Genomic DNA, 55,909 nt, shown 5'->3' on the forward strand with positions numbered 1-55,909 from the left:
GGCAGTCCGTCCGATGGACGCGTCAGCGGCGGCAATGCGTGGAACGCCCGAAAAATGTAGCCCGAGCCGTCGATCAGATAGACGTGGCTGCCTTTGCCGACCGGAACGTTCTCCGATAGCGCCGCAGAAGTCTGTTCAATCGCCTGGTCTTGTTTGGATTTTGTCGTCATGGGCCGCACTATAGGGACATCGCGCGGCCCGACCAACGCTCATGCGCGAGAATTCCGCCAGCCCGCAATCTGAGGTGTCGAAAAGTGCGGGCGCAAATCGCACACTGCCGGATCATTCCGCTCGCTGCGCGTCGCCTCCGTTGACAGCATGGGACGCGCATGGCTGATCTGCCCCGCGTCGGCAACGAGCTGCCTGCCAAGTGGGCGGCGCAATGCGACGCCATCAGAAGGGAGTTACGCTTATGCGCATGACCAGGAAACTTACGGTTGCATTTCTGGCCACGGTTGCAGCCGGATTGGGAACAGTCGAAGCCAGCGCTCTGCCGCGCTGCCGGGCGCCCGTCGAAGGCTTCGCGACCGCGACCGGCATCTTGGGCGCTGGATCGGAAAAAGCCCGCATCGAAGCACGGCACAATTGGAGAGCGACCGTCGCGCGCCTCTATGGCCCGCGTTATTCCGATTTCCGCAACGCTCAGGGCCGCCAGTGGGACTGCAAGAAGGGCGCGATCCTTCTCGCGAAATGCGTCGTCGTCGCACGCCCCTGCCGCTACTAGGCGATCGCGAAACCCGCGCAAACGGTGAGGCGACGAGCCTCACCCCTTTTCCTATCCGCGCCCATTCGCGCGGCGTGAGCATTTGCGGCCCGGCGGCGAATGCGGTATCAGTCTCCCTCTCTTAGGCACCCGTAGCTCAGCTGGATAGAGTGCTGCCCTCCGAAGGCAGAGGTCGTAGGTTCGAATCCTACCGGGTGCGCCATTCACCAAACAAGGTTCGAACACTCAGTTCTGCGCGCTCGAACAGGCGCCCCGGTTTTTCCTTGCGTGCATGCCGTCCTTGATCAGGATGGTGTCGACGACGCCGCCGGTCGGGTGTTTGTGTCCTCAATGACGCCAATACCGCGAGTGCAGTTACGGCAATTCCATCGTGCCCTTGTATCGGCCGGCAGCGAGGGTATCCGTCAGGTTTTCGTAAGTGTACGTTCCACTGCCTTTGGCACCCTGAAATTTGCCGGTGCCTCCCGTCCATTTGTATGGATAGTCCTTGAGCTGTGAATTCTCCTCCCAGACTTCGTACTGTTTGTCGCCGCCTTTGATGTTCCACGTGCAGGTTCCCGAACCCTGCCAAGTTTCGTCGGGCAAGTACTCGTATTTTCCGGCGCAGTCTGCGGTATCTCTAGCTTCGGCAGGATCGTCGGGGATGCGTACGCACCGGCCGGCGTAGTCGACGAGCTTGTGGCCCTTTTCGATCTCCTTCTCATCCCACTTGTCGTTCACGCATGCGAGCGCGCCAACTTCCTTGAGGGTCTCTACGGCGCTCGCTGGGGCGGCTGACAAACTAGGAACGGCGGCCAGCGCTGCCGACATGAACAGCTTCACGTTCATGGCATCCTCCTGGTTCAGTTAAATGTCGTTCAAATCAGCCGAGCGTCGTGAACGACCTCGCCCGAGGTGACGCTTCACTGATGACAGGGGGATGCGGTCGGACGTAGTGTGTAACAGTATGTAACAGCCTCAACCTATTCACTGCCCTGGCTATTTGTGCGCCGGAGTTGATCCGTGGCTGATGGTTCCGTCCACCGATGGAGCGAAAGCGAGATCTTAGCGATCCGGGCTCAGCTCGCTCGAATGGCGTCGAGCGCACCCTTTCAACAGGCCCATCGCCGTCAGCGGTTCCTGCAGTATATCGTCGGCGAGGCACTCGAGGGTCGCGCAGAGGCGCTCAAGGGATATACTATTGGGATCGAGGTCTTCGACAAACCAACCTCATTCGATCCTCTGACCGATCCGATCGTCAGGGTTGAGGCAGCGCGGTTACGAGAGAAGCTGCGGGAATATTATGAGACATGCGGCCAGTCAGATCTCGTCCGCATCGAAATGCCAAAGGGCGCTTATACGCCGCAAATCGAAATCCGTTCCTCACGCGCACAGGCACTCATTTCGGACTCGACGGAGCGGCCATCGCGCCGCGCCTTTTTGCGCGGCCCGATCGGGATTGCCGGCGTCATCGCATCTGCCTTGATACTTTTGCTCGTCGGATGGAGCGTCTCGCGACTGCTGACGCCACCCCTGACACCAACATCTCAGAAGCCCTCACTCGCCGTCTTGCCATTCGAGAATATCGGCGGTGATCCGTCGTGGCGCTGGCTTGCCGACGGAATGACACAGGATATTACGATCGATCTATCCCAATCCAAGGACTTGCTGGTCATCGCACGTAACTCGACCGAGATCTACAGAGGCAAAATCACCGACGTTAGGGATGTAGGTCGGGAGCTAGGTGTGCGCTACGTGCTTCAGGGCAGCATTCAACCATCTGACAACCGCATTCGGATTACAGCCCAGTTGATTGATACCCGCTCAGGCGAGAACGTCTGGGCCACCCGCTACTATCGTCCCGTGGGCGACATCTTTGAAGTTCAGGCCAACGTCACGGATTCCATCGCGGCGACGCTCACAGGTTATCAAGGTGCGCTGGCACAGGTGGAGCGCAAGCTCATTCGCCGGAAGCCCCCAAATGTGCTGATGGCGTATGAGCATTACCTGCTTGGAGTGGAAGCCAAGCACGGCGGCGCCTCTGGCGGCGTTAGCAAGGAAGGCCTGGAGGAAGCCGAGCGCCAATTTTTGATGGCACTTGAGATAGACCCGCAGCTCACCAGAGCTTACGTCGGCCTGGCGTATGTCTGCGAATACAGACTTGATCTAGGTATTGGCGCGCCCGCTGAGAACGGGGCAAAACTCATCGAATATGCACATAAGGCGATTGCGCTCGATCCGAACGACGCCGAGGCTCAGATGGTTTTGGGTCATGCATTCTCGTATCAGGGGCTTAACGATCAGGCGCTCCAGCAATTCTCGAAGGCAGAAGCTCTTGCCCCGAGCAATGCCGATGTACTGATTTTGATCGCTTGGTTTCTGCCGCAGCTTGATCAATCGCAACGTGCCGTCGCGCTTGTCGAACGGGCATTGCGCCTCAATCCAAATTATCCAGCCTGGTATAATCAGGGATTGCGGTATGTGTATTTCTTCGGCGGCGCCTACGACAAAGCCATTAAATTCGTCAAGCTGGTGCCAAACCCGAACCCCTTGGACTTTGCCTTCCTCGCCTCGGCCTCGGCGATGCTCGATGACATGCCTGCCGCGAAAGCGGCCGCCGCCGAGCTCGATCGACGCGACGCCACATGGAATGTCGAATCCTATCTGAGCGACAGCGGGCTGTTTCCGGAAAAATTGGCTGCCATGTTTGTCGAGGCTGCCAGGAAAGCGAATGTTCCCGCCTGCGCGCCTGCAGAACGGATAACGGGGAACACGACGTTCATCCACCTGAAGGTATGCGACGAGGAGCGAGCACGGAATCCAGGAAATGCGATGGCCCCCATCGCACCTGCTGGCTTTGCGCCACAGTGAGAGCTGATCTATGCCAGGTTTTGACCTAGGCGGTCGCCGAAGCTCGTCGTAGCGCTTGGCGCCAGCGCAACGCTCGCGCTTGCGGGCCGTCCGGTGAAGGTTTCTCAATCGCGAGGCCTGACGAAGTTTGACTCCACACCTGCCGTGCTCACGATCCACCCGTCGTATATTTTGAGATTGGGGAATAAGGCTCAAGCAGAAATCGAATTTGCAAAGTTCGTCGCCGACCTCAACCTGGCGCGAACATGCCTCCCCGAAGCCGCATGACTTATGTTCGCGACACCTCCTTCGCCTTCGAGCGGGCGGCGCGAATATTGTCGACGAGATTGGGATATTTCCGGCCGGCCTTCGCTGCACGCTGCTTCGCAGCAGCCTTCTGCGAGGATGTTAGGCGTCGCGACTGCCCGGACTTCGCTTTCGGATTTTTCGTCTTCCAAACCGGAGCGCGCTCGCTCATTTGAGTGACACCTTCGCGACATTCTCCTTGTAATCCTTCTTCGGATCGGACCCGAGAAGGATTTTGATGCCTGCCAGGAGGCTCGATGCGTTGAGCCATATTTCTGCGTTGTTCGCATCAAGTCGCAACACCGCAAGTTTCGGATCGTCCTTGCCGCCTTCGTACCAAGCCGCGATGAAGCTATTCCACAACGCGTCGATCACGCGGCGATCGTTGTCGACCCATAATTGGCCGTGAACGGTGGCAAAGAGGTCATGCCCCTTCGACGCGAACGTCGCGACGGCCGAATTCGAGCGACCCAATTCGCGGACCAACGTCGTTTCCGTCGATGAGAAAAACCAGATCGGCCCGCGATAGCCGTCTGCATGATCTCCCTCAATCTGGGCGGTCAGTGGCCGCATGTGACTGTCGTCCTCGCCGACAAGACCGACCATCATCGTCATGTCTGACTTGAGGGCTTTCCAAAACTGCGCTTCGAGTTCTTGAGGCGTCGGCATCTATCGGGTCCTCCATCGACGATGAAGAACGTGAGCGTCCCGCTTAAGTTCCTTGCAGTATCAGAGTGTGCAACAACGGCATCCGCCTCGTCGCGAGCCTGTGCACGAGCGGATCAAATCATTTCACCGGACGCGATAACGCGGAATCCGCCAAGTGGTTTGGAGCAATTGCGAAGCGGTCACGGTCAAAACCAACGCTGCTGATCTCGTTCAGGAATTTCTGCCGGAAGGCGCGGCTGATCTCCTCATAGCCCTGCGATGGCTGAACGAATGCCCCCTGCCCACCGATGACATGATCTTGAAACCAGCGGTCGAGCGTCGTTTCGATGCCGGGTCCGCGCGCCAACGGCCGCAAGCCGAAGCCCGGCGCGCGATAGGCGCCCGCGCCGACCACATCGTTTTCTCCGTGCACGATGATCGGCAAACCATTGATCGTAACGCCACGCCGCAGCAGACGATCGCGCGCGTCCTCGATCGCCGACGGATCGGCGCAGTTGTCGATGCCGTCGCCGGAAATATCCAAAATCGTGCGCGTCGCTTTGAATGGCAAATCGTCGAGCATGTCTTGTTCGACGGTGCGCATCATGCGCGCCATGCACGTGTATTCGCCTTTGCGTTGCGTCTGCTGGCGAATGCTGCCTGCGAACGCCGAGGCGGTCTCGCTGCTGGAGATGATCTGCCAAGGGATCGTCGTTTCGACACCGTCAGCCCAAACGACGAACTGGACGGCGATGCGCCCGTAAGGCCCGGAGGCAATCGTGTCTGCGATGGCTTTACTTTCGAGTGCTTCCGCCATTCCTTCGCTTTGCAGACGATACCGGCTTTCATCCACCGACTGCGAGACGTCGACGGCAAGGATCAGCGCCGCATCGACAGGAATAAGCTCGGCGCTTGGAACGCCCTGCCCGCCGGCGCCCAGACAAGCGAGCATCACGGCAGCGGCTCGGAGAACCTTCGGCGCGAACGAGCATGCCCGTTCCACAATATCTCTCGCAGGCATCGCGGCTCGCAGTCCATATGAGCAACAAAATGGATTGAAACGCATCATCGCTTGTCCGACCGGCATGAAAAAAAGGCAAGTCCGAAGACTTGCCTTTCTGAGTGCATACGTGGCTTTGGAGATTTTAGTTCGATGCTGTCTTTTTCGGCAGCTTGAAGGTCCAGACCATTCCGCCCTGGTTCAAGTGCTGAATGGTTTTGGCAACTTCGCCGCCCCAGAGCGGAACCGCGCCGCCCCAACCCGAGATGACCGAGATCATCTGCTCGCCGTCCTGTTCCCAGGTGATCGGCGGCGCAACGATGCCCGAGCCCGTGTTGAAGTGCCAAAGCTCCTTGCCGGTCTTGTCATCGACAATCTTCAGATCGCCTTCCGGCGTTCCGTAGACGACGAGACCGCCGCCTGTTGTCAGAACGCCGCCCCACAGCGGAGCATTGTTGTTGACCTGCCAGACGATCTTGCCCGACGCTGGATCGATGGCCTTCAACGAGCCGATATGATCTTCGAAGATCCGCTTGATCGTGAAGCCGGCACCGAGATACGCGGCACCCTTCTTGTAGGTCACCGGCTCATTGTGAATGTCCATGCCCCACTCGTTGGCCGGAACATAGAACAGCTTCGTGTCCGGGCTGTACGCCATCGGCTGCTGGTTCTTGCCGCCGAGGAAGCTCGGCACGGCGAAGACCGACTTGCCCTGCTTGCCGTCCTTGGCATCCTTGGGATCGCCCGGACGGTTGTCCGCGACGAACTTCGGACGGCCGTTTTCATCGAGACCGCTCGCCCACGTGATCTTCTCGACGAACGGGAAGCCACGGATGAATTTGCCGTTCTCGCGGTTGAGCACATAGAAGAAGCCGTTGCGGTCCGCGGTCGCGGCGGCCTTCGTTCCGTCGAGATCGAACGACACGACTTCGTTTACGCCGTCGAAGTCCCAGCCGTCGTTTGGCGTCGTCTGGAAGCCCCACTTGATGTTGCCCGTCTCGGGATCGATCGCGAGGCGTGAGCACGACCAGCGATTGTCGCCAGGGCGCATGTGGCTGTTCCACGGCGCAGGGTTGCCCGAACCGATGAAGATCGTGTTCGTCTCGGAGTCATAGGTACCGCCGAGCCACGTCGCGCCGCCGCCTGTCTTCCAGAGATCGCCCTTCCAGGTTTCGTTCTTCTTGCCCGTCATGGTCGACTCGGCGCCGTTGAGCGTGCCCATGTGGCCTTCGATCGTGGGACGCGTCCAGACGAGTTCGCCGTTATCGGCCTTGCGCGCATCGACGCGGCCGACGATACCGAATTCACCGCCGGATACGCCGGTGACGACCAGAGGTCCGAACGCCTTCGAAGGAACGATCAACGGCGGCGCCGTATAGGAATAGCCGCCCTTGAAGTCGTCGATCTCTTTGGTCCAGACGACCTTGCCGGTCTTCTGGTTGAGCGCGACCAGCTTGGCGTCGAGCGTACCGAAAATTACCTTGTCGCCGATGAGCGCAGCACCGCGATTGACGACGTCGCAGCAGGGAAGAATTCCTTCCGGCAACCGCGCATTGTATTCCCAAATTTCGTGACCGGTCTTGATATCGATCGCCCAGATGCGGCTGTACGAGCCGGTGACGTACATGATGCCGTCTTTGACCAGCGGCTGCGATTCCTGACCGCGCATTTTCTCGCCGCCGAGCGACATCGCCCATGCAGGAACCAGGCTTGAGACGTTGTCTTTGTTGATTTGATTGAGCGGGCTGTAGCGTTGGCCCTGACCGCCAAGACCGGCAGTCACGACGTCTTGGGTGGTCTTCGCATCGTTGACGATATCTTCGATCGAAACATCGGCGCGAGCGACTGTCGATATGCCCAACGACAGCGCGAAGGCGCTCGTCGTTGCCAACCATCTCCAGGTTTTCATTGCAGGTCCCTTTTGGGTTTGCGTTTCCAGGTCTTCTTCCCTGTACGGATTATTATTCCGCTTCAAATTCCGGGAAATTTGGGAAGAAAGCGGGGGCAAACTACCTCGGGGACGTGCGCTGATTAATTGGTAATTGGTCTATTCGCCTAAAGTGGCACCTTTGACAAATGTCATCCGCGTTCATCGATTCTCGGCCAGCGCGCCGCCTCGAATTGCGGATAGAGATGCATCACCGAACGCTCGTACTCGTAGCGTGCGAGCGCGATGCTCTTGGTCCAATCGGGAAGCGGAAGAGTGATCGCTTCCGAAATATCGAGCCCGCGTTCGAACGCGTCGCCGATGATGTGCGATATCGTTTCAAGCCAGCGCGACGTTTGCTCGACGCCCCGCACACTGCTTTCGACAGGCCCATGTCCCGGCACGATCATCGCGCTCGGAATAGCCGAAAGGTTTGCGAGGCTCATCCGCCAGCGTTCGATATCGGCATGCGGCGTCGTCGGAGCACGATCCAGAAACACAAGATCGCCGGCGAACAAGATCCCTGTCTTTTCGTCGAAAAGAGCAAGATCCGACGGTGTGTGACCGCGCATCTGCAGCGGCCGCAAACGGCGGTTGCCGATGTCTTCCGGCGCGCCTTCGACGACCGCTTGCGGCAAAACGAGTTCCGTGCCGCGCATCCAGTCGCCGGCCGCACGATACATGGAATCGGAAAATGCATTTCCGTATTCCTTCATGCCGTCGATCGTGCCCTTGGTCGCCGCGAGCTTTGCCGGATCGAAGGCCTGATTCCCGAACATATGATCGGGATGAAAATGCGTGAGATAAACGCGGGCGACCGGCTTGCCGGTCAGTTCCTTGGCGAGCGTCATCAGCGCTTCGCCAAACCGGCGCGACGGCCCCGTATCGATCAGGATCGCGCCTTCCGATGAATCGAGAATGGCGACGTTGGCGATGGCGCCGCCGTTCCGCTCGTTGATCGCTTCGTCAGAGCCGCGCGTGACCCATACGCCATCAGTCAGTTTCCGGGGCGTGAGTTCGTAGTGATGGGGCTCTGCCCGGCCGGGCGGACAGCAGCAGAACAGCGACAGGGCACTGCCACCGAGAAGAAGCGATTGACGGCGTGTCAGCAGCGGCTTCATGGGGCGTTCAATGCCCCTTCGCGTTGGTCGCTTTGGCTTTGGCGCCAGGGCGCAAGCAAACTTGCGCGGTAAATCTTACCGTTGTTGTCACGGCTATCGATATCGACACCCTTCCCGTCGCGGCCGAGATCGACCACAAGCGTGATCGTCGGGTTTTGGCTGACAGGCTCGTACATCGAGAGTCGCGCCAGCGTGCCGCCCGCAGTCCCTTTCGCTTCGACCTTTTCGATATAGTACGCGGGCGTGTTGTCTTGCCCGAGCCCCGTATCCATCGGATGGCTGATGCGGAAACGCGCACGCACGCTGCCGTCCTTCTCCTGCCAGAGACGCCCCTGCGTTTCGCCGAGTGTGTCGTACCAGGAAACGCCGCCGTTCGCCTTCGGCGGCGCCGTGCAGCCCCCGCCCGCCGCATCCAGAAACATTCCGCCGACGTGCCAGACGCCATCCTCGGTCAACGCCGCCGCACGAACCGGCGTCGCCTGTTCGATCTTCATTCGGAACGCGACAAACGCTTTCGCCTGGATCGGCTCGAGTTCCAACGCAAGCTGGATCGGATTGAGATCGGCGAATACGATGAGCTTCTTGACGCCGTCGAGCATGCGCGCGTCCGCCGTGATAGGCACCTGCGCTTGGTTCTCGACGATCGGCGGCACACCGACCTGTACACGATCGTCGAATACAACCGTGTCCTGCCCGAAGTACCGCTCGGACAGCGTCTCCCACATCGGAGAATTGAAGACATCTTTGGGAGGCTCGGCCCGCGCCGGCGATGCGGTCAGCAGCATCAGCGATGCCAGCCGAATGATATGACGGGACAAAGTCCTCATATGTAGCGTCGCCACTTCAATTCTGTTGGTTGGACACACCGTCGTCGATCGGGGGCTCAATATACGTGACGCCGTAGGATCTGAAAATCTCGGCAAGCTTGCCGTTTGCCTTCAGCTTTTCGAGCGCCGCTTGCACCGCATATCCCAGGTCGCGGCTGTTTTCCTTCCAGGCCATGCCGACGACCCATTGGTCCCGCACGATGCCATCCATCTTGAGCTCGGCGATACGCGGCTTGACGCCGATGTCGTGCAGCAAAGCCTCGATGCGCGCGCGCTGTCCCATGAGAGCAGCAATATCCTTGCTCTTGAATTCCTTGGCGCCGTCTTCCGCACGCACGTGATGGACAATGTTGTCGATCAACGCCCCGTCGTCATAGCGCATCAGAAAATAGTCGGAGACGGTCCCGAGCTGCACACCGATCTTGATTTTCTTGAAGACATCGAACGACGGACTGGGACCCGTGCGATCACTGTCGATGGCGAGCGCGATACGCTCTTGAAAATAAGGGTTTCCAAGCACCGCCTCGGGGTTACGGGCGGCAAACTCACGATCGATCGGCACATGCATCATCAGATCGCCGACGCCGCCACCGGTCAAAGGCCCCTTCCACACGTTGACCCGGAGATCATCGTCGCCCTTCTCGCCTGGCATGCGGAGGACGACTTCCGGCTTCACGCCGAGTTCACCCGCGACGGCTCCGGCAATATCAACATCGATGCCCCGCGGCGTCCCGTTGTCGTCCCAGGAAAACGGCGCATTGTCGAGATACGCGATGACCCGGAGAATGCCGCTGCCGACGACCTCATCGAGAGGTCGTGCGGCAGCTCCCCCCGTCAACACTCCGATCGCGAATCCCAAAGCGCACGCCAATCGAATGGCTGACCGAAATGTGGAATTGGCAAGCATCTGGCACTCTTACTCTTCGTGCTTGGACTCGAGAAAAGAGCGGATCGCCCACATGGCTTCCTGCGAAAACACGCCTTCGAATGCCGGCATGATTGTCGTGCCTTCGGAATTTTTCTTGCCGTGACGGATGCGCTCGATGAACCATTCGTCGCCGGTCTTGCCTAGCTCGAGGTAGCGCAAATCCGGCGCAATACCGCCGGAAATCGCCTCGAGTCCATGGCAGCGGGCGCAATTCTGGTTGTAGCCGGAAGCCCCGATGGCGATGGCTTTCGGATCTCCACGATACGGATTCTCGCCGAGCCATTCTGTGCCGAGTTGTTTCAGCTCGGAGGCATCGATCGGTTGCGGCGTGACGTCGCCGTGAGCAAACGCGATTTTGTCGGTGAGTGTCGCACCAGCCAATACGATGGCCACAGCCATCGCTACACGTGATAGCGGCATGTTTAAGCTCCCTGGAGTCCTACCCATTTTTCCTGATTTTTTTTCTGCTTGATATACGTGGCGCAGGGGCCTCGACGAATTGCTCTTTAGTTCAGTGTGCTGAGCTTAGCTCTACGTTTCCGGGGGTTTCCTCGAGGGCAGCCAGTACGAACGTCGTATTGCAGGCCGGCGCGCATCCGAGAAGGTGTGCACACCCCGCTTCAGGAGAGGCCGCGATTGGCTCGCGTCTTCGCGGGCCGAACAGGTACCGGCGACGGGAGGTCTACGATGGGACGACGAGCCTTGCTGGCGTGCTGGTGTCTGAGCATGTCGACGCCCGTTGCGATCGCCGATGAGATCTACGTCACCAACGAGAAAGACAATTCGGTCTCCGTCATCGATTCGCGGACGCTCAATGTCGTCCGCACGCTGAGCGTCGGGAAGCGCCCGCGAGGAATCACGTTTTCTCGCGATTTCACGAAGTTTTTCGTGTGCGCCAGCGATAGCAACTCCGTCCAGGTCTACGACGCCGCGACCGGCACGATGCTGCACGACCTGCCCTCAGGCGCAGACCCTGAGCAGTTCGCCCTCTCGCACGACGGCCGGCTTCTTTATATCGCGAATGAAGATAATGCCGTGACGACCGTCGTCGACGTCGGAACGCGGCAGGTCGTGAAACAGGTCGACGTCGGCATCGAGCCCGAAGGCATGGCCGTTTCGCCTGACGACAAAATTGCCGTCACGACCTCAGAGACGACCAACATGGTCCACCTGATCGATACGTCAAGCTTCGACGTGATCTCGAATATCCTGGTGGATCAGCGCCCGCGATACGCTCAGTTCACGCCGGACGGCGCCAAGCTTTGGGTATCCTCGGAAGTCGGTGGCAGCATATCGATCATCGACGTCGCCAAGCGCGAGGTCGAAAGGAAGATCACGTTCGCCATTCCCGGCGTGGCGCGCGATACCATCCAGCCTGTTGGCATTCGCATGACGCGCGACGCGAAGACCGCGTTTATAGCCCTCGGTCCGGCAAACCGCGTCGCAGTCGTCGATGTCAAAACGGCGAAGGTGAAATCCTATGTGCTCGTCGGCCAGCGCGTCTGGCACCTCGAGCTGTCGCCGAAAGAAGATATGCTGTACACGACGAATGGCGTCTCGAACGACGTCACCGTCGTCGATACGGCAAGCTTGCGCCCAATCAAGTCCATCAAGGTCGGCCGCTACCCCTGGGGCATCGCGATCCGCGCCATGCCTGAGCACACCGCCGGCAGCGTCCCACTCGAAGGCGAGAAACAGACAGAAACGCGCTGAGACATGCGGACGTCCGTGGCCTTCTTGCTCGCATGGTCGGTCGCGAGCGTCTCGATGTGCTTTGCCGACGAAGCAGTGTTCGACCCCGATACCGGTTATCGCATCGCGCGCTATCGCACGCCGACACCGGAAAGCGTGCCCGGCGGCAAGCGCATCATGGCCGCCGATGTTGCTGAACTCGTCAAAGCCAATCGCGCAATTCTCATCGACGTCATGCCATCGGAAGGCGGCCGAGCCAATCCAAAAACCGGGCAATGGTATCTGCCGAAAGCCCACAGCAATATTGCCGGATCTACCTGGCTCGCCGACGTCGGCCAGGGTGTTCTGACCTCAGACCAATCGAAGTATTTTTCAGACAACCTCGCGAGGTTGACGCAAGGCAATCGGTCTCGCGCCATCATTTTTTACTGCAAGGCTGATTGCTGGATGTCGTGGAACGCCGTTCGTCGCGCTGCGGCCTTGGGCTACCAGAATATTTATTGGCTGAGCGAAGGCACAGACGGTTGGACCGACTGGGGCGGCACTCTCATCGACGCCAAGCCTGAACCTTTTCACGCGCGACCCGCGACCTCATCAGACGCGAATGCGAAGCACTAGAGCGTCACCCCCTTCGGTGACAGCCCGATTGCCTCGCATCTCACACGATGTCAGCTACCCAACCGCTTACGGATCAGCGCCGCAGCCACAATGCCGATCAGCATCATCGGGACAAAGACCAGCGTACCGGTGGCAGCAAGCCCGAGCGATGTAATCGCAGGGCCCGGACAGAAGCCAAAAAGCCCCCAGCCCAATCCGAAGATTGCCGACCCGATGACAAGCGGCCGATCGATCGAACTCTGGCCCGGCAAATGAAATCTCTGATCGAGCAGCGGCTTCGGCCGACGCAGCACGAACCGAAAGCCCGTCGCCGTTACCGCGATCGCGCCGAGCATCACAAAGGCAAGGCTCGGATCCCAATTCCCCGCGACATCGAGAAAATTCAAAACCTTCGCGGGATTCGCCATCCCCGAAATCACGAGTCCAAGACCGAAGATCAGCCCCGCAACAAGGTTGAGGAGGATGCTCATGCGCCACCTCCGATGATGTGGCGGCTGACGAACACCGTCAGCGCCGCGACGGACATGAACACGATCGTCGCCACCAGCGAGCGCTTCGAGAGACGCGACAATCCGCAAACGCCGTGACCACTCGTGCAGCCGCCGCCGAAAGCCGCGCCGAACCCCACCAGAAGCCCGGCAACGGCCGCGAGCGGAAGGTTCTCAGACACCGACTGTACGACGGCGCTTCCCGTGGCCGCGGTCCAAACAAAGGGAGCTGCGATAAGGCCGACGATAAACGCCAAGGCAAGCTCCGGCTTGCTGTCGCTCGCCGGTACGATCAGCCGCCTTATGATGCCACTGACGCCTGCGATGCGCCCGCTGGAATAGAGCAGCAGAACCGCCGACACGCCGATCAGCGCACCACCCGCAGCCGATGCCAGAGGCGTAAATTCAGTTTCGATCGCCAACTTCGATGTCCCTCGCGCTCTTTCAAGTCACAACCCCAGCGACGAATATCAGGGAAGTGGTGAGCGCTCCATGCGACGCATCAAAACCGCCGCGCCGCCAGACTCCACGCCTGATGTGCCAGCCGGCGCGGCGCGCGTATATCTACGTAACACTTCATGTGAATACCCGGTGTCGCGCCTGAGCAGGCAGGGGCGCCACATCGGCGCGCATCGTGGTCCTCATCTCTACCGAGATGACCTCGTCAGCAGGACGCCTCGACAAGAGGCAAGGATAAAACGAATAAATTTCAAAGACATATGACGCCAAGATGCAAGTGGATCGGAGCATCGTTTTCTCCAACCTCCACTGCAAATCTGAACATCTGAATTCGAAGGCAAGGAACGGAGTGCATACGCCCGTCATCGGCTCTTATTTTGTATAGTCCGAACCACACCGAAAGCGGCAATGATGCTGATCGCTCCGCCAATGCAAAAGACCAGAACAACTCCGCTCGCCAATCGCCCGGCACGTCTCACCGACGCCGCCCGCTGGTCGGCCGTGAAAGCGCGCGACGCGTCCTTCGACGGTAAGTTCTATTATTCCGTGCTCACGACGGGCGTCTATTGCCGGCCCTCGTGTTCCGCGCGGATTGCAAAACGAGAGAACGTGGCGTTCCACGCATCATGCGCCGAAGCTGAGCGCGCGGGGTTTCGTCCCTGCAAGCGCTGCAAACCGAACGAGTCATCTCTTCGCGACCAATATGCCGCAAAAATTCTCGACGCATGCCGCCGGATCGAACAGTCGGATGAACCACCGAAGCTGGATGAACTCGCGCAAGCGACCGGCCTCAGCACGTATCATTTCCATCGCGTATTCAAAACCATTGTCGGCCTTACGCCAAAGGCCTACGCGGTCGCCCACCGGCAAAACCGCGTGCGCGAAAACCTTGCAAGGAGTAGTTCCGTGACGTATGCCATCTATGCGTCAGGCTTCAACTCAAGCGGACGCTTTTACGAAAATTCAGCGGACTTTCTGGGCATGACGCCGACCGACTTCCGCGTTGGAGGAAGCAACGCGGAAATGCGCTTCGCCGTTGGCGAATGCTCGCTGGGTTCAATCCTTGTCGCCGCCAGCAGCAAGGGCATCACAGCGATCTTTCTCGGCGACGATCCTGATACGCTCGTCCGAAATCTCCAGGATCGCTTTCCCAAAGCAAACCTGATCGGCGGCGACAGTGCCTTCGAGGCCATCGTCGCGGCGGCCGTCAGCGCCGTCGAAACCCCGGATCAAGGCTTCAATCTGCCTCTCGACGTTCGCGGGACGGCTTTCCAGCATCGCGTCTGGCAGGCGCTGCGTGAAATTCCGTCTGGAACGACCACCACCTACACCGAGATCGCCGAACGCCTCGGCATGCCGAAAGCGGTGCGCGCCGTGGCCAACGCCTGCGGCGCGAACAAGATCGCCGTGGTGATCCCGTGTCACCGCGTCGTGCGCAACGATGGCTCTCTGTCCGGCTATCGATGGGGCGTAGAACGCAAACGTGAGCTGCTCAAGCGTGAGTCAAAGCCGTAAAAAGCGCAGAGCGGCTGCTCAGCTTTTGTTCAACTCTCGAGCTTGTCCTCCGTGCGCAGTTCAAAATCACTGGCATCGTGACGCTCACGGAGCTGGCCTGCGAGGTCTCCGAACGTGCGGTTGACCATCTTGCCGCGTTTCACTGCCGGACGTTCCGCGATCGCATTCGCCCAGCGCATGAGGTGAACATAGGACGGCCCGTCGAGGAACTCCGACGCGCCATAAACCTCGTTGAGCACAACGCCGCCGTACCAAGGCCAGATCGCCATATCGGCAATCGAATATTCGTCGCCTGCCATGAACTCATGTAACGCAAGATGACGATCGAGTACGTCCAGCTGCCGCTTCGCTTCCATCGCGAATCTGTTGATCGCGTATTCGATTTTGACAGGCGCGTAGGCGTAGAAGTGACCGAAGCCGCCACCGAGAAACGGTGCGCTTCCCATCTGCCAGAATAGCCAGTTCAGCGCTTGCGTGCGTTTATCCGGATCGCTCGGCAGGAATGCGCCGAACTTCTCCGCCAGATAAAACAGAATGGACCCGGATTCGAAAACACGTCTCGGCGGGCTGACGCTGTGATCGACGAGTGCCGGTATCTTCGAATTGGGATTGATCTCGACGAAGCCGCTTCCGAACTGATCCCCGCCGGTAATGCGGATCAGCCATGCATCGTACTCGGCACCGCTAAAACCGCGCGCGAGCAGTTCCTCGAGCATCACCGTCACTTTGACGCCATTCGGCGTCGCCAGCGAATAAAGCTGCAACGGATGCTTTCCGACCGGCAGCGCCTTCTCGTGCGTCGCCCCGGCAATCGGCCGATTGATGCTGGCGAACGTCCCGCCGCTCGCTTCCTCCCATCGCCAGACTTTGGGCGGCGAATAGCTCGATGAATCGCTCATTTCTATGCCTTTTTCTCATCTATCGGCCGCGCGAATTCCGCCCTCGCCACGCGAGTGCTTCAATCACGATCGCGAACCGCGCGACAGTTGCTGACGTACGAGACGGGTCGACGCATCGGACGCTAGCGCGCCGCAGAACCCGATAGCAGAAACGCCCTAATTGACGCCGCCAGCACGTCCGGCGCAATCACGCCAATCGACATATGGGATCGATCTGGAAGTTCAAGAACCTGAACGTCGCGAAGCTCGCGTTGGATTCGCTCGATGCTCGCACGCCGGAAGGGTGCTGCCGCACTTTGCTCGAAATCACGCACCTTGCGCGCGAGATCCGTGCCGCTCGCATCCTCCGGAAAGAACGACGAGCCGTAAATTGCGAGCGCTGGCGCGCGGACCTTCGAATAATCCCGCTGCCACATCCCAAGCGTCTGATGAAGCGCCGCGAATACCTCGATCGTCGGAACCGGGTCCACGCGCCCATCCGCGTCGATGCGCACGGAATCGCGGAGAAACGCTTCGAGAGCCGGCGTCCATGGCACATCACGGCCGATCCAGGCGGCGTGATACCAGGCCTTCAGCGCGTCGAACGAAGCGAGCGTCTCGGGCTTTGGACTATTCACCGAGAGCATTTCGGTGAAGGCCTTGAAGAACGCCGGGTCGGACCAATCATAGGCGCCTTCGAGATAGACGATCTTCTCAACGCGGTCCGGATAACGGCCCGCGAATTCCGTCACCTCGTTGCCGCCCATCGACCAGCCGAGAAAGTTGGCTCGCTCGATTTTCAAGTTGTCGAGCAGGTGCACCAGATCCCCGACGAGAGCGTTGGAATCGTATGGCCCAACCGGAGCTTCGGATTGCCCGTGCCCGCGTCGCGCGTATGCGATGACATGAAACCGGTCGCGCAACAGCGGCGCAAGCTCATCGAAAATATGCGGACTGTTGGCGATGCCGTGGATCAAGATCAGCGGCGGACCATCGCCGCCCCAATCCAGATAGTTCAAGCGTACGCCATCGCCCTCGGCGAACCCTGAGCGATGCGGCGATACATCCGCATCCTGAGCTTGTACCTGCTCGTGCGTGGCGCCGCCTTGAGCCTTGCCGTCCATATTTCCAATCCCGAACAGAACAACAGCGATGAGACCGCCGAACAGAAGCTTAAACTTTGAAATAAAGCCCATCATGCTCCGCAGCCGAAGTCGCGCTCCCGAAAGTATCGCTCGTCCGACGATCATCAGACGGCAACCCTGAACGAATGCTCAACACTCGGTTCTGCGACTGTTTTTGTTTGCGATCGGACAAGTTTCTCGCCCCCGGATGAGCTATGTTGCACATCCGATTCCGCCGCATGAGAATGAACCTATGCTTTCAGACGATGTTTACCGCGACCGCCTGGAAAAGACGCTCGTCGAGCTTGAATCCTGGGCAAACGAAACGCGCGCCAGCGCCGATATCGCCATCATCGCTTCGGACAAATATTGGCGGATGGCCGTCTTGCCGTTCCTGCCCAGCGCCTGCCCGTTCGAACTCCTGATCAAAGCCGATCAGACGTTCGATCTCGTGCTCAATGGCGAAGTCTATGAAAGCCATCCGGTCGAACGCTTCGACTTGTTTCCGAAACTCGCGGCGGCCATCGCCGCTGGCCACGTGGAGCGCATCGAGACGCGAAATTCGCAGACCGGAATCCTGATCGACGTTGCAACACGCGTCGAACTCGCCTCCGGCTGGGACTGGACCGGAAGCCGCAGAGTTCTGCAACGATTCGTCCGCCCGCTCGAAGCGCACGAGGAACGCGAGACCCATCGCTTCCTGTCTTACAAGCGCTAGGCAGCCGTCAGCCGGCCGAGCCGCTTCACCGCAACGATGTCTCCCGACGCTTTCTTGGTGCGCTGCGCCGCCTCATGAAGCGGCTCGATCGCGACCTGCATATGGTGCGCGTTGGCGTGAACCATCAGCACGCTGTCGATCATGATGCCGACGTGGCCCTTCCAAAAAACAAGATCGCCCCGCGTCAGTCCGTCGAGGTCGTCATCGACCGGAACGCTTTCGCCGAGTTCCGCCTGCTGCATGTCGGTATCGCGCGGCGCGACGATGCCCGCTGCAAGCAGCGACGTTTGGACAAGGCCCGAGCAATCGAGCCCGATGTGCGTCCGTCCACCCCACAGATAAGGCATGCCGACATACCGTTCCGCGATCTCGACGAAATCACGCGTATTCCGATCGAGCGACACCGCGTGCCGCGCATAGACGTAAGCGCCACCTTCGAGTTCCAGAAACCGCTCGTCCCCGGCGCTGACCGTCAGTAATGCGTTCATCGCGAGATAAAGCAGCGGCGGCGATTTGATGTCCGGCGCGCCATAGACGAACGTCCCGAGACTATGAATCTTATGCGTCGCACGCGCCGTGCCCCGCCGCAACGCATCCGCCGGCACATATCCGACGTATCCATCGCGGACGAGCTGCACCCACGCCCATCCGCTTGCCTCATCGAAAATCGTAACCTGCTCGCCGAACAGCGCCTCAGTCTCGAATCCATGAGCGGGGTCCGGAAGCTTCCTGAGCGGCACGGAGCTTCGCGCGACAACAGCCGGTTCGCCCGCAACATAGCGATCGGCTTTGACGGCGCCCTCCAGCGCTTTCGCCGCGAGATCGCTGCGAAAAGCGTTCCGTCTCGGATCGAGAGCGCCGGATGCGAGCTTCGGAACCTTGGCCGTCACGACGCCAACTCCCGCTTGAGATATTCCATCACCGCGCGCGCCGTTTGCGGCTCTCCGCCTTTGGGTCCGAGCGGCCGCGCCGCCGGTCGCCAACCATAGAGATCGAAGTGAGCGAAACGGCGCGCCTTGCCGACAAAGCGCTTGAGAAACAGCGCCGCCGTAATGGCTCCGGCGAACGGCGACTCCCAGACGTTGTTCATGTCGGCGATATCGCTGTCGAGGTGACGGCGATAACCGCTCCAGAGCGGCATCCGCCACAGCGGATCACCGATCGATGCCGCAAGCGGCGGCAGAGCATGTCCGAGTTGCTCGTCATCGGTGAAGAACGCCGGGAGATCTGGTCCCAGCGCACTGCGCGCCGCACCGGTCAGCGTCGCGAACACAAAAATGCTGTCCGGCTCGTCGCTGTCGGCGAGCGCCAAAGCATCGGCAAGAACGAGACGGCCTTCCGCATCCGTGTTGCCGATCTCGACGCTCAGACCCGCGCGGCTCTTCAGGATATCGCCGGGACGGAACGCATCTCCGCTGATCGAATTCTCAGCCGTCGGAATGAGCACACGCAGCCGGCACTTCAGCCCCTGCCCCATGATCATGTGCGCCAGCGCGAGCGCCGTCGCAGCGCCGCCCATGTCCTTTTTCATCAGCAGCATCGCGCTTGCGGGCTTGATGTCGAGACCGCCGGTGTCGAACGTGATGCCCTTGCCGACGAGCGTGATCTTCGGCGCGCTTGCTGGCCCCCACGTCAGATCGATCAGACGCGGCGAACGCGGACTGGCCCGCCCCACGGCATGAATCATGGGAAAATTCTGCGCCAGCAAATCGTCGCCGGTCACGACCGAAACGGCCGCGCCGTGACGGGCTGCAAGCTCACGCGCCGCCGCTTCGATGTCGGCAGGCCCCATGTCGGAAGCCGGCGTATTGATGAGATCGCGCCCGAACCAGACCGCCTCGGCGGTGTTGATCACCGGCGCAGAGCTGGCACCCGCAACGCGCAGCTTCGCACGCTCGCCCGCCTTGTCTTTCTTCCGGTAGCGCGAAAACGAATATCCTCCGAGCGCCCACGCCAGTTCGGCAAGATCGCTCGTCCCGCCGTCAGAGGCCAGACGGTACGTCCCTGCGGGAAGACTGGCCGCCAGCAATCCGGTGAGCAATTCGGAAGGCCCGCTCGGCTCGCCCTGCTGCCCGTCTCCAAGACCGAGGACAACGGAACCGATGCCTCCACCGGCGTCCGGCAACAGCAGATGCCGTTTCGCCGCGCCCGAAAATTTCTGCGCCGCAAGCCACGCCTTTTGCTGATCGCTGAAACCGCCGACCGGGCCGGGCTCGGCCGACGACGCAAAATAGATCGGTATGTCGCTGGCCTCAGCTGCACCCGTTGCGAAAACCTCTTTTGCCGACCAGGCTGTTGTCTCGACCATCATTCCTCTCGCAAGCACGTCACGTTCATAAGCATCCACCAGAGTCCGCTCGCTGCCGCAAGCCAGCCTGACTCTGAGTTGCATCAGCTATAACTTACAGAGAGTGAAACTTAAGCGTTTATTGACGCCTGACCCAGAAACTAACCGTCATGCAGATTCGCCGGAATTGGACCGCGAACGCCGGCAGACGGAGACAGAAATGACGCGCACCGAGCGCCCCCGCCCCACCTCAGTCGAAACATCCGCCTGCAAACGCATTGGCGTGGTCGCCGCTCTGTCCGCGTCGCTGCTGCTCGGCGCCTGCTCCGCTTCACCGAGCCTGCTGCAAGACGTCGCTCTGAAGTCGGATAAGACGGAAAGCACGGACGGCCCCGCGGCCGCTCCCCAGACGGAGCTTCAGAAAGCCACCGTCTACTGGGGTAAAGAGTTCGCGAAGAAGCCGACGGAGCTGCAGCCCGCCATCAACTACGCGAAAAACCTGAAGGCGCTCGGCGAAAAGCAGAAAGCGCTGTCCGTTCTCGAACAGGCGAGCGTGTTCCACGCCAACGATCCGCAACTGACCAGCGAGTACGGCCGCCTGGCCCTGGAACTCAATCAGGTCAACATGGCGGGCCAACTTCTTGCGGCAGCCGATGATCCGACGAGACCGGACTGGCGCGTCGTCTCGGCGCGCGGAACGGTTCTGGCCAAGCAGGGCAAATACGCCGAAGCGATTCCCTTCTATGAGCGCGCGCTCGCCCTTTCGCCCGACAATCCCGGCGTCATGAACAACTTGGCGATGGCCAATGCGATGATGGGCAATCCCAAGAAAGCCGAGCAGATCCTGCGCCAAGCCGCCGCCTCTCCGACCGCGGCACCGAAGGTTCGCGAAAACCTTGCACTCGTCCTTGGCCTTCAGGGCCGCTACGACGAATCCAAATCGGTCGCATCGAGCGTGACCGATTCCGACACAGCCACGTCCAACACCAATTATCTGAAGCAGCTCGTCAAACTCGAGCCGAAGAGCGAAATGCCCGATGCATCGAGCTTCATGGCGCAAACCTCCGTTGAGCCGGTGACGGCGCCTCAAGCGAGCCGCCCGACAAGCATCGCGGCCAATGCAACGCCGATGTCCGAAGCGCAGAGCAACTGGCAGCCGGCTAGCGTAACGACGACCTCATCGCTCCGCGGCATGACCCACTGACATCGATCGAGGTGGCGCGCGCAAAGCGCCGCCTTCGCTTTGCATCGATCGAACTGGCTCAAAAACAATGACGCCCCGGTCTTTGCCGACCGGGGCGTTTTATTTTATCCAAACCATTAGCCGCCGCCGGGCTTATTTCGGCATCTGCATGTAGCTGATGCCCGCCGGGCCAAGAATGACGATGAACAGCACGGGCAGGAAGAACACGATCATCGGCACGGTCAGCTTCGGCGGCAGCGCGGCCGCCTTGCGTTCCGCTTCCGACTGACGGATCTCGCGGTTCTCCTTGGCCATCGTGCGCAGTGCCTGTCCGACGGGCGTGCCGTAGCGTTCGGCTTGCACCAGCGCCGTCGTCACGCCTTTGACGCCCGGAAGTCCGGTGCGCTTTGCAAGATTTTCATACGCCTGCCTGCGGTCCTGCAGATACGAAAGTTCCGCCGTCGTCAGCGCCATTTCTTCGGCAAGCTCGATCGACTGGTTGGCGATCTCCTTGCCGACCTTGGAGAACGCCGCCTCGACCGACATGCCCGACTGCACGCAAATCAGCAGCATGTCGAGCGCATCGGGAAACGCCTGCTTGATCGACGTCTGCCGCTTTTGCACGCGGTTGGAGATGAACACGTTCGGCAGATAGAAGCCGAGAAAACCTGCGCCGAGCGCGATGCCGACATTCACAATCGGCGCATGGCCCGTGTCGTAGAGAAAGAAAACGTAAAACAGAGCCAGAAAGAAAATGATGATTGGAGCCGCAACCCGGAAAAACAGGAACGTCACGATGTTCGCTTGTCCGCGAAGTCCGGCCCGCTTCAAATTTTCGCGGATTTCGTCGTTATCGAAGCGCTCGCGCAACTTAAGTTCATCGACGATGCGCTGCATAAATCCCTTGGCCGTCGGACGCAGTTTGGTCGACGGGCGATCCTTGGAACTCATTTCCGCGAGGCGCGCCGAGCGCATCTTGCTGCGCTCCACCGCCATCTCCTTCATACGGCGGTTCATCTGATCCCGTTGCAGCATCGGCAGCGCGATCGACAGCACGGTCGCAAAAACGCAGACCGCGGCGAGCATCGTCGCCACGAAATGCGGGTTCATCATCGTCTCGACGAAAGCCGTCATTGAATCACCGCCGGCGCACTCGCCGAATGAAAGTTCAGCCTAGAATTTGAAGTTGATCATCTTCTTCATGACGAGCACGCCGAACGTCATCCAGGTCGCGCCGAGCGCCACCATGAAACGCCCTGGCGTCGTCGTGAAAAGCGGCGTCATGTAGCCGGGCGACGACATGTAGACCATGAACATCACGCCCGGCGGCAGCGAAGCGAGCACCATCGCCGAGGCCTTCGCTTCCGCCGACAGCGCCTTCACCTTCAGCGCCAGCATTTGTCGGTCTCGCAGAACGCCCGAAAGGTTGCTGAGCGCTTCCGACAGGTTGCCGCCCGCCTGCTGCTGGATCGCAATGACGATCGTCAGAAAGCGAACTTCCGCGAGCGGCATCCGGTCGTACATGCGGTCAAGCGCGTCGGCGAGCGGCACGCCAAGGCGCTGCTGTTCCATGACGCTGCGGAATTCGCCAGCCAAAGGCTCCGGGCTTTCGCGCGCGATCACCTGCAAGCATTCATTCAGCGGAAGCCCCGATTTCACGCCGCGCACGACGACGTCGATCGCATTCGCAAGGTGAGACGAAAACTTGAATTGCCGGCGCTTCGTCAACTTGGCGAGCACCCACCGCGGAATTCCGAACCCGCCGACGAACAGCGCGACGACGGTGGCGGCGATCGGGAGGTTCAGAAAGTTGAAGCACAGTCCGCCGAGCACGATGCCGACGATCGCACTGCCGATATAGAAGTCGCGCGGCGTCCACTTCACCCCGGCGCGCTCCAGGCGCAGGCCCATGGTGATCTTTTTCTTGGCGTTCTGCCGGTCTTCCATTTCCTTCAAAGTGTCAGCAACGGACTTCTTGCGGCTGCTTTGAATTTCGGAAAGAGCCCCGCCGACCTTGCGGCTGCGGCCCGCCACGCTCTCGAGGCGCTTATCCTTCTCGCGATCGCCGGAGAAATACGGATATGCCAGCGCGTAAATGCCGCCGGCGAACGCCAGCGCCGCGAGCAAAGGAACAATAACCCTCAACAGCTCATGACTATCCATGGCGATCACCCGAACCTCCGAGATCGTCGTCGACTTCGGCAGCGGCCAGCGCCAGCGCGAGCCGTTCCGTCTCGCCGTAGTATTCAGCACGGTCCCAGAAACGCGGGCGCGCAATGCCGGTCGAGCGATGCCGCCCGGTGAGCTTTCCGTGCGCGTCCTCGCCGGTGATCTCGTACACGAGCAGGTTCTGCAGCGTGATCGTCTCTTCTTCCATGCCGAGAACTTCGGTGATGTGCGTGATCTTGCGGGAACCGTCACGCAGACGCGACGCCTGCACGATCACGTCGACCGATCCGCAGATCATTTCGCGAATGGTTTTGATCGGCAGCGCATAGCCGCCCTGCATGATCATGGATTCGAGACGGCTCAATGCTTCGCGCGGGCTGTTGGCGTGCAGCGTTCCCATCGATCCGTCGTGACCCGTATTCATCGCCTGAAGAAGATCGAAAGCTTCAGGTCCACGGACTTCGCCGACGATGATCCGCTCCGGACGCATACGCAGACAGTTCTTGATCAGATCGCGCATCCGGATTTCGCCCTCGCCTTCGATGTTCGGCGGGCGCGTCTCGAGACGCACGACATGCGGCTGCTGCAGCTGAAGTTCAGCCGAGTCTTCGCACGTGATGATACGCTCGTCGTTGTCGATCGAGCCGGTCAGACAATTGAGCAGAGTCGTCTTGCCGGAGCCCGTGCCGCCCGAGATGACGACGTTGCAGCGGACTCGTCCGATAATTTCGAGGATGGTCTTTGCTTCGGGCGTGATCGAGCCGAACTTGACCAGCTGCTCTAGCTTGAGCCGGTCCTTCTTGAACTTTCGGATTGTGAGCGCCGGTCCGTCGATCGCAAGCGGCGGCGCGATGACGTTGACGCGAGAGCCGTCGGGAAGTCGGGCGTCGCAAATCGGGCTCGACTCGTCCACCCGGCGGCCGACCTGGCTGACGATGCGCTGGCAGATATTCATCAGCTGCTGGTTATCGGCGAAGCGAACACTGGTCTTCTGCACCTTGCCCGCGACTTCGATGAACGTCGTCGAAGCCCCGTTGACCATGATGTCGGCGATGTCGTCGCGCGCCAGCAGCGGCTCGAGCGGTCCATAGCCCAGGACGTCGTTGCAGATATCTTCGAGGAGCTCTTCCTGCTCCGCGATCGACATGACGACGTTTTTGACCTGAATGATCTCGCTGACGATGTCGCGAATTTCTTCGCGTGCCGCGACCGCATCGAGCTTCGCGAGCTGCGTCAGATCGATGGTATCGATCAGGGCATTAAAGACGGTCGTTTTGACGTCGTAATATTCTTCCGAATGCCTGCGGTTCACTTCGACCGGCGGCTCCGGACGTGGCTGCGCTGCCGGCGCCGGCTGACGCGCTTGTGGCGGCGCCTTGATCTCGGGCGGGGCAACAGGCGGCGCCGCTGGCACGACCTGCGGATCGCTCCTTTTCGTGGACGCCGGATCGTTTGAACGCCTACCGAACATAGCGAATCCTTAGCGCTTCAACTTGAGCTTCTCGATGAGGGGGCCAAGCGCCGCCAACGCCGGATTGCGCTTATCGGCTTTGGCTTCCTTGCGTCCCGTGATCTTCATCGCGATGTCGTGGAATTTCTCCACGGCCTTCGCTTTAGGGCTGAATTCTTCCAGCATCTGACCGTTGTTCGATGCCTGGCTGAACGATTCAGGATCGTAGTCGATGACGGCCATCACCTTGCTGTCGAGCGCCTGCTCGAACTCCTTGATCGTGATTTCCTGCCGCTTCGGCGTGTTCGCCATGTTGAGGATCAGAAGCGGCTGATTATCGTTCTTGCGCGATGTCTTCAGCAAATCGACGATGTTCTTCGCGTTCCTGAGATTTGCGAGATCGGGCACCGCCGTAATCACGACCTGATCCGCCTGCAGCAGAACGCGCTTCGACCACGGCGACCAGCCGTGCGGCAAGTCGACGGCAACCAGCGGCACGTTCTGGCGCACGATGTCGAGAACGGTATCGCAGGCTTCCGGCGAAATTTCGTAGTCGCGATCGATGACGACCGGCGCCGCGAAGATCGACAGATGCTCGGAGCATTTGGTCATCAACCGGTCGAGCAGCTGATCGTCGAGACGCTCCGGCGCAGCAAGCGCTTCCGCGATGCCCTGCACGGGATCCTGATTGAAATCGAGCCCTGTCGTACCGAACGCGAGATCGAGATCGGCGATCGCAACGTCCGTCTTCAAGATCTCCGACATCGTCCAGCCGACGTTATGGCAGACCGTCGAGGAGCCGACGCCGCCCTTGGCGCCGACGAAAGCAAACACGTGCCCGACCGGATCGGTTTCCGGATTGTTGTAGAGATTGGAAATGCTCTCCATCACCGCGAGCGGATCGACCGGCGCAACGAGATATTCGCCGACGCCGCGCTTCAGAAGCTCGCGATAAAGCATCACGTCGTTCTGGCGTCCGATGACGACGACCTTGGTGCCGGGGTCGCAGCTCTCCGCCAGCCGGTCGAGTTCGGCCAGAAGCGAACCGCTGTCGAGCGCGCAATCCAGGATGATGAGATTAGGCGTCGGACTGTCGACATAATGCGAGATGGCGGCGGCGATACCGCCCATGTGCACGCTGACGTGCGCCTTTGAAAGCCGCCGGTCCTCGGCCGCAAACTGGATCGTATTCGCAACGCTCACGTCGTCACAGAACGCCTGGATCGAGATCCGAGGCACGGGCCGCGCACGTTCGCTCGAATATACGTCCTGCCGTTCTCCGTTGTCGGAAAACCCTGGGTCGAATTCAGGCGCAGCTTGCGTATGCTGGGACATCTCGGCTCCAGTTTATTGGCTGATAGGCTTCACGAACGTTACTTTTTCGTCCGACGCACCGAGCGTTTCGCCCTTCACGTACTTCTCGTACATCTTGAAGCGGCGATTGGCGTCGCTCGGCGTCATCGTGCGCGGTCCGAGCAGGTCGGCGGGATTGGAAACCATCGCCGCCAGATTGCGCTGCGACGAGCAGCCAAAATTGGGATAGGGCGTGTTTTGGTACGTGCGCGCCAGATTCTCGGACCAGTCGCGGCCGCACTCGGGACCTTCCGCAACATAGCGCAGATACGAAATGCGCAACGGCGCATCGCGCCCGCTCGCATGATAGGCTTCGTTCGCGATCGAAGAATCCGCATAGCCGCCGCCAAGCATCAGCCGTCGCGCATCGCTGGCCGCATCCATCGCCGCCGCCTCGTTCGCCGAACCGGCGGGTGCCGAGATGACAAACCGGCTATTACCGGCGTCGCTCGCTCTATGGCGATCGATGAAGTCGATGACACGGCTGCGCTGCGATGGCGTCAGCCCCTCGGAACCGGCCGCGACATGCAGATTGAGAACGGCGGGTTGCTGCGAGACCAGGATCGGATGGCGCTGCTCGGGATCGATCAGCTGCCAGCCCGCCACCTGCGGACCAACCCGATCATGTTCGCAGCCTGCCATCGCAATCGGCAGACACGCAATGATCAGCATTCTCGTAAGCCCGCGTCGTGCCTTGGCCGGTCCGCGGAGTATCGTCTTTTGCATCTGCATGATGTTTCTCCGGAACCGGTTATTCGACGATGAATCCGTAGTCGCCCTTCAGGCCACCCGACGGTTGAACTTCGCTCTTTCCGTAGATGCGGTTGAGGTGGCCGAGGAAATCGGCCTTGAGATCCGTCGCCGGGTACAATCCGTCCGTCGGCGCCGAAAGCTGCTGGCGCGCCACGGGCTGCACGAGATACGGCGTGACGATGACCACCAGCTCCGATTCATCATTCTGGAAATCGCGGCTGCGGAAGAGCGTCCCGAGGATCGGGATATCCTTCGCTCCGGGAAGTCCGTCGATGTTCTGCTGCGTCTTGGTCGAGATCAGGCCCGCCAGCGCCAGCGAACCGCCAGACGGAAGTTCGACGACGGTCTTTGCCTGCCGGGTGTCGAAGACGGGATTGCCGGCGACGTACTGCGAGATATCGCTGACGCTCGTATCAATCTTGAGGCTGATGCGGCCTTCCGTCAGCACCACCGGCGTGAAGGCGAGCTGCACACCGAACTTCTTGAACGCAACGGCGGAAACACCGGTCTGCGTGTCGACACCGGTGACGTAAGGAACTTCGCCGCCCGCGAGGAATTCCGCCGGTTCGCCCGAGATCGCGGTCAGGTTCGGCTCCGCCAATGTCTTGATCAGACCATCGCGCTCAAGCGCGCGAACCGCCGACTGGATGTTATTGCGGCTGTTGCCCCAACCGGACACGATACCGCTGTTGCCGAATGCGCCCGTTGCCGGACCAGGATTGAACGCGCAGATGTGACCGACAGCACACGCCGCGCTCGCGGCGGTGCCGACGCCGAACGTCGGCAGCGATCCGAGACCTTGCGCGGTCGAAATCGGAAACGAGTTTTCGGTGAGAAGCGTCGTCGAGAAGCTGCCGGACGACAGCACGCCGCCGAGGTTGACGCCGAGCTGCTTCAAGAGTGTCCGTTTGACTTCGGCGACGGTGACCTTGAGCATCACCTGCTCTTCCGCCTCGACTGTCAGCAGATTGATGACGGATTTGACGTCGTCGGGGTCCTTGACATCGCCGGACTTGCCTTGCTGGCCGGCACCGCTGCTCGTGAGACTGACGTTCGACGCCCAGTTGGCGATCATCTGGCTCATGAACTGCGCCGCAATCCGCGATGCGCGCGCGGAATCCGACGGGCTCTTCACCCGCCCGGTCAGAATCGCGGTTTGATTGAGCGTTTCGACCTTGATCTCGGAACCCGGAATAACCCGCCGCAACAGCATTTCGAGCCCGTCGCCTTCCTGGTCGACGTTGAGTTCGATGAGCGCGAGTTGCTCGCCCTTGTTCGAGAAGAAGAAGGCGTTCGATTGCCCCGGAGCTTTGCCGAGCAAAAACACCCGGTTCGAACTGAGAACCACCGCGTCGACGACGGCCGGATTCGATGCCATCACGTCGCGCACGCCGTTCGGGAACTCGATGAGAACGGATTTTCCCAGCCCGATCTTGATGCTCTTGCGAACCGGAAGGCCTTCCGACTCTGAAATTCTTACGATCGATTGCGTGTTCTTGCTGAACTCCGGGTCGCCCCTGTCAGCGCGCACCGATAGGCGGTCAGCCGCACGCGGCTGCGCCGACGTCGGCGCAACCGATGTCAACACAGCGGCAAAAACCATGATCGCGCGTGCGGCCGCGCGCCATGGAAATCCAATTTCAGATCGCATGAGCTTCCCGCCTTTATGACGACTACTGACTGACCAACTCAGTTCACGCCATACACACGCGACTTGGCACCGTAACGAACAATACGCACCGAATTGTTTTGCGGTTTGTTGAGATCGAGATTGCCCGCCCGCTCGGGGTCGGAACTCAAATCTGCAACGCTACGCAAGGAGAGAGTGATCTCTCCCATCGAATTCGCGAGCGCCATCATTTCCGCCTGCTTGGGCATCAACTCCAGCGTCGCTGTCGAAGCGGAAATGTCCGCCGATTTCTTGCCGTCCTTGGTTTCGATCTGCTGACCGATCGCCATCACCCGCACATTGCGGAACAGCGTGTCCGCGACGGTCTCCTCCTGGCCGTTGCGGCCCCGGACATGACGGATGAGGATCACGTCGACATGATCGTTCGGAAGAATGAGGCTGCCGGCTGCCGTCTCGGCTTTGATCTTGGTGGAGATGGCGCGCATGCCTTGCGGCAGGATCGCCGCGAGCACTCCGCCTTGGCCGGCCTTGATCAGCTTCTGAGTCGTGACGGGCTCACCGGAAAGAATAGCCGACCGCGCAACCGCGCCGGTAAACTCGTGCACTTTCCCCGGACCGCTGTTCGCCTTCGTCACATAGTCGGGCGTAACCGCGCTCTTTGGCCAGGTCGCCCAATGAAAATTGCCTTCATTGACGATTTGCCCGACCGAGATATCGGTGGCGGCCACGAGGACTTCCGTGCTGTCGACGTGCTTTTCGACCGTCACGGGCGCGGGCGGCGTCATGAATGCGCTTGCGATGTAATAAGCGAGCGCCGCCGCAGCAAACGCTACGGAGAAACCGACAAGTTGTGCCCGCTTCATTGCGCCGTAAATCCTTCAGCTCAGGGTTCTCACTCCTGCGCCGATACTGTCGGACAAACGTCAATGCGAGGTTAACCGCCGTTTCAGAAAGACGTGCGCGGGCAACAGTTGCAGCTCCAATCAGGGGCCGCCAAACAGCCGCGATAACAAGAGCCTACGCTCAGACCGGCAGCATTCGGAACAATTCGGTTGCGGGGAACACCGTCAACCCCGATGCCGCGATCGCGATTCCGTAAGGTACCGGGCCGCCTGACATGTGCAGACGCTGCGCCCATTCGGGTAACGGCCAGGCATCAGCCGGCACCATGCGCCGATAGCTCAGGATCACCAGACAGAGGATGCCGCCGAACAAAGTCGTGTATGCAATGAAGGGGAGAACCTGCGCGGAGCCCATCCAAAGCGCCCCGGCCGCCATGAGTTTGGCATCGCCGCCGCCAAGCAGATGGAAGGCAAACAGCGCGAACGTGAGAAGCAGCACCCCGAGCGCGCAGACGACGTGCATCCCGAAAGTCTCGAGCGGCATTCGCGTCAGAAGCGCTAGCCCGACGAAGCCACCAATCAGCGCAAGTGAGATAACGTTCGGAATTCTCATCGTGAAAAGGTCGTTCGCCGCAGCAAACGCCATAGCAATCGGGAAGATCGCCACGAGAAGAAAAGTCAGCACCGACATTATTTACACCTGCACCAGAAGCACGACCGCTGACGGATTATGACGAAACTCGGTAAAGGCCGGCCTAACGCAGTGTTGGTGCGCCGGCGCTCGATTATTTGATGGAGCTGAACCCCGCTACGACGGATTCGAAGACGTTGACTAGAGATCCCCTGACCCCCATCAGCGCACCGACGATCGCAATGCTGACGATGCTTGCGATCAGTGCGTATTCGATCGAGGTTGCCCCATTCTCGTCGGCTGCAAATTCACGGACGCTGGAAGGCAGCATTGCATACCCCTGATAAAAAAGCGCGCTCGAAGAACTCGTCTCCGAGCGCGCTCAATGCACTTTGATAATAGGCTAACGCAAATAAGAGTTGATCAGCCGCCAGACTTATTTACCTGTCAGCGCGTCATCAACTTTCTGGAAGGTACCGCTGAGGCTGGTACCGACTTGAGTAAGAATCGTAACGAGGGCGACGCCGATGAGAGCAGCGATCAAGCCGTATTCGATGGCCGTTGCACCCGACTCATCGTTCATGAAACGCGAAAAAATGTTCATTGGTTTGTTCCGATCTACGCTAAAACTTTTTATCGATCCCGTTCCTCGGGAGAGGTTTGTCCTCGCCGCTGAACTAACGGGGACTGTAGATTGGAAAAATTAAAGTCAGGTAAAACGCGCCAAGCCGCACTTTGCCGACAAATAAACAAATATTATCCAATGCTTTTCTCCGAGAATACAAGTTTAAAACGTCGCACATCGCCTATTTGTACATCGATCAGAACGAACAAAAGAAAATAATACGTGGAAGTATAAGTTAATACTGTACTTACAAAAGTATTTCGCGAAATATTGCCAAGTATATTTCAAAGGACTCGCGGACAGACCCCTTTGACCAAACATCGGAATATCTCCTCCGATCTTCCCACTTTTGCTGCAACGCTCTCCCGCGGACAGACTATCTCGCCCGCCGAATTAACCACCGGCTTTATCCGCTCCGGGGCCGTTCGAACGCGGCAGTCCCACAATGCCGCAGATCGGAACGCCCGTTTGCAGTTCCTTCACCATTTGATGAGCTTATGGCAGGCGGGAGCTTTGAAAGGACCGCGCCGGATGCATCGTGGAGCAGAAAAATTTGCGTCATCTATCGCCGGCAGCATTCTACGCACGGGTATCGTCGCAGCGATCTCGGCACTTTCAGCCGCTGGCGCATCGGCCGGCGACTTGATTGTCCGCTACGACCAATCGCAGCTTCTGCATCTTCCCCGCCCTGCCAGTGAGGTCATCGTCGGCAATCCGTCGATTGCCGACGTCACGCTTCAGGATGGAAATTTGCTCGTCGTCACCGGCAAGACGTTCGGCATCACCAACGTCATCGCTCTCGATGCCGCTCATAATGTCATCCAAGACCAACGCGTGATGGTCGAACGCGACGACACCAGGACCGTCAATCTGCACAAAGGCAGCACGCGCTTTACATACGCATGCACGCCAAACTGCGAACCGACTCTCACGATTGGCGACGACAAGGACTTCTTTGGAGCGGTCCAGACGGCCAATACTCAGAAGACGAAGTTCTCTGAAGGCTCGTCGGATTCCTCAGGCAGCGCGAATAGCCAGCAATAAAAGAAACAGTAAACGAGGTCGACCACAACGCCAGGGTCCAGTCCCCTTGGCGTGTACGGACGCTTTCACGATTGCTCAACCATCAGCGACGAAATCCCGTCCGATAAATACCACCTTAATCCGCGCTAATTTATTTAGTGGCCGTTATCATCAACGGTCGCGAGAATTCTATGCCCACAGCGCGCAGAATGGGTTTTCTTCCCCACTCGTTACGATTCAATCGTTTGCTGCGGCGTTGGACATCAGACGATCGCGGCTCGACGGCTTTGGAATTCTCGAGCGTCGCCATTCCATTCCTGATGTTCATATTGGGCTTCATCGGCTGCGCGATTTATTTCTTTATCTCGAACTCGCTTGAAAAAGGCATGGATCAGACAAGCCGGCTGATTCGCACGGGCGAAGCCGTCTCCAAAAAGATGACGGTCAACCAGTTCAAGCAAAGCATCTGCGATGGCGCGGGCTCTTGGATCGACTGCAACAAGTTGCAGATCGACACGGTTCATTGCGACAGTTGGAGTGCTTTGTCCGATGGCGGAAGCGGCACCTGCACGCCGTACAAACCAAAGCCCTGCATCGATAGCAGCGGCGTACCCTTGACGAACTCAGCGCCCGGCACCGATTTGATTGCGATCTACTCGGGAACCGCGAGCGACGTGGTCATCGTGACCGCATGCTACCAATGGGATTTCACCGCGAAGCTGCCGATTATCAAACTCGGCAATATGTCCAACGGCTCGATGATGCTTCAATCAGCAACAGCGTTCCGCAGCGAACCCTATCCCGAAAGCTGAAACAATGCCGTCGACATTTTCACTTGCCGCGCGGATCAAGCTTTACATCCGCACCTTCACATCCGACACGAGCGCGGTGGCAGCCGTCGAGTTCGCCCTTATCGCTCCGCTGTTGATGTTGATGACCTTCGGTACCTTCGAAGTGTCTCGCGCGTTGGTCGCACACAAAAGATTTCAGCGTGCGACCGCCATGATCGGCGACCTCGTCTCGCGCGAAAAGCAGATCGGATCTTCGCTGAGCACCGCGAGCACTACGCTCGACGGCATGCTCGTTTCTGCTCAGCACGCTATGAAGCCGTTTAGTGCCACGCCATTGCAAATTGCGATCACGCAGCTTCGAGCGTCGGCCAGCGACGCGAGCGTGACGAAGGTGGAATGGTCCTGGTCCTATCACAGCATGCCGATCAAAAGCTGTGGCGATACGAAATCGATGCCCGATCAGAACATGATCTCGAAAGGCGACGCTGCGGTCGTCATCGAAGCGAAGTATACCTACGAGCCGCTTCTGGCGAACATTCTGCCTGGGATCACCCAGACAATGGTGTGGTCCGACACAATGTCCTTCGCACCGCGTTGGGGCGCCGTTTACTATGCCCAGGACAAATTGAATACCAAATGCCCGCCAGGAAGCGGTTGAGCCAAAATTATTTGGCGCAAAGCCGAAAAATAGAAAATCATTCTCGCTCCGGCCTGGAAGGCAGAAGCCGCCGCTCATTCGCCGCCGTACGATGGCAGAACGTAGACGGCGCTATCATCAGTTGATAAATATGCTTCCGTTCAGAACGGTTTTTCCTGCCGCATTTCGACATCGAATTATACCGCGTAATCCGCGACGGCAGACTCCACAGAAAATAAACAGAACACAGGCGAGGACTCGCAGTGGGACGGAGAGCGGTTCATTCCCCGGAGGAGCTCCGCCAGCTCATCCTGGATGCGTCCCGCACGATCGTTGAAACCAACGGCATTTCAGGCCTGTCCGCACGGGAAATCGCGCGCGTGATCGGATACTCGCCCGGAACGCTCTACAATATCTTTGAAAACCTCGACGACATCCTGCTCACGCTGCAGGTGCAGCTCCTTGGCCGCATCGCTGATCATCTGAAAGATGTGCCGCTTGGAACGAACGGCGAAACGAACGTCGACGCTCTGACGCATGCCTACATCGAATTCGCGCTCGAGAATAAGCGCATGTGGAATCTTCTATTCGCACACAGCGTGACTGGACCCAACCGGGTGCCGCCTCCGTTTCACGAGCATCTCAATGATCTTGCCTGCACCGTCCGCAAGGCGCTGGCACCGCTCGCTCCAGAGGCGACGCACGAGGAGCTCGACACGACCGCACGTGCTTTGTTCGCCGGCGTACATGGAATATCTGCGGTCGCCGCGAGCGAGAAGGGCGCGCATCTGACGCCCGCTACCGCGCAGATCTATGCCAAGGAACTGACGTCCAACTTCGTCAGGGGCTTGCGGTATCGCTCGGAGCACTAGCGGCTGGCTGATCCGCCTCGCTCGGCGCTGCCTCGGCTGCCGGAGCGAGCGCTGTATCCGGTGACGCCACTTCGGGGGCTGTCTCTTTCAGCTCGGCCGGAGATGCTGCAACCGGTGCCGCTGCTGCCGGGGCTTTGCTTACCGACCCGGTCTCGACATCAGAGCCTTTGTCGCCCTCGTGACGGCGCGCAAACCGTGGCGTCTCAACAAGACCGAACCATTTATGCGGCGGCAACAGCCGCTGCTCGAGACCGGTCCACAGACTGCGCGACGCAAGACCATCGACGAACGTGGACGTCGAGGGCGAAATCATGATCGCGCCGAATGTGGCCGCCGCCATCGCCAGCGACGAATAGAAGTAACGCCGGTCGATGAATTTCAAAGCCGTGCCGAACGACGACTTCAGCCGCGTGTCCATGACGTCGACGGAATAGATCTCGTCGAGAGTCAGATGCGTGAGATATCCAAGGAACATGAACGCGCCGCCGAGCCACGCAACGCCCTCAGGCTTGTTCAGCAGGTTCTTGAAAACGATTGCCGTCAAGACCGCACAAAAAGCCGCGGCAAGGATTGAATGCCAAATGCCGCGGTGAACGGAAAGGCGGTGAAAGACCGTGTGCAGCCCATACCGCACAAGCAGCAGCGTCCCGAGCCAAAGAATCCAAAGCTCTGCGATTGAGAATTTCGTCGCCGCGTTGAACAGCACCGCAAATGAAAAGAAAATCGCGAGCCCCGCGAACATGGCCCGGCTCGGACGGGAATCCTTAAGATCGATATCGGGGAGAACGGAACCCAGAACTCCAGCCATTGTCACCGCAACGAGGTTTTCCGGCGCAACGACATTGGCCGCGAGCGTCAATGTCGCAAGAGCCCCGGAAACGACCGTCCCTACCGCGATGTGCGTCGTAAAATTGGCCATGACGTCCCCCAAACTCTGAACGCCGGCTCAGGCGGACCGGCAAATTCTCACCCCGCTATTGTCAGCAACAGATTCGGCCGCTATCTGCGAGGCGCCGCCCCATGAGCCATGTGGATAAGACGGGCCTTTGCGCCCCTACTCCCCATTTTGGTGGCTATGGCCGGCACATCCGGCAGGCAGGTCGGCTGCGACGAGGAAAAGACGGATAGGCATGTCGGCGATTCTAGACTCACTCACGGTAAAGCGGCTTGCGGCGGTAAATATCGCCGTCGCGCTTGTCGTCATCGTGATAAAATACGTCGCCTATCTCGTGTCGGGGTCCGTTGCCCTCTACTCCGACGCGCTCGAAAGCGTCGTCAACGTTATGACGGCGGTGACGACCTTCGCGGCGATCCGCCTGAGCGCCAAGCCGCCCGATTCCGACCATCCGTTCGGGCACCACAAGGCGGAATTCCTCGCCGCGATGTTTGAAGGCGCGATGATCGCCGTCGCGGCTGTGCTCATTCTTCTCAAGGCGCGATCCGCGCTGATCGAGGGCGTCAAGCTCGAGCATTCCACGCTCGGCATCGTCTTCAATATCGTCGCGTCGATCCTCAATGGCGCCTGGGCTTGGCTGCTCATCAATCGCGGCCGATCGTGGCGCTCTCCAGCGCTCGTCGCCGACGGGAAACACCTTTACACGGACGTCATCACCTCTGTCGGCGTCGTCATCGGAGTCGCCTTCGCCGTTCTGACGGGCTGGCACATCCTCGACCCGCTGATCGCGGCCGTCGTGGCGCTGAACATTTTATGGATGGGCTACAGGCTCGCTGTCCAATCGATGTCGCATCTCCTGGATGAAGCCGCGAGCCCCGAGATCGAGAGCAATATCCGCAAGGTGATCGAGGCCAACGGCAGCGGCGCGCTCGAGGCGCACGACATCCGCACGAGGCAGGCCGGACGCGCGCTTTTCATCGAGTTTCATCTGATCGTTCCCGGCTCGATGACGGTGGATGACGCGCACGCCATTTGCGATCGCCTCGAGAACGCCATCGAAACCGCAATCGAAGGATCGGAAGTCGTCATCCACGTCGAGCCGGAAAACAAGGCCAAGCCCGAAGCGACTGGTGCGCTCCCGCTGGAAGGCAACTAGCCGTTCGCCGAAACGCGTTCGGCCCAGAGATCATAGTCTCCGGCTTCGACGACTTTGGCACGCACGATGTCGCCGGCTTTGACGTCGCGCTCGCCGTTCAAGAATACGTTGCCGTCGATCTCGGGCGCATCCCACTTCGAGCGCCCGATCGCGCCGTCCTCATCGACTTCGTCGATCAGAACGTCGATCGTCTGCCCGAGTTTGCGCTCCAGCTGTGCGCTGCTGACGTCCTTCTGCACGGCCATGAAGCGATGCCAGCGTTCTTCTTTCACTTCATCGGGCACCGCGCCATCGATCGCATTCGCCTTCGCGCCCTCGACAGGTTCGTACTTGAAGCATCCGGCGCGATTGATGCCCGCTTCCTTCAGCCAGTCGAGCAGAAACGCGAAATCTTCTTCCGTCTCGCCGGGAAATCCGACGATGAACGTCGAGCGGATCGCAAGATCGGGACAGACCTCGCGCCAGCGGCGAATGCGCTCCGCCGTTTTCTCCTGCGCCGCCGGCCGCCGCATGGCCTTCAGCACTGCGGGCGATGCATGCTGGAACGGGATATCGAGGTACGGCAGGATCTTGCCGTCCGCCATCAGCGGAATGACCTCGTCGACATGCGGATAGGGGTAAACGTAATGCATCCGCACCCAGACGCCGAGATCGCCCAGCGCCCGCGACAGATCGAGAAACCGCGCTTTTAGCGGCGCGCCCTTCCAGGCGCTCTCGGCATATTTGATATCAAGGCCGTACGCGCTCGTATCCTGGCTGATGACGAGCAGTTCCTTGACGCCCGCATTCACCAGACGCTCCGCCTCGCTCATCACATGGTTCGACGGCCGGCTGGCGAGATCGCCGCGCAGTGCCGGAATGATGCAGAACGAGCAGCGGTTGTTACAGCCTTCGGAAATTTTCAGATACGCGTAATGGCGCGGCGTCAGCCGCAGCCCTTCCGGCGGCACCAGATCGACGAACGGATCGTGCAACGGCGGCACGGCATCGTGCACCGCCTCGACCACCTGCTCGTATTGATGCGGACCTGTGACCGCGAGCACGCCCGGATGCGCATCGCGAATACGGTTCTCCTCGACGCCGAAGCACCCGGTGACGATGACGCGGCCATTCGCGTTCATGGCTTCGCCGATCGCGTCCAGGCTTTCCTTCTTCGCGGAATCGAGAAAACCGCACGTGTTGACGACGACGACATCCGCGCCTTCATAGTCGCGCGCGATCATATAGCCTTCGGCTCGGAGCTTGGTGATGATCCGTTCGCTATCGACCAGCGCCTTCGGGCAGCCGAGCGACACAAAGCCGACCTTCGGCGCGGCTGCCATGTCGGAGCCGTGCGCAGCACGCCGCGCTTTCGCGTTTACTTTGACCGAGGGGTTCGCCATTTCGCGCTTCTAGCCTCGACGCCCCAAAAGCGCAATCGCGACAGAGTAGCAACCGGCGGTAGGCGCCCCCAGCTGCGCCGCAGCCCGAAAATTCAGGCAATCCGCCGCAAATGGTTGTCGAAGGCAATGTCCTGAAGCGTATGCTCGGAAACGACCCGCGCTTGCGCCGTCTCGTAGCGGATGACGCCGAACCCCGACGACGCGGCGAAGTTATGCTCGCCCTCCGACGACAGGCCGCAAACGTCCTTGAGATCGCTTTTGCCCACGACCGCGCCGGTTTCGGAATCGACGTAGAGAACGTGTCCCGCCTTCGGCGCGCTCGCGGCAATGAAGCGGCCGTCGTTGCTGACCGCCATCGCACCGATGTACCCGCGCAAACCCTTACCGCCGCCCGGCGCATCGACCAGCTTCAGCTGGCGATCGACCCCGGCGCTGCCGACGATCTGCGGCGTCTCGCTCGGACTTCCTTCCCATTGTCCGCCGAACCAGATGAGTCCGGTCTTGTCCTGCGTCACATGCCGGATCGACAACGACTTGAGATCGCCAGTCATCGCGTGCTTGGCGACAAGCTTGCCGCTTTCCGCGTCAACGAAAGCCAGCGACGGCTCCATCGTATCGACATTCAGATTTTCGCGGCCGGCGTCGGGCACCGTATCGAGGCCGCCATTCCCGACCGCGATCGTCTTGCCGTCCGCCAGCAGCATGATTTCGTGCGGCCCGATTCCGTAGCTCTGATGCTCGCCGATTTTTTTGTAGCCGCGCGCCACGTCGTAGATGCCGATGAGACCGATCTCGCTCTCGACGTCCGCTTCCGATGTGTAAAGCAGCCGCCCGTCCTGCGAAAATCCGCCATGCCCATAGTAATGACGATCTTTGCCGGGGGTGAAGACATGCGGCGGCGTCGCCTTGTCGATATCGAAGGCCACACCGAACACGCCCGGCCGCCGCGCGAACACCGCGACCCGTCCCGACGGACGATGATAGGCGATGTCATGCCCCCGCGCCGTCAGCGGAACTTCGCGAACGATCGATCCGTCGGCCCGAAGCAGAAGGACGCAGTAATTCTTCATGCCTTTGCGCGCCGTCGCGACATACGCGATGTCGCGATCGGCGGCCGAAGCCAACGCCTTGCTCTGGTACGCTGCACCGACGAACGCCAGCGTGCCGAGCAGCAACGACCTGCGATCAATCACCGTCAAGCTCATTGAATCCTACCGTCAGTCCCGCTGCCGTCGACAAGCGATTGGCGACGATGTTGCGCAATCCGTTCATGCGATCAAAAACCTCTCGCGAGGTCGGCGTATCCTTGCGCTGCGCATGCGACGAGCGGCCTCCCGCGCCGTCGATAGACTCGATCGTCCGCCACGTTCCCTGCGACCAGCCTTTCATCCAGGCCATGTCGGGCTTCAGATACGCTTCGAGGTGCATCGCATCGTAGAGCTGCCGCAGCGACGCGATGCTCGCCGCGTAAACCTGCTTTTGCAAACCGGATTTGTTGTAGGGCGGCGACAGCCTGATCTTCGTATCGACCTGCGGCTTCAGTTGCAGATCCGCCGTCAACGAGATCCCCATCAGAAACGCCTTCACGATCTCGACGGCCGACTCGCTCTCATTCCTGTACGTATCGTTGTCAGGTCCGGGACTCAGCATCTTGTCTTTCCAGCCGCCCGGCTTTTCCCAGCCATCGGAAACTTCGCCCACCACCCGCACGATGTTGTGCGCAATCGCCTGCGCCATGACGCAGCGGAACTGCGCCGGCTCCGTCGGCCCGAGAGGAACCTCGCTGTCGCGCATCAGGAATTCGAGCGCCGGAAGCCCCTGCACGGCCGCGCTCTGCTTCGCAAGCGCACCGGGTTCGCCGAGCTTCTCGTCTTTGTTCAGGAGGATCATGCGCAACTGCCGCCCGACGAAACCGCGCGGATCGGGCCAGAATGAAATCTGCTCGCGCCGTCCATTTTCAAGCATCGGGCCGAAGCGCAGGAAATCGATCCCTGCATAGGCCGTGACGGCGGCTGCGAATTTCTCGTCCAGCGTGCGCCGTGCCTCTTCCGAACCCGTTTTGCAGACGGCTTCGACGGCCGGCGGGAGCGCCTCTGCGGCACGCTTCATAGCGTCGATGTGCGGAATGATATGCGTGTCGATCGCCGTCCGCGTCAGCTCCAAATGGCTCGGGGGCGCGTTGGCGGACATCGCCGCCGTCGTCAGCGTCAGCGTGATCAAAAAGGAAAACAGCACTTTCATCGTCGCATTCATAATCCGCTCACGTAATCGACCAGTCGTTGTCTGTCTTCCGGCTTCAGCGCGTTGAAGAGATCCCGGCTCCGCGCGCCTTCGCCGCCGTGTTTCGCCACCGCTTCCGTCACGTTTGCCGCCGAACCGTCGTGAAGGAAGCGGCGTTCCTTCTCGCGCACATGCCCGTCGATCAACGGCGCCGTTCGCCATTCCTGCGGCTTGACCCCCGGCTCACCGACGCCATCGTCGAGCGCCGATCCCATATCGTGAAGCAGCAGATCGGTAAATGCGGTGACGGTGCCGCCGTCGCGCGTCGCCAGGGACGGCACGTGGCACGTGGCGCAGCCGGCTTTGGCAAAGAGATCTGCGGCTTCCGGATCGGCGGCCCTGTGCCGCGCCCGCAAAGTCCCGAGATACACCGAAACGACTCTCAGAATATCGTCCGACAGTTCGCGGCCCTTGAACAGGACGCTCTCACCGTTGGGCGCAACAAGACACGCGGTTTCCAGAATTGTGCAATCGCCGTAAGGCCGCGCCTGCTTCGGGCTCGACAGACCCATGTCGAACGCAAACGCATGTGCGACTTGTTCTTCGAGCGTCACCTGCGCCGCTTTCCAGCCATACCGGCCGATGCGTCCCGCAATGATGTTCGCACGCCCCCTGACGCCGTCGCCGTCGCGATCGTCCGCATCGACGCGCTTCAGGATTTCGGCGTCCGAAACATTGTCGAACGCCGCGCGGCCGAATAGCGACGGCGCTTGCCGCACGCCAGCCTTGATGCCGTCCGCCAGCGCCCGGTCGTTCAGCTTGAGATCGAGCTTCGGCAGATAGCGCGCGGTTCCCTCCGGCATCAGCCCCGGAACGGCGTTGGTCTGCAGTTCGAGCCCATAGAAAGGATCGGTCGCTCCCTGAGCATCGCCGAAGCGCACGACCGCACCCGAAAGATCCTGCGATCCATCTTCGCGTGTCACGACGTGCGAACCCTCACCGCGTCCATGACATCCCGTGCACGAGCGCGAAATGAACAGCGGCCCGAGGCCGTCGGACGCATCCGTCGATGCGGGCGCCGGCACCCACATGCGGTCGAACAGCGCCTTGCCCATCGCGGCATCGAGCGGATCGGCATCGGCCACGCGTGGCCAAACCGCCGCAAAGGCGAACAGCGCGATCTTGAGCCAGAGTCTGAAACCGGAGGTCATGCGACCTCGATGTAGCCCATCATGCCAGTTTCCTGGTGATCGATGATGTGGCAATGGAACATCCACTTCCCCGGTTGTCCCCCGACGATCCCTGCCTGCACGCGCTCGTTCGGACGCAGCAGAATGGTATCGGCACGATGCGGCGGCACATGCCGCATGCTCGAATTCATGACCTCGAACGTGTGCCCGTGGATATGAATGGGATGCGAATGCGGGGTCGTGTTCTGCAGATCGAAGATATAACTCTGCCCCGACTTGAGCACCGCGAGCGGCGGCCCGAGATCTCTGTGATCCATGCTGGACCACGCCTGCTTGTTGATCGCCCAGAACGTGCGTTTCGTCAGACAAAGCGAGCCGATTTCGATATCGGACTTGGCAAATTCCGCGAGCGCCTCACCCGTCGCCGTAGCCGAGAAAATAAACGGAATGATCTGCGCGTTGCCGACGTCCACGTTCGGAAACGGCATGACCTTCAACGGCGTCGGCACGAAGGCGCCGCTACGCTTCGCTGGTCCTTCGGAGACGAACTCCGCCAGCACGACCGGCTCCTTCGCGAAAAAGTCCACGAGGCGAACCTTGCCGCCCTCCGGCGCCGTGCGCAGGAGGATGTCGATGCGCATCGCCGGCCCCATGCGCCACGACACGAGCGGCAGCGGATCGAGACCGTTACCGTCAATGGCGATGATCGCCGCTTCTCCATCCTCGAAGCCGATTTCGGAAATCCGCGTCGGATCGACGTTGTAAAATCGAATGCGCACGTTGGCCGATGACGGCACCTTGAAGACCGCCGTTTTCTCGCCGTTGACTGAACGGACGGTGCCGGACGTGCCCGCTTTCGCCGCCCCTGCGTCCGTCGAAAACGGCAGGAACGTGCCCTCGGGCGAAAGACGCCAGTCCTTCATCATCAGGACGTACTCGGCGTCCGACGGTTCGATCTCGTCGCCTTCGACGATCAGCGCGCCGACAAGACCGCGCCCGAAATGTTCATCCGTATTGCAGTGCGTGTGAAAAAAGAAGCTGCCCGTGTCCGGCGGCACGAAGGAATACGTGCCGGAGCTGCCCGGTTCGACCGGCTTCTGCGTCATGAACGGCACGCCGTCCTGATCGTTCGGAATTCTCAATCCGTGCCAATGCAGCGAGACGTATTCACCGGCGCGCGGCAAATGGTTTGCGTACTGCGTATCCAGCCGCTCGCCGAGCTTCATGCGCACGATCGGATAGAGCGACCCGTCTTCGAAGGTCCAAAGCGGCAGCGTCTTGCCGTCGAAACACGGCAGCGCGGCCGGACGCTCGGCGAGATCGAGCACCAGCTTCTTAGTGTCGTTTGCAATCGGCTGCGCAATAACAGGCGCTCGCGCGACCGCCTTGCCGCCTCCAAATGCAAAAACCGCCGCGGCACTCCCTGAGAATGCCGCGGCGCCCGTCAAAAGTTCTCGACGTGTTAGCATGGGGCTCGTCCACCACCCGTTATCGATCGCAACGGTCTCGTTTAGGAGCCTTTGCCAATTTACTTCTTGGTCGCAACTTGATCCGGATGATCGAGGCTGTCGGAACCTTCGATCTTGATCTTCAGGTTCAGCGCCGCAACAACCGCCTGGACGGCGCGGGCCTGCGCCACGAGCGCGTCTACGCCATCGAGAATGAGCTTGTTACCGGCGTCGTTTCCGGCTGCCAGCATCTGGTTGTAGCCCATTTCACCGGAATCCGCTTTGACCTTGATGGCATTGAGCTTCGCCTTGGCGTTCTCCATCGCCTCGTCGACACGCTTCGCAGCGTCGGGAGCCTTGGCACGCGCAAGCTCGGCGATGCTCGCACCCGAAACAGCGGTCGCGCCGTCGTACTTGCCGTTCCAGATTTCGATCATGCCCACCTGGTCATAGTAGTGGCTGTTCTGCGTGTTGTTGGAGAAGCAGTCGTGCGCCTCTTCCGGGTCATGCAGCAGCACACCGAGCTTCATGCGCTCGCCCGCCAGTTCGCCGTATGACAGCGATCCGATGCCGGTGAGAATCGTCGACAGCTGAGCGTTCGCGTCCTGTTTCGAAAGCGCCTCGCGCGCCGCACCGCCGGCCTTCCAATTGCCGGCCATCTCGCTGAGATCGTCGATCAGAAGCGAGCTCGCGGCCTTGAGGTAATCGCGGCGGCGATCGCAGTTGTCATGCGTGCAGTTCTTGAGATCGAAATCGCTTGCCGGACGTTCGCCCGCACCAGCGCTCGTGCCGTGCAGGTTCTGACCCCATAGCAGGAATTCGATGGCGTGGTAGCCGGTGCCGACGTTGGATTCGACTTCAAGCGCGCTGTTGAGCTGCGCGATCACCGTCTTGTCGATCTTGCTGGCGTCGAGAACTTTCGGCCCAAGGCGGACGGACTTGTTCGCGATGATGTTTGCCGTGTAGAGCGGGTTCTCTTCCTTCGCATCGCCGTAGCTCGCCTTGTCGACGTAATCGATCAGGCCTTCGTCGAGCGGCCACGAGTTGACGTTGCCCTCCCAGTCATCGACGATCTTGTTGCCGAAGCGAAAACCTTCGGTCTGCATGTAGGGGATACGCGCCGCCTTCCAGGCGTCCTGCGCCGCCTTCTGGGTCGTCGCATCGGGAGCGGCGAGGAAGGCATCGATCGCCTTATCGAGGTCTTTTGCCTTGGCGAGCGAGTCGGAGTACATCGCCTCGGCGAGATCGCCGTACGTCTTGACGACGTCTTTGACCGCCGGTGCGTCAGCGAAAGCCGGACGAGCAACCGTTCCTGCGAACGCCAGCCCCGTCGCGCAGGCTATCGCAATCGCCAATTTTGACATCGTGCCTTCTCCATCATGTTTCTGGGTTTGGCGATAGAATGCGGTAAGTCGCGGATCGCCCAAAATTATTTACCGTGTTAGTATACATTAGCACCCTTGAACGGTGTCAAGTGAACTCCGCCTCACGTTGGCACGTTGTCAGCGGCGCACCGCCGCGCGGTACTTGCCATAGAGTCAGGAATTTGAAAGAAACGGTCGTCAGACTCTAGAGCTGCGGCCGCGCGGCCACCGGGTAAACAAATATGCGCTTGACGAAGCAAACCGGCCACGCAATCCGCATTCTGATCGATTGCACCCTGGCAAACGACGAGCTTGTGAAGGTCGCGGACGTGTCCGAGCGGCTTGGCGTTACAAAGCAGAACGTCTTCAAGATTGTCCATATTCTCTCTCACGCTGGCTTCCTGTCGGCCGTGAGGGGCCCGAATGGCGGCGTCCGGCTCGCCAAACCCGCGACGTCGATCAAGATCGGCGACGTGGTAAGGGCGATCGAGGTCACGCGCGTGCAGGTCGAAGGCGGACGCGGGCGGAAGACCGTCGACAACGATCCGGCCTCCATCAACGCCATGTTCGACGACGCCCTGAGCGCTTTCATCTCCGTTCTGGACCAGCACACCCTGGCCGAACTCGCGAGCCAGAAATCGCCTCTCGGGGTATCCAATGCCGATCGCGACGGAGAAGACAGCCGCGGTACGAAAACGCGCGCCAAGAAGCCCGCAGCGCGTGCCGCGCGACGGAGCTGATTGCCGCCGGAGAGGCAATGTCGCTCATTAAAAACTGGCTGCCGCCCGCAATCCCGACGAATGCGTCTGCAGGCTTTGCAGCATTGAGCGCGATCGCGTTGCTGGCCTTGATCCCAACGTGGCTGTACGCGGGCGAACAATGGCGCCTAGGCCTTGGAGTCCTATGCGGCTTGCTCGCAGGCATCAGTGCGGCGCTGGCATGGAATTGCCGCTCAAACCCTGAAAATATAACCGAAGCGATTGCAAATGCTGGGGCAACGGAGCCCTTCTCCTGGCCGGATCTCGTCGCCGCGATCCCCGATCCGACAATCGTTCTGAACCGTTCGTCGGTCGTGCTGAAGTACAACGCGGCGGCGCTCGCCATTTTCGAAAGGCTGACGCAAGGGCGGCCGCTCGAGCACATCAGCCGCGATCCGGAACTCATCGCCGCCGTTACCGGAGCTTTCGAAACCGCCGAGAAACGCAAGGCGAAGCTGTTGCCCCGTGGCGGCGGTGGTCAGCGTTTCATCGCGACGGTCGCGCCGTTCGGAGGCGAAGCCGGGCAGCCTGCCGTCGCCGCCTTGATCACGATCCATGACGAATCGGAACAGCATCGCGCCCTTGAGATGCGGACCGATTTCGTCGCCAATGCCAGTCACGAATTGCGTACGCCGCTGGCGTCCGTCCGCGGCTTCATCGAAACGCTGCAGGGCCCGGCGCGCAACGACGAAGTCGCGCACGACCGCTTTCTCAAGATCATGGCCGAGCAGGCCGAACGCATGACGCGCCTCATCGACGACCTGCTTTTGCTCAGCCGCGTCGAAGAGAAAGCCAACCTCAATCCGACCGGTCAGGTCAGGCTGAGCGAATTGCTCAACGAGGTGGTGCGTGCGCTGACACCCGCAGCGGAAGAGCGGCAGATCACGATCACGGTCGAGCCGGAATCATCGCCACTCGTCGCAAAGGGCGAGCGCGACGAACTTTTCCAGGTCTTTCACAATCTGATCGAAAACGCTGTTAAATACGGCCGCGTCGGCGGCTCGGTGAAAGTCCATCTCCAGGAAAGTGAACGGGATCCCAGCCGAAAACGTGTGGCCGTTACTGTTACAGACGACGGCCCCGGTATTGCGCCGGAGCATCTCCCGCGCCTGACGGAACGCTTTTACCGCGTCAGCACCGAGCATAGCCGCCGGATCGGCGGCACCGGCCTAGGCCTCGCCATCGCCAAACATATCCTGACCCGCCATCAGGGCGAGCTGTCCGTCGACTCGGTCGTCGGGCGCGGTACGACCTTCAAGGTGTCTCTCCCAAAATATAAATAAATCAATGACCTGAACTGTCACAAATACATAGCATCAAACGCCTACAAAGGCCCCGGCGCTGAATGACAGCCTTGTGACACACAGCCGTCCCGCAAGGGCTTGGCCGTCGCAAATGATCATTTCGCTGTCAGTCCTCATTCAAGAAGGACGGGTACTGAACAGAACCGAGGGGATGGCCGGAACAGAGGTCGCGTTCGACACCTCAGCCTGGCTAGGAATCGTTCAAAAACAAGGCGTTAACGTTTCATATACTCTTGAACTAAGTGGACTACAGAGTGCGCGCCGGGCCTGGGGGTCCGGCAAATGGGGGACTAGGCTTCGAGCCCCCGCTAAGAGGAGATTTAGAGTGAGACAGTCTTTTGTTGCGCTTTTTGCGGCGCTGGCGGCCACCGCCGCGGCGACTGCGCCCGTCAAAGCCGACATCTCAGGCGCGGGCGCTACGTTCCCGTACCCCGTGTACGCAAAGTGGGCTGACACCTACAAAAAGGAAACCAACGTCGGTCTGAACTATCAGTCGATCGGTTCCGGCGGCGGCATCAAGCAGATCATCGCCAACACGGTCACCTTCGGCGCGTCCGACAAGCCCCTCTCTGGCGAAGAGCTCGAGAAGAACGGCCTCGTCCAGTTCCCGACCGTCATGGGCGGTATCGTTCCGGTCGTGAACATCGACGGCATCAAGCCGGGCGATCTCGTCCTCGACGGCCCGACCATCGCCAAGATCTACCTCGGCGACATCAAGACCTGGGACGACCCGGCGATCAAGAAGCTGAACCCCGACGCGAAGCTTCCCTCGGACGCCATCGCCGTCGTCTTCCGTTCGGACGGATCGGGCACGACGTTCGTCTGGACGAACTACCTCTCGAAGGTCAGCGAAGACTTCAAGTCGAAGATCGGCTCGAACACGTCGGTTCAGTTCCCGGCCGGCATCGGCGCCAAGGGTAACGAAGGCGTTGCCAACAACGTGATGCAGACCAAGGGCTCGATCGGCTACGTCGAATACGCCTACGCCAAGCAGAACAAGCTCTCGCACACGAAGCTGATCAACAAGGACGGCAAGACGGTTGCGCCGGTCAAGGAAGCCTTCCAGGCTGCTGCCGCCAACGCCGATTGGGCATCTGCTCCCGGCATGGGCGTCATCCTGACGGACGAGCCGGGTGCCGAATCCTGGCCGATCACCAACCCGACCTTCATCCTGATCCACAAGAAGCCGAAGGACATTGCCGCCGCGAAGGACGCACTCAAGTTCTTCGATTGGGCTTACGCCAAAGGCTCGGCCGAGGCTGAAGCGCTCGACTACGTCCCGCTGCCCGCCGGCGTCGTCGCTCAGATCAAGAAGAGCTGGGCCGAGATCGTCGGCGAAGACAACAAGCCGGTCCTCGCAACGAACTAAGACGACTGCAATACTGGAGGCGCTCTCATCGGCGCCTCCTTCACTTTGCCCATTTACGGTTGGACCTGGAGCATAGATTTTGAGTTTCCTCACCGATCTTCAAGTTCAGCCGTCAGCCTCTCCGGCAGAACGGCGGAGCGTTCTCGGCGCCTTGCAAAGGTCCGACGTCTTCTTCCGGTATCTGACGCAGTCGTCCGCCTACTTCGTCCTGGCGCTGCTGACTGCGATTTTCGGGTCTCTCATCGCCGGCGGCTACCTCGCCTTCTCGACCTTCGGCTTCAGCTTCCTGACAACCGAATCCTGGAACCCGGTCACGGAAAAATTCGGCGCCGTCGCGCCAATCTACGGAACGATCGTCACCTCCGCGATCGCCATGCTCATCGCCGTGCCGATCAGCATCGGTATCGCCGTATTCCTCACCGAACTCTGCCCGATGGTGCTGCGCCGGCCGATCGGCATCGCGATCGAACTGCTCGCCGGCATTCCGAGCATCATCTACGGCATCTGGGGCCTCTTCTTCTTCGCCCCCTTTCTGCAGCGCAACGTGCAGCCCGAGCTGATTGCCTTGTTCAAGGACGTCCCCGTCCTGAATAGCCTTTTCGCCGGACCGCCTTACGGCATCGGCATCCTGACCTCCGCGCTCATTCTCGCGATGATGGTGCTGCCGTTCGTGACCGCCGTCTGCCGCGACGTGTTCGACACCGTCCCGACCGTGCTCAAGGAAGCCGCTTACGGCATGGGCTGGACGACGCGCGAAGTCGTGAAAAACGTCGTCATTCCCTATACCCGCGTCGGCATCATCGGCGGCGTCATGCTCGGCCTCGGCCGCGCCCTCGGCGAAACGATGGCCGTGACCTTCGTCATCGGCAACGCACACCGCGTTTCAGCTTCCATCCTGGCGCCGGGCACGACGATCTCCGCGACCATCGCCAACGAGTTCACCGAAGCAGTCGGCGACCTCTATACCTCGTCGCTGATCGCCCTCGGCCTCATCCTGTTCTTCATCACCTTCGTCGTTCTCGCGCTTGCACGGCTCATGCTGATGCGCATCGAGAAGAAAGCGGGAGCGTAACATGGCACTCGACCGTGGCCGGTATCAGCGCCGGCGTATCAGAAGCAGGATCACCGTCTGGCTGTGCTGGGCGGCGGCAGGCTTGGGCCTCGCGATCCTCGGCATCATCCTTGCGACGCTGCTCTACAAAGGCTTCGCCGGGCTCGGCATCAATGTCTTCACCGAGATGACCCCGCCGCCAGGCAGCGACGGCGGCCTTCTGAACGCCATCGTCGGCAGCCTCATCATGACGGTCATCGGCGTCCTGATCGGAACTCCGATCGGCATTCTCGCCGGCACCTACATGGCCGAATACGGACGCTACAGCAAAGTCACGTCGTTCGTGCGCTTCATCAACGACATTCTGCTGAGCGCGCCGTCGATCGTGACGGGCCTCTTCGTTTACGAATTGCTGGTGCGCCCGATGGGACACTTCTCGGCGATCGCCGGCTCTGCCGCCCTCGCCGCGCTCGTCATCCCGACGGTCGTCCGCACGACCGAGAACATGCTGCTGCTGGTTCCGAACACGCTCCGCGAAGCGTCGTCCGCTCTCGGTCTCCCGCAGTCGCTGGTCATTCGGAAAGTTGCCTATAAGGCGGCGCGCGCCGGCATGATCACGGGCGTGCTGCTCGCGATCGCCCGCATCAGCGGCGAAACCGCACCGCTGTTGTTCACATCGCTGAACAACCAGTTCTGGTCCACCAACCTCAATGCTCCGATTGCGAGCTTGCCGGTGGTCATCTTCCAATACGCTCTGAGCCCCTACGAAGATTGGCAGCGTCTCGCCTGGACAGGCGCGCTTCTGATCACAGTCGCGGTTCTGACAATGAGTATTCTCGCACGTTGGCTAGGTTCTTCGAGGTCCCCACAATGAATGTCATGTCCAAGGACGTGGACTCCGCGCTTACGGAAAAGATTTCCGTCCGCGATCTGAAGTTCTTCTACGGGTCGTCCCTGGCCCTGAAGTCGATCTCCATGCCGCTCTACGAGCGTGAGGTGACGGCGTTCATCGGACCGTCCGGTTGCGGCAAGTCCACACTGCTGCGCGTTCTCAATCGGATGTACGATCTCTATCCGAACCAGCGCGCCGAAGGCGAAGTCCTGTTCGATGGCGAGAACATTCTCAATCCGCGCCAGGACCTGAACCTTCTTCGCTCGCGCATCGGCATGGTGTTCCAGAAGCCGACGCCGTTCCCGATGTCGATCTATGAAAACATCGCCTTCGGCGTCCGCCTTTACGAGCGCTTGCCGAAATCCGAGATCGACGCCCGCGTCGAAAGCGCGCTCGAAAAAGCCGCTCTCTGGAAAGAAGTGAAGGACAAGCTGCACAGCAGCGGCCTGAGCCTTTCCGGCGGCCAACAGCAGCGCCTTTGCATCGCGCGCACCGTCGCGATCCGTCCTGAAGTCATTCTGTTCGACGAACCGTGCTCGGCGCTCGATCCGATCTCCACGGCACGCATCGAAGAATTGATCGATGAGTTGAAGAACGAGTTCACGATCGCGATCGTTACGCACAACATGCAGCAGGCGGCCCGCGTCTCGCAGAAAACCGCATTCATGTATCTCGGCGAACTGGTCGAGTTCGGCGATACGAAAAAGCTGTTCACCAATCCCACGGACACCCGGACGCAGGACTACATCACCGGCCGCTTCGGCTAGTGACCGCTTCCAGAGGCCAACGAATTTTAGGACCGACTTAGATGAACGAACACACCGTCAAGTCATACGAAGACGAACTGAAGCTGCTCGACCGCCGCATCGCCCAGATGGGCGGCTACGCAGAAAAGCTTCTCGTCCAGGCGATGGACGCCCTCGAACGCCGCGACCCGAACCTCGCCGAAACGGCTGTTTCGAGTGACGCGATGCTCGACCAGCTCGAGCGCGAGGTGCAGGAGCAGGTCATCCTGATGATCGCCCGCCGCCAGCCGCTCGCGAACGATCTTCGCCACATCATGACGGTCCTCAAGATCGCGGGCGACCTCGAGCGCATCGGCGACCTCGCCAAGAATATCGCCAAGCGCGCGCTGGCCGTTGCTTCCGAAGCCTATCCGAAGCCGTTGATGACCGGCATGCGCCACATGACGGAAATGGTGCAGGCTCAGCTGCGCGACGTTCTCGACGCGCTCGCCACCCTCGATGCCGATAAGGCGATGAAGGTCTGGCTGAGCGATGAGCAGGTCGACGCGATGTATAATTCGCTGTTCCGCGAGCTTCTGACCTACATGATGGAAGATCCGCGCAACATCGGCCTGTGCACGCATTTCCTGTTCGGCGCCAAGAACATCGAGCGCATCGGCGATCACACCACCAACATTGCCGAGAACATTCATTACCTCGTCCACGGCGTTCCGATCGCCGATGACCGTCCGAAGGGCGACCGCACGTCGTCGACCCTGATCACGCCTCGCGAATAATCGAAGGAACCAAGGCGTAATATCATGGCCGCCAAGATCATCGTCGTCGAAGACGAAGCACCGCTCGTTGAGCTTCTGAAGTACAATCTCCAATCCGAAGGCTACGACGTCGTGCACGCAGCCGACGGCGAGGAAGCCGAACTGCTCTTGGCGGAACAGAGCTACGACCTCGCGATTCTCGATTGGATGATTCCGAAAATCTCCGGCATCGAGTTGTGCCGGAGACTTCGCAATCGCACCGAGACGCAGAACCTGCCGATCATCCTACTGACGGCGCGCGGCGAGGAAGCCGACCGTGTGCGCGGACTGACGACCGGCGCCGACGACTATGTCACCAAGCCTTTCTCGGTTCAGGAGCTGATGGCGCGGATCAAGGCGCTTCTTCGCCGTGCCGCTCCCGAGCGCATGAGCGACATCCTCGTCTCCGGCGAAATCGTCATGGATCGCGGCGCCCACAAGGTCACCCGCGGCGCACGCGAAGTTCGCCTCGGCCCCACCGAATACCGGATGCTCGAAGTCTTCATGGAGAGCCCGCGCCGGGTACTCTCGCGAAATCAGCTTCTCGACCGCGTCTGGGGCCAGTCGTCCGAAGTCGACGAGCGCACGGTCGACGTCCACATCGGACGTTTGAGGAAATCGCTGATCCGCGGCAACGAAAGTGATCCGATCCGCACGGTTCGCGGCGCGGGTTACGTCTTCGACGGCCGCGAGGCCGAAGCGCCGGTCTGACGCCGCGCCGCCAGCAGCGTCAGCTTTCCGCGTCGAGGCAGCGCGCGATATTGCGCGCCAGCCCATGCATCAGATCGAAATAGAGATCGGGGCCAGGCGTCAGCATCAGCCCTTCGGCGTCGAGCGTTCCCGAACGCGCCTTTGTTGCTTCCGTCACAGCGCTGATGAGCTTCGGCTGGAAGTCCGGCTCGCTGAACACGCAGACGGCACCGAGCGAGACGATCTTGCGCCGAACTTCCGTCAGACGCCGCGCGCTTGGCGGAATGTCCGGGCTGACGGTGATCGAACCGACGGCGTTCAGCCCGTAGCGATGCTCGAAGTACTGCGTCGCATCGTGAAACACGATGAAGGGTTTATCCCGCGCGCGACTGAGCTCTGTCGTGATGTCCTGGTTCAACGCATCGAGACGCCGATCGAGCGCCGCGGCGTTGGCGGCGAGCCTGGCGGCATGCTCCGGATAACGCGCCGAAAGCGCATGCGTCACACTCGCCACGATCGCCTTGGCGTTGCGCGGATCGAGCCAGATATGACCGTCCTTGCCACCCTCCTCATCATCGTGACCGTCATGTGCTTTGACGTCCGCGTGCTCTTCGTCGATCGCGTGCATATGGACGTGCGGCTCGAACGTTCCGCCGCGCCGTTGATCCAGCAGCGTAATGCCAGGCGCGTCCGCGAGCGTCACCACGTTGACGCTCGGCGGCAGAGTTTCCACGATCTTATGCGTGAAGGGTTCCAGTCCGTCTGACGTACGGATGAAAATATCGGCATCGTTGATCGCGCGCGCCGTTGAGGGTCTGAGCGTAAACGTGTGCGGCGACGCCGCGCCGTCAACGAGCAGCACCGGCACGCCGACACCCGCCATGACCTCGCTGACAAGCGCATGGATCGGTTTGATGGTGACGACGACCTTCGGCGTCTCCGCGGCCGCTCCGGCGCCGGAAAAGACGGCTGCCAGCAGTATGAAGCCGGCTCCGACGCGCGCGGGACTGAATTTTGCCATCGAAACCCTGTCGAATGCTATAAACATCGTATAATATAACAAGCCGAATAAAACGCCCACAAGCCAAAACACGTGCACACCATCGGCTGATGATTGATCCCGGTGTCGCATTGTCGCCACGTTCGCAATGCGACGGTAAAGGGCGGCGCCGAAGCGTCGTCACGTTGCGGCAGGATACGAGGTCGGCGAGTGATTTTAAGCAATAAACGGATCAGCGTGCTTTTCGCTCTCGCAGCCTGGCTGATACTGCCGGCAGCGGCGTCGGCTCATCCGCATATGTGGATCACTTACGAGATGACCGTCGAATACGATAAGGGCATGGTCACCGGCGTCGACCATATCTGGTCGTTCGACGACGCTTACGCGGTCATGGCGCTCGAAGGTCTCGATACCAACAACGACGGCAAATACGATCAGGCAGAGCTTGAGCCGCTGTTGAAGGTCAACATGGATGGCCTCAAAGACTTCAACTATTTCACCGTCGCAAAGCTCGGCAGCGAGACGCTGCAGTTTTCACCACCCGAGAATGCCCGTCTCGAATACACGAACAAGGTTTTGAAGCTTCACTTCCACCTGTCGCTCGTGAAGCCCGTGTTCTCCGATGCACAGGGTCTGACGATCGCCGTTTTCGATCCGTCCTATTTCATCGCCTTCGAGCCGGAAGCGACCGATGCGGTGAAGCTCGCGGCCGCTCCCGCAGGATGCAGCGCGACGCTGATCGACCCCGAAGCTGAAAAGACCGACGCGCAATCGCAAAAGCTCGGCGACGCGATCGCGCAGCAGTTCGGCGGGGCCGCTATCGGATTTGGCTCCTACAAAACCGTGGCGCTCAACTGCAAGAAATCATAGTTGCCGAGGAAACCAGCGCGCCACGTCACGCTTATTCCTCTATGGCCGGACCACGAAAATCGCTGCCGTTTCATTTTGAGACAGCGATTAACTAGCTCTTTAATTTTTGCCGTCGCCCGGCCCGATTAGATTTAAATTTGAAGCATCGCGGTTCGTACAACGGATTACGCCATGCGCAGATTACTCGTTGGCTTTTTCTTTGCGCTCCTGATGAGCCTGCCTCTCGGAGCATCACGCGCCGACCTCGACATCGCCAGCACGCCGTCGAACGTCGATTTCGAATTGGTCGTCGTCGAAGCCGATGGCTGCATTTACTGCAGGCTCTTCAGACGCGACGTGCTTCCGGCCTACGAAGCCTCCAAGCAGGGCAAGGACGCGCCGGTGCGCTTCCTCGACGTCAACGACATCGAAACCGCCCGTCTCGATCTGAAGTCGACCGTCGATGTCGTCCCGACATTCGTGATTGTGAAGTCGCAGCATGAAGTCGGGCGGATCTCAGGATACATGGGGCCTGAGAACTTCTTTCATTCGATCAAGTATCTGATCGCCTCGGCGCCTTGAGCTTACACCGAGCGCGCATCCCGCAATTCGCTGCGAAGTGCTTGAGAGCGCACGATCTTTCCTCTATTTGACTAAACTGTCGCACCCCTGGTGGAACAGTCAGAAGGAAGGTCGATATGAGCGTCAATTATGCCGATGACATCAAGCGCTATCAGCCGAACGTCGACGAGAAAGCCGTTGCGGCGATCGTCAAGCACCTCGGCATCGCCCTGAAAAGCGCCGACGCATCGCTCGTCTCGTGCTCGAGCAAGGACGAACTCGCGACGGTGCGCGAAAGCTGGCTGAAGAAGAAGCTCGGCCTGACGGACGACGATGCCAAGCTCGACAAGGTCATCGCCGACGTTTGCGCGACGATGAAGGCGGAGACGCGCAAGAGCCGCGTCACGTTCTATTATCTCATCGCCGAAAAGACCGGCAAACTCGCCAGCCTCGCTGGGGCGTAATCACGTCCCCAGCGCACCGGCACAATGTAAAGAGAGCAGTGTCAGGCCGCGACGGCCTTGGCCTGCTCCGCCGTCTCCGCGATGTAGCTCATCGCCGCCTGAACGCCGCCTTTCTTGTAGGGCACGCCCGCCAACTCGAAGCCCATTTCGACGCCCGTCAACGCACCGAGAACCGTCAGCTCGTTGGTGTCGCCGAGATGGCCGATGCGGAACGCCTTGCCCGCAAGCCTGTTGAGGCCGGTGCCGAGCGACATGTTGAAATTGTCGAGCACGATTTTGCGGTAGGCGTCGGCGTTATGCCCTTCCGGCATGATCACGGTGGTCACCGCAGGCGAATAGTACTTGGCCTCGCGGCACTGCGTTTCGAAGCCCCAGGCGGCAACCGCCCGGCGCGTCGCTTCCGCAAGACGCTCGTGCCGTACGAACACGTTCTCGAGCCCTTCCTCGTGGATCATGTCGATCGCTTCGGCGAGGCCATAGAGCAGGCCGGTCGCCGGAGTGTACGGGAAGAAGCCGTTCGAATTGTTCGCCAGCATATCGCTCCACGAGAAATACGAGGTGCGAAGCCCGGCCTTTTTCGACGCCTCGAGCGCCTTGGCGCTGATGGCGGTGAACGACAGGCCCGGCGGCAGCATCATGCCCTTCTGCGAACCCGAAACCGTAACGTCGATTCCCCATTCGTCGTGCCGGAGATCGGCGCATACGAGACCGGAGATGCTGTCCGTCATCAGCAGCGCGGGATGCTGCAGGGCGTCGAGCGCCTTGCGCACTTCATCGACCCGCGTCAGGCAGCCCGTCGACGTTTCGTTATGCACGACGCAGACGGCCTTGATCTTGTGACCCTTGTCCGCCTTGAGCGCCTTTTCGATCAGGTTCGCGTCGGCGCCGATGCGCCAGTCGGTCGGAATGACTTCCGTTTCGAGTCCGAGCCGCGCAGCCATCGCTGCCCACAGCACGGCGAACTGACCCGTCTCGCACATCAACACCTTGTCGCCGGGCGACAGCGTATTGGTCAGCGCCGCTTCCCATGCGCCGGTGCCGGACGACGGATAGATGATGACGTGGCTCTGCGTCTTGAAAAGGCTTTTGATGCCCGAGAGCACACGGCGGCCGAGCTGCTGAAACTCAAGACCGCGATGATCGAGCATCTGACGCGACATGGCCGCCAAAACCCGTTCCGGAACGGGCGTCGGTCCAGGAATCTGCAAGAAATGTCTGCCGGGGCTGCGAGGCTCTCTCGTCATTGTCGTCCTCAAAAAAAGTGGGAATGCGTTGTTGGGTGTCCTAGTACGCCCGTCTGCCGGATACAATTGGCAGAAATGCCCAACTGGCCCCTGGCACGGCGCTTTTTGTCTCGGCTGGCTATAAGCCGCGAAAAAACGCTTCCTCTCACGCACAAGGCAAGAAGCCGGCCGCTACCTTGCAACTTTTCGAGCCCTGGCGCATCAAACGGCGACCTGGCGTCTACCGGTTTGTGGGGAAGCGGTGCACATGAACCATACACTTTTTGCAGCCCGTACGGCGAGCGAGGCGAAACGGCTGCTCGATTCAGGTCAGCTGACCTCCGAAGCTCTTGTTTCGTCTTGCCTTGCGCGAATATCGGACCGCGACGCTGCGGTCGGCGCCTGGACGACGGTCAATGCTCAGCAGGCGCTCGAAGCCGCACGCGCGAGCGACAAGCTGCGCGCCTCCGGTGCATCTCTGCCGCCGTTGTCCGGCATTCCCGTC

59 protein-coding genes and 1 tRNA gene (2 of these 60 running past the window's edge) are annotated in these 55,909 nt (G+C 60.2%); 25 read left to right on the forward strand and 35 right to left on the reverse strand.

Features of this window, described 5'->3' with window-relative positions; all coding sequences use genetic code 11:
- A protein-coding gene (gene polA / locus HYPGJ_RS12070; protein WP_200185730.1) for a DNA polymerase I crosses the window boundary here: on the reverse strand, positions 1–170 show its 5' end (the start). Its footprint begins 2,818 nt before the window's first position; the window shows 170 of its 2,988 coding nt (coding positions 1–170); its start codon is at positions 168–170; its stop codon lies beyond the left edge, outside the window.
- 248 nt (positions 171–418) lie between these two features.
- Between polA and HYPGJ_RS12075 the strand changes: the two genes are divergently transcribed.
- Positions 419–724, forward strand: coding sequence for a hypothetical protein (locus tag HYPGJ_RS12075; protein ID WP_244466107.1), 306 nt, complete (start codon positions 419–421; stop codon positions 722–724).
- A gap of 125 nt (positions 725–849) precedes the next feature.
- A tRNA-Arg gene (locus HYPGJ_RS12080) sits at positions 850–926 on the forward strand.
- A 152-nt stretch (positions 927–1,078) separates the two neighbouring features.
- Here HYPGJ_RS12080 and HYPGJ_RS12085 read toward each other — a convergent pair.
- Positions 1,079–1,552, reverse strand: a complete 474-nt coding sequence (locus tag HYPGJ_RS12085) for a hypothetical protein (RefSeq protein ID WP_046847375.1) — start codon at positions 1,550–1,552, stop codon at positions 1,079–1,081.
- Positions 1,553–1,726: 174 nt separating this feature from the next.
- Here HYPGJ_RS12085 and HYPGJ_RS12090 point away from each other — a divergent pair, with 174 nt between their 5' ends.
- Entirely contained in the window at positions 1,727–3,574 is a 1,848-nt protein-coding gene (locus tag HYPGJ_RS12090) for a tetratricopeptide repeat protein (protein ID WP_143440523.1), read from the forward strand.
- 268 nt (positions 3,575–3,842) lie between these two features.
- Here the strand turns inward: HYPGJ_RS12090 and HYPGJ_RS12095 are convergent, their stop codons facing one another.
- The 8 genes from HYPGJ_RS12095 to pedF form a co-directional block, all read right to left on the reverse strand.
- A complete protein-coding gene (locus tag HYPGJ_RS12095; RefSeq protein ID WP_046847377.1) occupies positions 3,843–4,031 on the reverse strand; it encodes a hypothetical protein in 189 nt (62 codons plus the stop codon).
- A complete protein-coding gene (locus HYPGJ_RS12100; protein ID WP_046847378.1) occupies positions 4,028–4,528 on the reverse strand; it encodes a pyridoxamine 5'-phosphate oxidase family protein in 501 nt (166 codons plus the stop codon). Before HYPGJ_RS12100 ends, HYPGJ_RS12095 begins: the two co-directional genes overlap by 4 nt.
- A 118-nt stretch (positions 4,529–4,646) precedes the next feature.
- A complete protein-coding gene (locus HYPGJ_RS12105) occupies positions 4,647–5,510 on the reverse strand; it encodes a DUF1194 domain-containing protein (protein ID WP_244466108.1) in 864 nt (287 codons plus the stop codon).
- Positions 5,511–5,652: 142 nt separating this feature from the next.
- A complete protein-coding gene (locus HYPGJ_RS12110) occupies positions 5,653–7,416 on the reverse strand; it encodes a PQQ-dependent methanol/ethanol family dehydrogenase (RefSeq protein WP_046847379.1) in 1,764 nt (587 codons plus the stop codon).
- Between the two features lie 170 nt (positions 7,417–7,586).
- A complete protein-coding gene (locus tag HYPGJ_RS12115; RefSeq protein WP_046847380.1) occupies positions 7,587–8,555 on the reverse strand; it encodes a quinoprotein relay system zinc metallohydrolase 1 in 969 nt (322 codons plus the stop codon).
- Positions 8,552–9,382, reverse strand: a complete 831-nt coding sequence (locus tag HYPGJ_RS12120; RefSeq protein WP_046847381.1) for a quinoprotein dehydrogenase-associated SoxYZ-like carrier — start codon at positions 9,380–9,382, stop codon at positions 8,552–8,554. Before HYPGJ_RS12120 ends, HYPGJ_RS12115 begins: the two co-directional genes overlap by 4 nt.
- 16 nt (positions 9,383–9,398) lie before the next feature.
- Positions 9,399–10,223 carry a transporter substrate-binding domain-containing protein gene (locus HYPGJ_RS12125; protein ID WP_244466109.1) on the reverse strand — a complete coding sequence of 275 codons (825 nt, stop codon included), beginning with the start codon at positions 10,221–10,223 and terminating at the stop codon, positions 9,399–9,401.
- 75 nt (positions 10,224–10,298) lie between these two features.
- Positions 10,299–10,709, reverse strand: a complete 411-nt coding sequence (pedF, locus tag HYPGJ_RS12130; protein ID WP_046847383.1) for a cytochrome c-550 PedF — start codon at positions 10,707–10,709, stop codon at positions 10,299–10,301.
- Positions 10,710–10,997: 288 nt separating this feature from the next.
- Here pedF and HYPGJ_RS12135 point away from each other — a divergent pair, with 288 nt between their 5' ends.
- Both HYPGJ_RS12135 and HYPGJ_RS12140 read left to right on the forward strand, forming a co-directional pair.
- Complete coding sequence (locus HYPGJ_RS12135; RefSeq protein ID WP_046847384.1) at positions 10,998–12,023, forward strand: PQQ-dependent catabolism-associated beta-propeller protein; 1,026 nt, start codon at positions 10,998–11,000, stop codon at positions 12,021–12,023.
- Between the two features lie 3 nt (positions 12,024–12,026).
- Positions 12,027–12,620 carry a rhodanese-like domain-containing protein gene (locus HYPGJ_RS12140; protein ID WP_046847385.1) on the forward strand — a complete coding sequence of 198 codons (594 nt, stop codon included), beginning with the start codon at positions 12,027–12,029 and terminating at the stop codon, positions 12,618–12,620.
- 50 nt (positions 12,621–12,670) lie between these two features.
- On the opposite strand, the gene HYPGJ_RS12145 is transcribed toward HYPGJ_RS12140, so the two are convergent.
- A complete protein-coding gene (locus HYPGJ_RS12145) occupies positions 12,671–13,090 on the reverse strand; it encodes a YeeE/YedE family protein (RefSeq protein WP_046847386.1) in 420 nt (139 codons plus the stop codon).
- Positions 13,087–13,530: a YeeE/YedE thiosulfate transporter family protein gene (locus HYPGJ_RS12150; RefSeq protein ID WP_046847387.1), complete on the reverse strand. Its 444-nt coding sequence runs from the start codon at positions 13,528–13,530 to the stop codon at positions 13,087–13,089. Before HYPGJ_RS12150 ends, HYPGJ_RS12145 begins: the two co-directional genes overlap by 4 nt.
- 466 nt (positions 13,531–13,996) lie before the next feature.
- On the opposite strand from HYPGJ_RS12150, the gene ada reads away from it, so the two are divergent.
- Positions 13,997–15,082 (forward strand): bifunctional DNA-binding transcriptional regulator/O6-methylguanine-DNA methyltransferase Ada, encoded by a 1,086-nt coding sequence (gene ada, locus HYPGJ_RS12155; protein ID WP_046848375.1) that lies wholly within the window; start codon positions 13,997–13,999, stop codon positions 15,080–15,082.
- Between the two features lie 29 nt (positions 15,083–15,111).
- Here ada and yghU read toward each other — a convergent pair whose 3' ends face one another.
- Complete coding sequence (gene yghU / locus HYPGJ_RS12160) at positions 15,112–15,981, reverse strand: glutathione-dependent disulfide-bond oxidoreductase (protein WP_046847388.1); 870 nt, start codon at positions 15,979–15,981, stop codon at positions 15,112–15,114.
- Positions 15,982–16,103: 122 nt separating this feature from the next.
- Positions 16,104–17,156 (reverse strand): alpha/beta hydrolase, encoded by a 1,053-nt coding sequence (locus HYPGJ_RS18455; RefSeq protein ID WP_052750894.1) that lies wholly within the window; start codon positions 17,154–17,156, stop codon positions 16,104–16,106.
- 181 nt (positions 17,157–17,337) lie between these two features.
- On the opposite strand from HYPGJ_RS18455, the gene HYPGJ_RS12170 reads away from it, so the two are divergent.
- Complete coding sequence (locus tag HYPGJ_RS12170) at positions 17,338–17,802, forward strand: hypothetical protein (protein ID WP_046848377.1); 465 nt, start codon at positions 17,338–17,340, stop codon at positions 17,800–17,802.
- Here the strand turns inward: HYPGJ_RS12170 and HYPGJ_RS12175 are convergent.
- The gene (locus HYPGJ_RS12175) at positions 17,799–18,692 is read right to left on the reverse strand and encodes a C40 family peptidase (protein WP_046847389.1); all 894 of its coding nucleotides are present in this window, start codon (positions 18,690–18,692) and stop codon (positions 17,799–17,801) included. The genes HYPGJ_RS12170 and HYPGJ_RS12175 overlap by 4 nt on opposite strands.
- The gene (locus HYPGJ_RS12180; protein WP_046847390.1) at positions 18,689–20,110 is read right to left on the reverse strand and encodes a leucyl aminopeptidase family protein; all 1,422 of its coding nucleotides are present in this window, start codon (positions 20,108–20,110) and stop codon (positions 18,689–18,691) included. The genes HYPGJ_RS12175 and HYPGJ_RS12180 overlap by 4 nt, the downstream gene beginning before the upstream one ends.
- A gap of 199 nt (positions 20,111–20,309) precedes the next feature.
- Between HYPGJ_RS12180 and HYPGJ_RS12185 the strand changes: the two genes are divergently transcribed.
- Positions 20,310–21,293, forward strand: a complete 984-nt coding sequence (locus tag HYPGJ_RS12185) for a tetratricopeptide repeat protein (RefSeq protein WP_046847391.1) — start codon at positions 20,310–20,312, stop codon at positions 21,291–21,293.
- A 132-nt stretch (positions 21,294–21,425) separates the two neighbouring features.
- Here HYPGJ_RS12185 and HYPGJ_RS12190 read toward each other — a convergent pair whose 3' ends face one another.
- The 10 genes from HYPGJ_RS12190 to HYPGJ_RS12235 all read right to left on the reverse strand — a co-directional run bounded on the left by HYPGJ_RS12190 (position 21,426) and on the right by HYPGJ_RS12235 (position 30,704).
- Positions 21,426–22,406: a type II secretion system F family protein gene (locus HYPGJ_RS12190; protein ID WP_046847392.1), complete on the reverse strand. Its 981-nt coding sequence runs from the start codon at positions 22,404–22,406 to the stop codon at positions 21,426–21,428.
- A 39-nt stretch (positions 22,407–22,445) separates the two neighbouring features.
- The gene (locus tag HYPGJ_RS12195; protein ID WP_046847393.1) at positions 22,446–23,435 is read right to left on the reverse strand and encodes a type II secretion system F family protein; all 990 of its coding nucleotides are present in this window, start codon (positions 23,433–23,435) and stop codon (positions 22,446–22,448) included.
- A complete protein-coding gene (locus HYPGJ_RS12200; protein WP_046847394.1) occupies positions 23,428–24,912 on the reverse strand; it encodes a CpaF family protein in 1,485 nt (494 codons plus the stop codon). Before HYPGJ_RS12200 ends, HYPGJ_RS12195 begins: the two co-directional genes overlap by 8 nt.
- Before the next feature lie 9 nt (positions 24,913–24,921).
- Positions 24,922–26,226 (reverse strand): hypothetical protein, encoded by a 1,305-nt coding sequence (locus tag HYPGJ_RS12205; protein WP_046847395.1) that lies wholly within the window; start codon positions 26,224–26,226, stop codon positions 24,922–24,924.
- A 12-nt stretch (positions 26,227–26,238) separates the two neighbouring features.
- Positions 26,239–26,976, reverse strand: coding sequence for a CpaD family pilus assembly protein (locus HYPGJ_RS12210; protein ID WP_046847396.1), 738 nt, complete (start codon positions 26,974–26,976; stop codon positions 26,239–26,241).
- Between the two features lie 19 nt (positions 26,977–26,995).
- Positions 26,996–28,648 carry a type II and III secretion system protein family protein gene (locus HYPGJ_RS12215; protein WP_046847397.1) on the reverse strand — a complete coding sequence of 551 codons (1,653 nt, stop codon included), beginning with the start codon at positions 28,646–28,648 and terminating at the stop codon, positions 26,996–26,998.
- Positions 28,649–28,686: 38 nt separating this feature from the next.
- Positions 28,687–29,490, reverse strand: coding sequence for a Flp pilus assembly protein CpaB (gene cpaB, locus HYPGJ_RS12220; RefSeq protein ID WP_046847398.1), 804 nt, complete (start codon positions 29,488–29,490; stop codon positions 28,687–28,689).
- Positions 29,491–29,650: 160 nt separating this feature from the next.
- A complete protein-coding gene (locus HYPGJ_RS12225) occupies positions 29,651–30,160 on the reverse strand; it encodes a prepilin peptidase (protein WP_046847399.1) in 510 nt (169 codons plus the stop codon).
- A gap of 94 nt (positions 30,161–30,254) precedes the next feature.
- Positions 30,255–30,431, reverse strand: a complete 177-nt coding sequence (locus HYPGJ_RS12230) for a Flp family type IVb pilin (RefSeq protein WP_046847400.1) — start codon at positions 30,429–30,431, stop codon at positions 30,255–30,257.
- A gap of 105 nt (positions 30,432–30,536) precedes the next feature.
- The gene (locus HYPGJ_RS12235) at positions 30,537–30,704 is read right to left on the reverse strand and encodes a Flp family type IVb pilin (protein ID WP_046847401.1); all 168 of its coding nucleotides are present in this window, start codon (positions 30,702–30,704) and stop codon (positions 30,537–30,539) included.
- 552 nt (positions 30,705–31,256) lie between these two features.
- Between HYPGJ_RS12235 and HYPGJ_RS12240 the strand changes: the two genes are divergently transcribed.
- The 4 genes from HYPGJ_RS12240 (at position 31,257) to HYPGJ_RS12255 (ending at position 34,048) form a co-directional block, all read left to right on the forward strand.
- The gene (locus tag HYPGJ_RS12240) at positions 31,257–31,769 is read left to right on the forward strand and encodes a pilus assembly protein N-terminal domain-containing protein (protein WP_046848378.1); all 513 of its coding nucleotides are present in this window, start codon (positions 31,257–31,259) and stop codon (positions 31,767–31,769) included.
- A gap of 188 nt (positions 31,770–31,957) precedes the next feature.
- Positions 31,958–32,560, forward strand: coding sequence for a TadE/TadG family type IV pilus assembly protein (locus HYPGJ_RS12245; protein WP_348270901.1), 603 nt, complete (start codon positions 31,958–31,960; stop codon positions 32,558–32,560).
- 4 nt (positions 32,561–32,564) lie between these two features.
- Complete coding sequence (locus HYPGJ_RS12250; RefSeq protein ID WP_046847402.1) at positions 32,565–33,197, forward strand: TadE/TadG family type IV pilus assembly protein; 633 nt, start codon at positions 32,565–32,567, stop codon at positions 33,195–33,197.
- 242 nt (positions 33,198–33,439) lie between these two features.
- Positions 33,440–34,048 (forward strand): TetR/AcrR family transcriptional regulator, encoded by a 609-nt coding sequence (locus HYPGJ_RS12255; RefSeq protein WP_046847403.1) that lies wholly within the window; start codon positions 33,440–33,442, stop codon positions 34,046–34,048.
- Here HYPGJ_RS12255 and HYPGJ_RS12260 read toward each other — a convergent pair.
- Positions 34,017–34,967 carry a metal-dependent hydrolase gene (locus HYPGJ_RS12260; RefSeq protein ID WP_046847404.1) on the reverse strand — a complete coding sequence of 317 codons (951 nt, stop codon included), beginning with the start codon at positions 34,965–34,967 and terminating at the stop codon, positions 34,017–34,019. The genes HYPGJ_RS12255 and HYPGJ_RS12260 overlap by 32 nt on opposite strands.
- A 211-nt stretch (positions 34,968–35,178) precedes the next feature.
- Here HYPGJ_RS12260 and HYPGJ_RS12265 point away from each other — a divergent pair, with 211 nt between their 5' ends.
- Positions 35,179–36,099: a cation diffusion facilitator family transporter gene (locus HYPGJ_RS12265; RefSeq protein ID WP_046847405.1), complete on the forward strand. Its 921-nt coding sequence runs from the start codon at positions 35,179–35,181 to the stop codon at positions 36,097–36,099.
- Here HYPGJ_RS12265 and rimO read toward each other — a convergent pair.
- The 6 genes from rimO to HYPGJ_RS12295 form a co-directional block, all read right to left on the reverse strand.
- Positions 36,096–37,421: a 30S ribosomal protein S12 methylthiotransferase RimO gene (rimO, locus tag HYPGJ_RS12270; RefSeq protein ID WP_200185756.1), complete on the reverse strand. Its 1,326-nt coding sequence runs from the start codon at positions 37,419–37,421 to the stop codon at positions 36,096–36,098. The genes HYPGJ_RS12265 and rimO overlap by 4 nt on opposite strands.
- A gap of 152 nt (positions 37,422–37,573) precedes the next feature.
- A complete protein-coding gene (locus tag HYPGJ_RS12275) occupies positions 37,574–38,686 on the reverse strand; it encodes a DUF1513 domain-containing protein (RefSeq protein ID WP_046847407.1) in 1,113 nt (370 codons plus the stop codon).
- On the reverse strand, positions 38,667–39,734 hold the full coding sequence (locus HYPGJ_RS12280) for an imelysin family protein (RefSeq protein ID WP_046847408.1): 1,068 nt from the start codon (positions 39,732–39,734) through the stop codon (positions 38,667–38,669). Before HYPGJ_RS12280 ends, HYPGJ_RS12275 begins: the two co-directional genes overlap by 20 nt.
- Positions 39,731–40,912 carry a di-heme oxidoredictase family protein gene (locus HYPGJ_RS12285; protein ID WP_046847409.1) on the reverse strand — a complete coding sequence of 394 codons (1,182 nt, stop codon included), beginning with the start codon at positions 40,910–40,912 and terminating at the stop codon, positions 39,731–39,733. Before HYPGJ_RS12285 ends, HYPGJ_RS12280 begins: the two co-directional genes overlap by 4 nt.
- Positions 40,909–42,360, reverse strand: coding sequence for a multicopper oxidase family protein (locus tag HYPGJ_RS12290; protein WP_046847410.1), 1,452 nt, complete (start codon positions 42,358–42,360; stop codon positions 40,909–40,911). Before HYPGJ_RS12290 ends, HYPGJ_RS12285 begins: the two co-directional genes overlap by 4 nt.
- Positions 42,361–42,419: 59 nt before the next feature.
- Positions 42,420–43,703, reverse strand: a complete 1,284-nt coding sequence (locus HYPGJ_RS12295) for an imelysin family protein (protein ID WP_046847411.1) — start codon at positions 43,701–43,703, stop codon at positions 42,420–42,422.
- A 242-nt stretch (positions 43,704–43,945) separates the two neighbouring features.
- Between HYPGJ_RS12295 and HYPGJ_RS12300 the strand changes: the two genes are divergently transcribed.
- From HYPGJ_RS12300 to phoB, 8 genes are all read left to right on the forward strand, one after another.
- The gene (locus tag HYPGJ_RS12300; protein WP_046847412.1) at positions 43,946–44,443 is read left to right on the forward strand and encodes an Rrf2 family transcriptional regulator; all 498 of its coding nucleotides are present in this window, start codon (positions 43,946–43,948) and stop codon (positions 44,441–44,443) included.
- A 17-nt stretch (positions 44,444–44,460) separates the two neighbouring features.
- On the forward strand, positions 44,461–45,744 hold the full coding sequence (locus tag HYPGJ_RS12305) for an ATP-binding protein (protein WP_046847413.1): 1,284 nt from the start codon (positions 44,461–44,463) through the stop codon (positions 45,742–45,744).
- Positions 45,745–46,090: 346 nt separating this feature from the next.
- Positions 46,091–47,134, forward strand: coding sequence for a phosphate ABC transporter substrate-binding protein PstS (gene pstS, locus HYPGJ_RS12310; protein ID WP_046847414.1), 1,044 nt, complete (start codon positions 46,091–46,093; stop codon positions 47,132–47,134).
- A gap of 79 nt (positions 47,135–47,213) precedes the next feature.
- Positions 47,214–48,206: a phosphate ABC transporter permease subunit PstC gene (pstC, locus tag HYPGJ_RS12315; protein WP_046847415.1), complete on the forward strand. Its 993-nt coding sequence runs from the start codon at positions 47,214–47,216 to the stop codon at positions 48,204–48,206.
- Between the two features lies 1 nt (position 48,207).
- Entirely contained in the window at positions 48,208–49,059 is an 852-nt protein-coding gene (gene pstA / locus HYPGJ_RS12320; RefSeq protein WP_046847416.1) for a phosphate ABC transporter permease PstA, read from the forward strand.
- Positions 49,056–49,844, forward strand: coding sequence for a phosphate ABC transporter ATP-binding protein PstB (gene pstB / locus HYPGJ_RS12325; RefSeq protein WP_046847417.1), 789 nt, complete (start codon positions 49,056–49,058; stop codon positions 49,842–49,844). The genes pstA and pstB overlap by 4 nt, the downstream gene beginning before the upstream one ends.
- Before the next feature lie 41 nt (positions 49,845–49,885).
- Positions 49,886–50,599: a phosphate signaling complex protein PhoU gene (gene phoU / locus HYPGJ_RS12330; RefSeq protein WP_046847418.1), complete on the forward strand. Its 714-nt coding sequence runs from the start codon at positions 49,886–49,888 to the stop codon at positions 50,597–50,599.
- A 24-nt stretch (positions 50,600–50,623) separates the two neighbouring features.
- Positions 50,624–51,328, forward strand: coding sequence for a phosphate regulon transcriptional regulator PhoB (gene phoB, locus HYPGJ_RS12335; RefSeq protein ID WP_046847419.1), 705 nt, complete (start codon positions 50,624–50,626; stop codon positions 51,326–51,328).
- A gap of 19 nt (positions 51,329–51,347) precedes the next feature.
- On the opposite strand, the gene HYPGJ_RS12340 is transcribed toward phoB, so the two are convergent.
- A complete protein-coding gene (locus HYPGJ_RS12340) occupies positions 51,348–52,328 on the reverse strand; it encodes a zinc ABC transporter substrate-binding protein (protein WP_046847420.1) in 981 nt (326 codons plus the stop codon).
- A gap of 189 nt (positions 52,329–52,517) precedes the next feature.
- Here HYPGJ_RS12340 and HYPGJ_RS12345 point away from each other — a divergent pair, with 189 nt between their 5' ends.
- The 3 genes from HYPGJ_RS12345 (at position 52,518) to HYPGJ_RS12355 (ending at position 54,181) form a co-directional block, all read left to right on the forward strand.
- Complete coding sequence (locus HYPGJ_RS12345) at positions 52,518–53,177, forward strand: DUF1007 family protein (RefSeq protein ID WP_052750895.1); 660 nt, start codon at positions 52,518–52,520, stop codon at positions 53,175–53,177.
- A gap of 171 nt (positions 53,178–53,348) precedes the next feature.
- Entirely contained in the window at positions 53,349–53,738 is a 390-nt protein-coding gene (locus HYPGJ_RS12350) for a thioredoxin fold domain-containing protein (protein ID WP_046847421.1), read from the forward strand.
- 116 nt (positions 53,739–53,854) lie between these two features.
- Positions 53,855–54,181, forward strand: coding sequence for a DUF2853 family protein (locus HYPGJ_RS12355; protein WP_046847422.1), 327 nt, complete (start codon positions 53,855–53,857; stop codon positions 54,179–54,181).
- 41 nt (positions 54,182–54,222) lie between these two features.
- Here the strand turns inward: HYPGJ_RS12355 and HYPGJ_RS12360 are convergent, their stop codons facing one another.
- The gene (locus HYPGJ_RS12360; protein WP_046847423.1) at positions 54,223–55,425 is read right to left on the reverse strand and encodes an aminotransferase class V-fold PLP-dependent enzyme; all 1,203 of its coding nucleotides are present in this window, start codon (positions 55,423–55,425) and stop codon (positions 54,223–54,225) included.
- 247 nt (positions 55,426–55,672) lie between these two features.
- On the opposite strand from HYPGJ_RS12360, the gene HYPGJ_RS12365 reads away from it, so the two are divergent.
- Positions 55,673–55,909: the beginning of an amidase gene (locus HYPGJ_RS12365; protein WP_046847424.1), read on the forward strand. The gene runs 1,107 nt beyond the window's last position; the window shows 237 of its 1,344 coding nt (coding positions 1–237); the start codon lies at positions 55,673–55,675; its stop codon lies beyond the right edge, outside the window.

Origin of the sequence: Hyphomicrobium sp. GJ21, from assembly GCF_001006785.1 — a bacterium.
In the GTDB taxonomy this organism is placed as follows: Bacteria; Pseudomonadota; Alphaproteobacteria; order Rhizobiales; family Hyphomicrobiaceae; genus Hyphomicrobium_B.

Bases quoted from the DNA above. Each gene is read 5' to 3' on its own strand.
- HYPGJ_RS12170 (WP_046848377.1), top strand. From the start codon at position 17,338: ATGCTTTCAGACGATGTTTACCGCGACCGCCTGGAAAAGACGCTCGTC.
- HYPGJ_RS12100 (WP_046847378.1), bottom strand. From the start codon at position 4,528: ATGCCGACGCCTCAAGAACTCGAAGCGCAGTTTTGGAAAGCCCTCAAG.
- cpaB (WP_046847398.1), bottom strand. From the start codon at position 29,490: ATGAAGCGGGCACAACTTGTCGGTTTCTCCGTAGCGTTTGCTGCGGCG.
- HYPGJ_RS12200 (WP_046847394.1), bottom strand. From the start codon at position 24,912: ATGTTCGGTAGGCGTTCAAACGATCCGGCGTCCACGAAAAGGAGCGAT.
- HYPGJ_RS12190 (WP_046847392.1), bottom strand. From the start codon at position 22,406: ATGACGGCTTTCGTCGAGACGATGATGAACCCGCATTTCGTGGCGACG.
- pstB (WP_046847417.1), top strand. From the start codon at position 49,056: ATGAATGTCATGTCCAAGGACGTGGACTCCGCGCTTACGGAAAAGATT.
- HYPGJ_RS12205 (WP_046847395.1), bottom strand. From the start codon at position 26,226: ATGTCCCAGCATACGCAAGCTGCGCCTGAATTCGACCCAGGGTTTTCC.
- HYPGJ_RS12235 (WP_046847401.1), bottom strand. From the start codon at position 30,704: ATGAACATTTTTTCGCGTTTCATGAACGATGAGTCGGGTGCAACGGCC.
- HYPGJ_RS12355 (WP_046847422.1), top strand. From the start codon at position 53,855: ATGAGCGTCAATTATGCCGATGACATCAAGCGCTATCAGCCGAACGTC.
- pedF (WP_046847383.1), bottom strand. From the start codon at position 10,709: ATGGCTGTGGCCATCGTATTGGCTGGTGCGACACTCACCGACAAAATC.
- HYPGJ_RS12145 (WP_046847386.1), bottom strand. From the start codon at position 13,090: ATGAGCATCCTCCTCAACCTTGTTGCGGGGCTGATCTTCGGTCTTGGA.
- HYPGJ_RS12225 (WP_046847399.1), bottom strand. From the start codon at position 30,160: ATGTCGGTGCTGACTTTTCTTCTCGTGGCGATCTTCCCGATTGCTATG.
- phoB (WP_046847419.1), top strand. From the start codon at position 50,624: ATGGCCGCCAAGATCATCGTCGTCGAAGACGAAGCACCGCTCGTTGAG.
- HYPGJ_RS12110 (WP_046847379.1), bottom strand. From the start codon at position 7,416: ATGAAAACCTGGAGATGGTTGGCAACGACGAGCGCCTTCGCGCTGTCG.
- HYPGJ_RS12290 (WP_046847410.1), bottom strand. From the start codon at position 42,360: ATGCTAACACGTCGAGAACTTTTGACGGGCGCCGCGGCATTCTCAGGG.
- HYPGJ_RS12240 (WP_046848378.1), top strand. From the start codon at position 31,257: ATGCATCGTGGAGCAGAAAAATTTGCGTCATCTATCGCCGGCAGCATT.
- phoU (WP_046847418.1), top strand. From the start codon at position 49,886: ATGAACGAACACACCGTCAAGTCATACGAAGACGAACTGAAGCTGCTC.
- HYPGJ_RS12075 (WP_244466107.1), top strand. From the start codon at position 419: ATGACCAGGAAACTTACGGTTGCATTTCTGGCCACGGTTGCAGCCGGA.
- HYPGJ_RS12250 (WP_046847402.1), top strand. From the start codon at position 32,565: ATGCCGTCGACATTTTCACTTGCCGCGCGGATCAAGCTTTACATCCGC.
- yghU (WP_046847388.1), bottom strand. From the start codon at position 15,981: ATGAGCGATTCATCGAGCTATTCGCCGCCCAAAGTCTGGCGATGGGAG.
- HYPGJ_RS12245 (WP_348270901.1), top strand. From the start codon at position 31,958: ATGGGTTTTCTTCCCCACTCGTTACGATTCAATCGTTTGCTGCGGCGT.
- ada (WP_046848375.1), top strand. From the start codon at position 13,997: ATGCAAAAGACCAGAACAACTCCGCTCGCCAATCGCCCGGCACGTCTC.
- HYPGJ_RS12275 (WP_046847407.1), bottom strand. From the start codon at position 38,686: ATGAGCTTGACGGTGATTGATCGCAGGTCGTTGCTGCTCGGCACGCTG.
- HYPGJ_RS12280 (WP_046847408.1), bottom strand. From the start codon at position 39,734: ATGAATGCGACGATGAAAGTGCTGTTTTCCTTTTTGATCACGCTGACG.
- HYPGJ_RS12230 (WP_046847400.1), bottom strand. From the start codon at position 30,431: ATGCTGCCTTCCAGCGTCCGTGAATTTGCAGCCGACGAGAATGGGGCA.
- HYPGJ_RS12120 (WP_046847381.1), bottom strand. From the start codon at position 9,382: ATGAGGACTTTGTCCCGTCATATCATTCGGCTGGCATCGCTGATGCTG.
- HYPGJ_RS12140 (WP_046847385.1), top strand. From the start codon at position 12,027: ATGCGGACGTCCGTGGCCTTCTTGCTCGCATGGTCGGTCGCGAGCGTC.
- HYPGJ_RS12215 (WP_046847397.1), bottom strand. From the start codon at position 28,648: ATGCGATCTGAAATTGGATTTCCATGGCGCGCGGCCGCACGCGCGATC.
- HYPGJ_RS12265 (WP_046847405.1), top strand. From the start codon at position 35,179: ATGTCGGCGATTCTAGACTCACTCACGGTAAAGCGGCTTGCGGCGGTA.
- HYPGJ_RS12300 (WP_046847412.1), top strand. From the start codon at position 43,946: ATGCGCTTGACGAAGCAAACCGGCCACGCAATCCGCATTCTGATCGAT.
- HYPGJ_RS12295 (WP_046847411.1), bottom strand. From the start codon at position 43,703: ATGTCAAAATTGGCGATTGCGATAGCCTGCGCGACGGGGCTGGCGTTC.
- HYPGJ_RS12350 (WP_046847421.1), top strand. From the start codon at position 53,349: ATGCGCAGATTACTCGTTGGCTTTTTCTTTGCGCTCCTGATGAGCCTG.
- HYPGJ_RS12305 (WP_046847413.1), top strand. From the start codon at position 44,461: ATGTCGCTCATTAAAAACTGGCTGCCGCCCGCAATCCCGACGAATGCG.
- rimO (WP_200185756.1), bottom strand. From the start codon at position 37,421: ATGGCAGCCGCGCCGAAGGTCGGCTTTGTGTCGCTCGGCTGCCCGAAG.
- HYPGJ_RS12135 (WP_046847384.1), top strand. From the start codon at position 10,998: ATGGGACGACGAGCCTTGCTGGCGTGCTGGTGTCTGAGCATGTCGACG.
- HYPGJ_RS12095 (WP_046847377.1), bottom strand. From the start codon at position 4,031: ATGAGCGAGCGCGCTCCGGTTTGGAAGACGAAAAATCCGAAAGCGAAG.
- HYPGJ_RS12085 (WP_046847375.1), bottom strand. From the start codon at position 1,552: ATGAACGTGAAGCTGTTCATGTCGGCAGCGCTGGCCGCCGTTCCTAGT.
- HYPGJ_RS12180 (WP_046847390.1), bottom strand. From the start codon at position 20,110: ATGGTCGAGACAACAGCCTGGTCGGCAAAAGAGGTTTTCGCAACGGGT.
- HYPGJ_RS12260 (WP_046847404.1), bottom strand. From the start codon at position 34,967: ATGGCCAATTTTACGACGCACATCGCGGTAGGGACGGTCGTTTCCGGG.
- pstA (WP_046847416.1), top strand. From the start codon at position 48,208: ATGGCACTCGACCGTGGCCGGTATCAGCGCCGGCGTATCAGAAGCAGG.
- HYPGJ_RS12340 (WP_046847420.1), bottom strand. From the start codon at position 52,328: ATGGCAAAATTCAGTCCCGCGCGCGTCGGAGCCGGCTTCATACTGCTG.
- HYPGJ_RS12360 (WP_046847423.1), bottom strand. From the start codon at position 55,425: ATGACGAGAGAGCCTCGCAGCCCCGGCAGACATTTCTTGCAGATTCCT.
- HYPGJ_RS12210 (WP_046847396.1), bottom strand. From the start codon at position 26,976: ATGCAGATGCAAAAGACGATACTCCGCGGACCGGCCAAGGCACGACGC.
- HYPGJ_RS12285 (WP_046847409.1), bottom strand. From the start codon at position 40,912: ATGACCTCCGGTTTCAGACTCTGGCTCAAGATCGCGCTGTTCGCCTTT.
- HYPGJ_RS12115 (WP_046847380.1), bottom strand. From the start codon at position 8,555: ATGAAGCCGCTGCTGACACGCCGTCAATCGCTTCTTCTCGGTGGCAGT.
- HYPGJ_RS18455 (WP_052750894.1), bottom strand. From the start codon at position 17,156: ATGGGCTTTATTTCAAAGTTTAAGCTTCTGTTCGGCGGTCTCATCGCT.
- HYPGJ_RS12195 (WP_046847393.1), bottom strand. From the start codon at position 23,435: ATGGATAGTCATGAGCTGTTGAGGGTTATTGTTCCTTTGCTCGCGGCG.
- HYPGJ_RS12185 (WP_046847391.1), top strand. From the start codon at position 20,310: ATGACGCGCACCGAGCGCCCCCGCCCCACCTCAGTCGAAACATCCGCC.